Consider the following 55,957-nt stretch of genomic DNA (forward strand, 5'->3'; position numbering starts at 1 on the left):
GCCCGGCACACCGCGGCACCGGACACCACCGACGCCCCCACGGCCTCCGTGGCGCCGCTGCCGGACGCCGTCACGGCCGACGGCGCCCCCGCCACCGCCCCCTCCGGACTCCCCTGGGGCATCACCGTCCTGGCCGCGGGGCTCGCCGTGGAGACCTACGCGAGCCGTACCGCCCCCAAGGCGCCCGACCTCACCTTCTCCGGCGCCTCCCCCGGCGTCATGGCGGGCTGGATCCTGGCCACCGTCGGCCTGGCCCTGGTCGGCCCCGGTCTGACCCACCTGTGCGGCCGGCTGCTCCAGTCGGCCCGCCCCGGAGCCCTGCGGCTGCTGGCCGGCCGCATCCTGATGACGGAGGCCACCCGCATCGGCCGCCCCCTGGGCGTGGTCTGCGCGGTGCTGTCGGCCACCTACGCGATGGCGCTGCTGCACGCCCCGGACGGACTGTCGCTCGGCCCCCTCACCATCCTCGGCGTGCTGCTCGTGACCGGCTGCACCGTGGCGACGCTCCTGACGGCCGCAGTCGAGGCCCGGCAGGCCCGCGCCGACACGACCTCCGCGCTGCTGCGGCTGGGCGCCCCCGCGACCATGCTGCGCAGTGCCGCGGCCCTGCGCGCGGGCGCGCTGCTCGCCCTGTTCGCCCCGCTCACCCTGACGGTCGCGGAGCTGGCGGCGCTGCCGCTGGCGCGCTGAGGGCCCGCCTGGAAGCTCGTACGAAAAAAATCTCCGAACCGCGATGAGTTCCGCGCGGGCCCCCGGTCTATCCCCGCGTAACGACACAGAGCCCGTTGGGAGAGACTTCGCATGTACCAGCAGATGATCTTCGTGAACCTGTGCACCGGCGACCTCGGAGCGTCGAAGAAGTTCTTCACGGAGCTGGGCTTCACGATCAACGAGCAGTTCAGCGACGACACCACGGCCTCCGTCGTGATCAGCGAGACCATCGTCGTGATGGTGCACACCAAGGAGAAGTACTCCCAGTTCACCAAGAAGGAGATCGCGGACTCCAGGAAGAACAGCGAGGTGCTGATCGCGCTGAGCTCGGAGAGCCGCGAGAAGGTCGACGAGCTCGTGGAGAAGGCGGTCGCGGCCGGCGGCTCCGTCTCCGGCGAGACCCAGGACCACGGTTTCATGTACGGCCGGGCCTTCGACGACGTGGACGGCCACACCTTCGAGGTCGTGTGGATGGACCCGGCGGCCGTCCAGGGCTGAGACACGCTGTGCCAGCATGGGCGGGTGCAGACGATGCCCGCCCATGCGGCCCACCATGACGACCGTGAGATCGAGACGCTCGAGGAGTTCGACGCGACCGTCGCGGCGCGCGGCACACTCGCCGGTCACCGCGTCCAGGCCGTCGACCTGACGGACCGTACGCGCGAACTGCTCACCACGGACACGGCGGGCGCGGTCTTCCTCGGCTGCGCGATGCGCGAGGACGCGGCCGCGAAGATACGCGGGGACGGCGCCCTGGTCTTCCCGCCCGTCCCGGATCTGCCCTTCGATCCGTACCGAGGCCTGGTCTACTCGCCGGACGAGCTCTTCGCCTCCCTGCCGGACGGCTACGAGGCCACGCCCGACTCCCGCGCCTACGCCTGGTTCCAGCGCACGAAGGCCGACGGCGACATCTACGCGTCCATGCTGCGCGCGGTCCACGACGACTCCGTCTCGGACGCGCTCGACGAACTCCTGTCCGGCGCCCGGGTCGTGGGCGTGATGGGCGGCCACGCGATGGCCCGGGGCACCGAGGAGTACGCGGGGGCGGCGCGGCTCGGCCGCGAACTGGCCCGCGCCGGTTTCACGGTCGCCACCGGCGGCGGCCCCGGCGCCATGGAGGCGGCCAACCTCGGCGCGTACGCCGCCCCGTTCGACGACGAGATGCTCACCGAGTCGCTCGAACTGCTCGGCAAGGCACCGCGCTTCACCCCGTCGATCACCCAGTGGGCGGCAGCCGCCTTCGAGATACGCACCCGCTGGCCGCGGGGCGGCCGCTCCGTGGGTATCCCGACCTGGTTCTACGGCCACGAGCCGCCGAACGCCTTCGCCTCCCACATCGCCAAGTACTTCGCCAACGCCACCCGCGAGGACGGCCTGCTGGCCCGGTCCACGGCGGGTGTGGTGTTCCTGCCGGGCGCCGCCGGCACCGTACAGGAGATCTTCGACAACGCGACGCCGAACTACTATGAGTCGCGCGGCGAGCCGACGCCGATGGTGCTCGTGAACCGCGCGCACTGGACGGAGAAGCTGCCGACGTGGCCGCTGCTCCAGTCGCTGGCCAGGGGGCGTTCGATGGAGGCGCGGATCGCGCTGGTCGAGCGGATCGAGGAGGCGCCGGAGGCGTTGAAACGCCTCGGCGGTTAATAAGCAGGCAAAGCAAGTGCTTGCAAGCTGCATATGCGTTGACACTACTTATGCGGCGCTTATAAACCTGTGAGTCTCCCGGTAGTGCTGATGTTCCGTCACCACTGCCTCATCCCCCCGCTTTAACGCATCCTGTAAAGGACAAACGTGGCAGTTCTGTCCGTATCCCGCCGCGCACGTGCCGTGCGCATCCTCGGTGTCGTCTCGGCCTCGGCCGCGCTCGCGCTCGGTGCCTCCGGCACCGCGCTCGCCTGCAACATCAACGAGTTCTCCGCCGAGGCGAAGTGTGACGGCAAGAAGGGCGTCATCACCGTCACCGACGTGGACCCCGCCGGCATCAAGGCGACGGTCACCGTGTACCTGCAGAACAACGGCGCCGACGCCAAGAAGGTCGGCGAGCAGGAGGTCAAGGGCTCGCGCGAAGGCACCACCATCACCTTCACCGAGAACTGGAAGCCGAACGCGGAGTACCGCATCCATGTGAAGGCCACTCCGTACGTCGACGAGGACATCAAGCCGAACCTCGTCACCCCGGCCACGGCCTGCAAGAAGGAGGAGGAGCCCCCGGCTTCGACTCCCCCGGCCACGCCGACCCCCTCGACCCCGTCCCCGTCGGCCTCCCCCTCGAAGCCGGCCGAGGAGACCGACACCCCGGCTCCGACGCCGTCGGAGAGCGAGAGCACCACGCCGGCGGGCAACGCGCCCGGCCCGGCCGGTGACTCCAACCTCGCCGAGACCGGCGCCAACTCCAACACCGGCATCATCGCCGGGATCGCGGCGGCCCTGGTCGTCGTCGGTGGTGGCGCGGTGTTCTTCGGCATGCGCCGTCGTGGGGCGAACAGCGACAGCTGACGCCCGCGCATCCGTGCACGGTGGTGGCCCGTCCCCTTCGCGGGGGCGGGCCACTGTCCTATCCGAAGGTCGCCCGCTCCAGCCAGAACTCCAGCAACTCCCGCTCCCCCAGTACCTCCAGCTCCGGAGCGTCCAGCGGCAGCCGCCGGTAGAACGCGAGCAGGACGGAGGTCAGCGGCCCGCGCAGGGCGACCGTGGCCTTCTCATGGCCCCGGCGCCAGGTGACACCGTCCTCGGTGAGCGCGATCAGCCACTCGGCGTTCACCTCCGGCCCGGTGTCGGTGGCGTGCAGGTGGATGCCGCGGCCCGGGCCGCGCAGTTCCCTCGCCGCCTCGTCGTGCGGGTCCGTCTGCGCGTACTCCACGATCTGAAGCCACTCGTCGATCGCGTCGGCGGCGATGTCGGGCGCCACCTCGTAGGGCAGTCCGGCGGCGAGCGTGGCGTCCGCGCGGTGCACGGTGACCTCGTGCGCCATCCGGCGGGCCCAGAACCCGGCGTTGTGGATCCCCGCCCAGCCCCACACCTTCGCGTCCGGCCCGGCCTCCCGCAGCGCGGCGACGACCTGCTCACCCGCCTCCCCCAGCCACGCGTCCAGCGCGGCGGCGTCACCCCGGGACTCAGGCCCCTCGCCACCCGGCACCTGCTCCTCGGGCACCTCCTCCCGGGCCCGGGTCCGCACCATGAGCTCCACCCAGCGCAGGGCGCCGCCCGTATGCCGGACCAGCTCCTCCAGCGACCAGTCCGGGCAGGTCGGCACAGTGGCGGACAAGTCGGTACCGGACGTCACCACCGACCTCAACAGGCTGACCTGGTGGGCGATTTCGCCGCAGTAGCGCTCGTGCGCGAGGAGTGTCATGCCCGCACCATAGGCGGGCGACGATCAGTCGAGCACGGCGATTTCCGCCGCGTCGAACTCCACTCCGGCCTCGTCCCCGACCTCCGGCGCCGCCCGCAGCGCGCACGCCGCCTCCAGACGCGGGGCGTCCTGAGGCTGGAGGTGGACGGAGACATGGGTGCCCTTGAAGGTGCGGGCGGTCACCGTGCAGCGCAGGCCCTCGCCGACGGGCACCAGGCGTACGCCGGCGGGTCGCACCAGGAGGGTCCGAGTGCCCTGCGGGGCGCCCTCCGGCACCGGCACCTTGCCCCACGGCGTGTCCGCGGCCTCCGCACCCACCGTCGCCTCGACGACGTTCTCGAAGCCGAGGAAGCGGGCCACGAACGCGTCGGCCGGCCGCTGCCACACCTCGAGCGGCGTACCGGACTGGGCGATCCGCCCGTCCCGCATCACCACGACCCGGTCGGCCAGCGCGAAGGCCTCCCCCTGGTCGTGCGTCACGGCCAGCACGGTCGTACCCAACCGGCCGAACAGCTCACGCAGTTCCACGACCAGCCGTTCCCTCAGCGACCGGTCGAGCTGGCCCAGCGGCTCGTCCAGCATCAGCAGCCTGGGGCTCGGCGCCAGGGCCCGGGCCAGCGCCACCCGCTGCTGCTCCCCACCGGACAGCGCGGCGACGGCCCGGCGGCCCGCGCCCGGCAGCCCAACGAGATCCAGCAACTCCTTTACTCGCTCGGCCTGTTGCCGTTTCGACGCCCCGTGCATCCGCAGCCCGAAGGCGACGTTGCCGCCCACGTCCCGCTGCGGGAACAGCTGATGGTCCTGGAACATCAGCCCGACCCCGCGCCGGTGCGCGGGCACGCCCGCCTGGTCGCGCCCGTCCAGCGCCACCCGCCCCGAGTCGAGCGGCTGCAGCCCGGCCACGGCACGCAGCAGGGTCGACTTGCCGCTGCCGCTGGGCCCGAGCACACACACGATCTCGTGCTCGGCGACCTCCAGATCGACGGCGTCCAGCACGGCCCGTCCACCCAAGCGGACCGTCGCGCCCTCCAGCGCCAGCAGCATCAGAACTCTCCTGTCCGGTCGGCGGTCCTGAGCCTCTCCAGCACCAGCAGGGCCACAGCGCACACCACCATCAGAATCGTCGAAAGGGCCATCGCCTGGCCGTAGTTGAGGTCCCCGGGCCGACCCAGCAGCCGCGCCACGGCCACCGGCAGCGTCGGATTGTCGGGCCGCGCGATGAACACCGTCGCCCCGAACTCCCCGAGCGACACCGCGAAGGCGAACCCGGCCGCGATCAGCAGCGCCCGCCGCACCATCGGCAGATCCACCTCCCGCCACACCCGCCAGGGCGAGGCCCCGAGCACCGAGGCCGCCTCCCGCAGCCGCGCGTCCACCGCCCGCAGCACGGGAAGCATGGTCCGCACGACGAACGGCACCCCGACCAGCGCCTGCGCGAGCGGCACCAGGATCCACGAGGACCTCAGATCCAGTGGCGGCTCGTCGAGGGCGATCAGGAACCCGAAGCCGACGGTCACCGCGGACACCCCGAGCGGCAGCATCAGCAACGCGTCGAAGCCCCGCACGAACCGCCCGGCGTCCCTGCGGGTGAGCGCGACGGCGGCGAGACCGCCGATCACCACGGCGATCACGGTGGCGGCGAGGGCGTACTCCAGCGAGTTGCCGATCGCCTCGATGGGCGGCACCAGGAACACCCCGCCGTCGGCCCTGGTCAGCGCCCGGTAGTAGCCGAACCCGGGCGCGTCCAGCGACCGCTGCACCAGCACGGCGAGCGGCAGCAGAAGCAGCACGACGACGGTCACGAGCACCCCGCCGAGCAGCGCCCACTGCCCGGCGCCGCGCGGCCGGCGCGCGGTCACCGACGCGTCCACCAGCCGCAGCGCGGTCTCCCGCCGCCGTACGGTCCAGGCGTGCAGGGCGAGGATCGCGCCCACGGCGACGAACTGGATCAGCGTCAGCACGGCCGCCGTGGACAGGTCGAAGATCTCCGACGTCTGCCGGTAGATCTCCACCTCCAGGGTCGAGAAGGTGGGCCCGCCGAGGATCTGGACGACACCGAAGGAGGTGAAGGTGAACAGGAAGACCATGAGCGCGGCGGCGGCCACCGCGGGCCCGAGCGCCGGCAACGTGACCTGCCGCCAGGCCTTCCAGGGCGACGCCCCGAGCATCCGCGCGGCCTCCTCCTGCCGCGGATCCAGCTGTGCCCAGAGCCCGCCCACGGTCCGTACGACGACCGCGTAGTTGAAGAAGACGTGCGCGAGCAGGATCGCCCACACGGTGGTGTCCAGCCGTACGCCCCACAGCTCGTCGAGCAGCCCGCCCCGCCCGACCAGCGCCAGGAACGCCGTACCCACGACGACCGTGGGCAGCACGAACGGGACGGTCACGGCCGCCCGCAGCACCTGCTTGCCCCGGAAGTCGAAGCGCGCGAAGACGTACGCGCCGGGGAGTGCGATCAGCAGGGTGAGCGCGGTGGAGACGAGCGCCTGCCAGGTGGTGAACCACAGGACGTGCCGGACGTCGGACTGCGCCAGCACCTCACCGATGCGCCCGAACCGCCAGGCCCCGTCGACCTTCAGCCCACGCGCGACGATCGCGGCGACGGGGTAGGCGAAGAACGCGGCGAAGAACGCGACGGGCAGGGCGATGAGCCCGAACCGCGCCACCGCGCCCCGCCTCCGGCCGGCTACTTGAGTACGAGTGAGGTCCACGACTTGACCCACTGATCACGGTTCTCGGCGATCTTCGCCGGGCCCAGGGTCTCGGGATCCTTCGCCTGCGGCCCGAACTTCACGAACTCCGGCGGCACCTGGGCGCCCTCGCGCACCGGGTACACGAACATGTTGAGCGGCATGTCCTCCTGGAACCGCTCGGAGACCAGGAAGTCGAGGAGCGCCTTGCCGCCCTTGGTGTTCTTGGCGTTGCTCAGCAGCCCGGCGTACTCGACCTGCCGGAAGCAGGTGCCCTCGGCGACCCCGGTCGGTGCCGTGTCGGGCTTGGGGTCGGCGTAGAGAACCTCGGCGGGCGGCGAGGACGCGTACGACACGACGAGCGGCCGGTCGCCCTTGGCCTTCTTCCCGCCGGACGATCCGGAGAACTCCTGGTTGTAGGCCTGCTCCCAGCCGTCGACGACCTTCACGCCGTTGGCCTTGAGCTTCTTCCAGTAGCCCTCCCAGCCGTCGTCCCCGTACTTCGCGGCGGTGCCGAGCAGGAACCCGAGTCCGGGCGAGGAGGCGGAGGCGTTCTCGGTCACGAGCAGGTTCTTGTACTGCGGCTTGACGAGATCGTCGAAGCTCCGCGGCGGTTCCAGCTTGTGATCGGCGAAGTACTTCTTGTCGTAGTTGACGCAGATGTCGCCGGTGTCGACGGGCGTGACCCGGTGCTCGCCCTGGTCGGCCCGGTACTCGGCCTTGATCCGCTCCGAGCCCTTCGCCTCGTACGACTGGAACAGCCCGTTGTCGAGCGCCCGCGAGAGCAGCGTGTTGTCGACGCCGAAGAAGACGTCGCCCTGCGGGTTGTCCTTGGTGAGGATCGCCTTGTTCACGGCCTGCCCGGCGTCGCCGTCCTCCAGGACATTGACCTTGTAGCCGGACTGCTTCTCGAAGGCGGCGATGACGCCCTTGGACGCGGCCCACGAGTCATGGCTGACGAGCGTCACGGTCTTATTGGAGTCACCGGACCCCTGACCGCCGCCGGACGACCCGCACGCGGCAAGCGCGCCGGCCATACCGAGCCCGACGACCACAGCCGTCAACCGCTTCTTCTTGCTACTCACTGGATTCCTCCTGGATGACCAGGAGAAGACGCGGCCCTGCCCGGGACTTCCGTGGTCCCGGGCAGGGCGCAACAGCTCGAGTGATGACCGATCTCCCTACCCAGAATGACCTGGGCCAGGTTCGGAGGGTCTGCGGCCGTGTGCCGCACTCTCAGCGCTGTGGCGCTCCCCTGTCGGAATATGAAGGTGTATGTACGACGGTCAGACTACCGTTCGGTGGCCGCGAGCTGACCACACGCCCCGTCGATCTCCTGCCCACGGGTGTCCCGGACCGTCACCGGCACACCATGGGCGGCGATGGCCTCCACGAACGCCTTCTCGTCCTCGGGCCGCGAGGCGGTCCACTTCGACCCCGGCGTCGGGTTCAGCGGGATGAGATTGACATGCACGGGCTTGCCCTTGAGCAGCCGCCCGAGCCGGTCGCCCCGCCAGGCCTGGTCGTTGATGTCCCGGATCAGCGCGTACTCGATGGACAGCCGCCGCCCGGACTTGGCGCTGTACTCGAACCCGGCGTCCAGCACCTCCCGGACCTTCCACCGCGTGTTCACCGGGACGAGGGTGTCGCGCAGCTCGTCGTCGGGCGCGTGCAGCGAGATGGCCAGCCGGCACTTGAAGCCCTCGTCGGCGAAGCGGTGGATCGCCGGCACGAGACCGACCGTCGAGACGGTGATCCCGCGCTGCGAGAGCCCCACCCCGTCGGGCTCGGGGTCGGTCAGCCGCCGGATGGACCCGATGACCCGGTTGTAGTTGGCGAGCGGCTCGCCCATGCCCATGAACACGATGTTGCTGAGCCGGGCGGGCCCACCGGGGACCTCCCCGTCCCTGAGCGCCCGCATACCGTCGACGATCTGGTGCACGATCTCGGCGGTGGACAGATTCCGGTCAAGACCCGCCTGCCCGGTCGCGCAGAACGGGCAGTTCATCCCGCACCCCGCCTGCGAGCTGATGCACATGGTCACCCGGTCCGGGTACCGCATCAGCACGGACTCGACGAGCGTCCCGTCGAACAGCCGCCAGAGCGTCTTGCGCGTGGTGCCCTGGTCGGTCGACAGATGCCGCACGACGCTCATCAGCTCGGGCAGCAACGCCTCCCGCAGCTTCCCCCGGGCACCGGCCGGAATGTCGGTCCACTGCTCCGGCTCGTGCGCGTACCGCGCGAAGTAGTGCTGCGAGAGCTGCTTGGCACGAAACGGCTTCTCCCCGACAGCAGCGACAGCCTCCTTGCGCTCGGCAGGAGTGAGATCAGCGAGATGCCGCGGCGGCTTCTTGGCTCCGCGGGGGGCGACGAAAGTGAGTTCTCCGGGTGCAGGCATAACCCTCCCAGTGTCGCAGATCAACTCGGGGAGATCAGGCGAGAGCCGGGTGGGGACGGTCACCTGTGATCGCCGGCTGGGGACGGACGGCGACAAGCGATACGATACGTCTCGTATCACTGGAGTTCTGAGGTCAGGGGAGCACCATGGAACGCTTTGTCGACGCAGCGCCCGGCATACGCCTATGGGCGGAAGATCGTGGCACCGCCGATGCGCCTTCACTCTTGTTGATCATGGGTGCGCAAGCGTCCGGCCTGGGCTGGCCGGACGAACTGGTGGACATGCTCGCCTCTCGTCATCATGTGATCCGCTACGACCATCGCGACACCGGCCGCTCCACCTGGCCGTTCGACCAGCAGCCCTACCCCCTCACCCAACTCGCGGAAGACGCCGTCACCGTACTGGACGCTCTCGGCGTCGAACGCTCCCATGTAGTGGGCATGTCACTGGGCGGGATGCTCGCCCAGCTCCTTGTCGCCGACCACCCCGATCGCCTTCTCAGTGCCACCCTGATCGGCACCAGCGCACTCAGCACTGCCCCGTACGTGGGCCCGGACGGAACACGGATCCCGCCCGAGGAACTTCCCGGCATCGCACCCCGATTGCTGGAGATGTGGGCCCGCCCCGTGCAGGACCGGGGCCTGGAAGCCGAACTGGAGCGGCGGGTTGAGCACTGGCGGGTCTTGGGCGGCGATCAGATTCCCTTCGACGCCGAGTACGCCCGCACCCTGGAACGCAAGGTCATCGAACACACTGGGCACTACAGCACGAGCACCGCGCACGCCCGTGCCGACGCCTCCGGAATGGACCGCACTGAGCAGCTGGCACAGACCAGCGTGCCCACCCTCGTGATCTCCGCCCCGGCCGAACCGGTCGCCCCGCCACCGCACGCCCACCACCTCGCCCAGGCGATCCACGGCGCACGCATCGTGGAAATACCTGGCATGGGTCACGCCCTCCCTCACGAGGTGCATGCCCCACTCGCCACCGCAATCCTGGAGCACACCGACCACTGCTGATGCTCAGCGATGTCGATGTCCCAACGGTTCCGCCGGCCCGACTGAGAATCGTTCCGAGACGGCGATTGCGGTCAGCGATGACGTGAGGTCGGCGGAACGGCTTTGGGCGGGAGCTGCTTTGGGGCGAATGATCATGGCCCCGTACTTCATGCCCGCAGCCGCCGAGCGCGCCGCCTGAGCACGAGTTGGCGCGCGAGGGCCCGTGCCCCGCCCGCGACACCCGGAGAGAGGCGTTCTACGCGCCCGCGTGCTCCAGCCGGTCCTTGAGGAGTTGCTCGTTGCGCGGGAGTTCCTTGCGGACCTGGGGGCGCATGACGAGCGGAACCAGGATCTTGCCGACGCCGTGGCTCTCGAAGTCGATCTCGATCGTCACGTGCGAGCGCTGCCCCTCGTCGAACGGCTCGACCTCGCCGTGCACCCGTGCCCGTACGGGGCCGTCGACACCGCGCATGCCCCAGGTGTGGGGCGGGTCGTACTCGACGACCTCCATGGTCATCGGCATCACGCGGCGACCGACGTGCCGGGTGACCCGGAACCGGGAGCCGATACCGAAGGGCCCCTCGTCGAGGCGCTCCGCGGACACGGCGCTCAGCTGCCACTCCGGCATCCGCGGGGTGTCCATGACGTAGTCGTAGACGTCCTCGGGACGCCGGTCGACATCGATGCTCTGTCGAATGATGGACATAATGTCCCCCTTTGCGACCTACACCTGAATCGTCCCACTCGGCGCGTTCCGCTGCCTCCCCGGAACGACAGTGAGCTCCCGCCCACAAGGACGGGAGCTCACTGGACGCGGTCCGCTCAGCCGGACCCCACGAAGAGCACGAGCAGCAGCCACACCACCGGAGCCGTCGGCAGCAAGGAGTCGAGCCGGTCCATGATGCCGCCGTGACCGGGCAGCAGCGTGCCCATGTCCTTGATGCCGAGGTCCCGCTTGATCATGGACTCGCCGAGGTCGCCGAGCGTGGCGGTGACCGCGACCGCGAGGCCGAGCACCAGGCCCTGCCACCAGGCGCCGTCGTCGATGAGGAACTCCATGCACAGCGCCCCCGCGACCATGGCGAAGGCGACCGCGCCGAGCAGGCCCTCGCGGGTCTTGCCGGGGCTGATGCGCGGTGCGAGCTTGGTCCGGCCGAAGCGCCAGCCGACGGCGTAGGCACCGGTGTCGCTGACGACCGTCAGCAGCAGGAAGGTGAGCACCCGCTGCGGCCCGTCGTCCGCGGTGAGCATCATCGCGACGAAGGTCGCAAGGAACGGCACGTAGAACGCCGCGAAGACGCCCGCCGTGACGTCCCGGAGGTAGCCCTCGGGCGGCTCCGTCATGCGCCAGACGAGCACGGCCAGCGTGGTGAGCGCCATGGCGACCCAGGCGCCCTCGGCGCCCCGGACGTACCCGGAGACGACCATCGCGGCACCGCCGAGCGCGAGCGGAACGAGCGGCGCCCGGATGCCCTTGCGTTCGTCCAGCCGCTTGGTCAGCTCCCACAGGCCGACCACGACGGCGACCGCGACGACGCCGACGAACACGGCCTTGACGACGAACAGCGACGCGACGATCACCGCGCCGAGCCCGACCCCGACCCCTATCGCGGCACTCAGGTCGCGGCCCGCGCTCTTCTTCGGCGGCTTGGGTGCCGGCTGCGAGGCGTCGGGCATGGGTTCCGGATTCGTCTCGTTTCGGACCGGCGGGCCGCTCAGCCGAGCAGCCCTCCGGCCGTCATCCTGGTTTTCGCCGTGGTCGGCTACGTCAGGCACGATGGGCATGGGGCGAGTCTGAGGCGCTTCATACGCATCGTATGCGGGACCCGCCGGAGCGGCCCCCTGGACGTGCCCATGGCCAGGACTCTGGACGTGGCCCGGACTCTGGACGTGCCCGTGGCCATGCCCTTGGTCGGTGGGCCCCCAGTACCCGGCCTGTGGCGGCGCCCCCCAGGAAGAGTCGTTCATCAGACCTCGAGCAGCTCCGCTTCCTTGTGCTTCAGGAGCTCGTCCACCTGCGCGACGTACTTCGCGGTGGTGTCGTCGAGCTCCTTCTCCGCACGGCGGCCCTCGTCCTCGCCGACCTCGCCGTCCTTGATCAGCTTGTCGATGGCCTCCTTGGCCTTGCGGCGCACGGAGCGGATCGAGATCTTCGCGTCCTCGCCCTTGCCCTTGGCGACCTTGATGTACTCGCGGCGGCGCTCCTCGGTCAGCTCGGGGAACACCACTCGGATGATGTTGCCGTCGTTGCTCGGGTTGACGCCCAGGTCGGAGTCGCGGATCGCCTGCTCGATGTTGCGCAGGGCCGTCTTGTCGAACGGGGTCACTACCGCCATGCGCGGCTCCGGCACGGAGAACGAAGCCAGCTGGTTGATCGGCGTCGGCGCGCCGTAGTAGTCGGCCACGATCTTGTTGAACATCGCCGGGTGCGCACGGCCGGTGCGGATCGCGGCGAAGTCCTCCTTGGCGACCACGACGGCCTTCTCCATCTTCTCCTCGGCCTCGAGGAGGGTCTCTTCGATCACCACTTGCTCCTGCGTGTCTTGAGTAGGCCCGGCTGCGGTTCCATGTGGGGCGGCGGCCGGCTGCGTCGCGTCTTCTTCCTGCACGGTTCCCGACCGGCAGGACATTGTCCATCCCCCGGCCCGGCTCCGTCCCGTCCGTCCCCCGGACGGGGTGGTGCGGGTCGGTCCTCAGTCCCGGCCGGCCGCGTCCCCGACGAGCGTGCCGATCTTCTCACCCTTGACGGCGCGCCCGATGTTGCCCTCCGCCAGCAGCTCGAAGACCACGATCGGGAGCTTGTTGTCGCGGCACAGCGTGACGGCCGTGGCGTCGGCGACCTTCAGGTCGCGCGTGATGACCTCGCCGTAGCCGAGGTGGTCGAACTTGACCGCGTCCGGGTTGGTCTTCGGGTCGGAGTCGTAGACCCCGTCCACGCCGTTCTTGCCCATCAGCAGCGCCTCGGCGTCGATCTCCAGGGCGCGCTGCGCGGCGGTGGTGTCGGTGGAGAAGTACGGCATGCCCATACCGGCGCCGAAGATCACCACACGGCCCTTCTCCAGGTGCCGTACGGCGCGCAGCGGGATGTAAGGCTCGGCGACCTGCCCCATGGTGATGGCGGACTGTACCCGGCATTCCACGCCCACCTTCTCCAGGAAGTCCTGGAGGGCGAGGCAGTTCATGACGGTGCCGAGCATGCCCATGTAGTCGGAGCGGGCCCGGTCCATGCCGCGCTGCTGGAGTTCGGCACCGCGGAAGAAGTTGCCGCCGCCGATGACGACCGCGACCTGCGCGCCGTCGCGTACGACGGCCGCGATCTCGCGGGCGATCTTGTGCACCACGTCGGGGTCGACGCCCAGGCCCCCGCCACCGGAGAAGGCCTCTCCGGACAGCTTCAGCAGAAACCGGCCGCGCACTTTGCCGTCGTCGCTCTTCTGGGGCTTGGTGGTCATGGGGGATTCCGCCTCTTTCACGTGTTGCACATACCAAGAAGGCCATTGCCGGTGGGGCGTGTTTCGCATCCCATACGGCAATGGCCTCCTTGTCAGATCTGCTGTCGTCCGCCACCCATGTGACGGCGTACACGGACGACTGCTGCCGACCTTATCGGGGTCGGGCGTCGATCGCGGTACGGACTCAGATGCCGACCTTGATGCGCGAGAAGCGCTTCAGGGTGACACCGGCCTCGTCCAGGACCTTCTGGACGGACTTCTTGTTGTCCAGCGCGTAGGGCTGGCCGAGCAGCGTGGCGTCCTTGAAGAAGCCGTTGAGGCGACCCTCGACGATCTTCGGCAGGGCGGCCTCGGGCTTGCCCTCGGCGCGGGTGGTCTCCTCGGCGACACGGCGCTCGGACTCGACGACCGCGGCCGGCACGTCCTCCTTGGAGAGGTACTTCGGCGCGAAGGCGGCGATGTGCTGGGCGACGCCCTTGGCGATCTCGGCGTTCGGCTTGTCCAGCTCGACGAGAACACCGATCTGCGGGGGCAGGTCGGGCATCGTGCGGTGCATGTACGCCGCCACGTAGCCGTCGGCGAACTGCGCGAAGCGGTCCAGGACGATCTTCTCGCCCAGGTTGGCGTTGGCCTCGTCCACGAACGCCTGGACGGTCTTGCCGGCCTCGATCTCGGAGGCGAGCAGGGCCTCGAGGTCGGCCGGGGAGGTCTTGGCGACGTGCTCGGCGATGGTGGTGGCCACGGCCTGGAACTTGTCACCCTTGGCGACGAAGTCCGTCTCGCACTTCAGCTCGACGATGACACCGGAGGAGTTGTCGTCGGCGATGATCGAGACCACGGCACCGTTCTCGGCGGAACGGCCCTCGCGCTTGGCGACGCCCTTCTGGCCCTTGATGCGAAGCGCCTCGACGGCCTTCTCGACGTTGCCCTCGGCCTCGTCCAGCGCCTTCTTGCAGTCCATCATGCCGGCGCCCGTGAGCTCACGGAGCTTCTTGACGTCGGCGGCGGTGTAGTTCGCCATGAGTCTGTGAATCTTTCTCGAAGTCTGGAAGATCGAAGATCTGCGGATGCGCCCCCCATGGAGCCGGAGGGCGCTGTCTTTCCGCTGACCTACGGGTGAACGGCGGGAGCGGACTTCACCGCGCCGCAGGAGCGGGGGGGATGGAGTGCCGCTCCCGCCGTCACCTCGGACTGACGGGTCAGGCCTGCTCGGCCTCGGCGGCCTTCTCGCCCTCGGCCGGCTTCTCGGCCTCGGCCGGCTTCTCGGCCTCGGCAGCCGGAGCAGCCTCAGCAGCCGGAGCAGCGTCGGCGGCCGGAGCAGCCTCAGCCTCGGCGGCCGGAGCGGCCTCAGCGGCGGGGGCGGCCTCGTCGGCCTTCTTCTCGCCCTCGAGCAGGTCGCGCTCCCACTCGGCCAGCGGCTCGCCCGCGGCCTTCTCGCCCTTGTCGCCGGTGGCGACGCCGGAACGGGCGATGAGGCCCTCGGCGACGGCGTCGGCGATGACGCGGGTGAGCAGGGTGACGGAGCGGATCGCGTCGTCGTTGCCCGGGATCTTGTAGTCGACCTCGTCGGGGTCGCAGTTGGTGTCGAGGATCGCGACGACCGGGATGTTCAGCTTCCGGGCCTCACCAACGGCGATGTGCTCCTTCTTGGTGTCCACGATCCAGACGGCGCTGGGCACCTTCTGCATCTCGCGGATACCACCGAGGGTCTTCTCCAGCTTGGCCTTCTCGCGCGAGAGCACGAGAAGCTCCTTCTTGGTCAGACCGGACGCGGCGACGTCCTCGAAGTCGATCTGCTCGAGCTCCTTGAGGCGCTGCAGACGCTTGTAGACGGTCGAGAAGTTGGTGAGCATGCCGCCCAGCCAGCGCTGGTTGACGAAGGGCATGCCGACGCGGGTGGCCTGCTCGGCGATGGCCTCCTGCGCCTGCTTCTTCGTGCCGACGAACATGACCGTGCCGCCGTGGGCGACGGTCTCCTTGACGAACTCGAAGGCGCGGTCGATGTACGACAGCGACTGGAGCAGGTCGATGATGTAGATGCCGTTGCGCTCCGTGAAGATGAAGCGCTTCATCTTCGGGTTCCAACGACGGGTCTGGTGACCGAAGTGGACGCCGCTCTCCAGCAGCTCCCGCATCGTGACGACGGCCATGGCCGTATCTCCTTGAATTTCTCGGTTGTGCCGCGGATGCCGGACGGCTTCCGCGCCTGACGCCCACTGCGCGCCGTTCCACGAGGGACCGAGGGGCGCTGATACAGCCCGTTGCCGGGGTGCGTATCGGGGCGTGCGAAGTCGACCCGGTGACCCGGGTCGCCACCAGAAGTGTACGGGACCCGCGGGGTACCGGGTGACGCCGTTGTCCACAACCGAACAACGGTCCACAGCCACGCACGGTGACCGGCGGTGGTACGGGACGCTCTGCGCATGCGAGCGAAGCGATGTGTGCGTGTGTGTACGCGGCTGATCCTGCTGCTGGTTCTGACGTCGGCCGTCCTGCTGTCCCCGCCGCCGCGGCTGTTCGCGGCGGCGCCCGCCCCGGACCCGACCGTTCCGGCGGTGGGACGCGCGTGGCCCGTCGGATCACGCCCGCAGGTCCTCCACGGCTGGGAGCCCCCGGCGACGGCGTACGGCCCGGGCCACCGTGGCGTGGACCTGGCGGCAGCAGCGGGAACGCCGGTACGGGCGGTGGCCGGGGGCCGGGTGTCCTTCGCGGGTCGGGTGGCCGGCAAGGGGGTCGTCTCGGTGGAACTCAGGGGGACCGGCGATCCACTCTTGCGCACGACACACGAACCGGTGACGGCGACGGTGGAGGAGGGCGAGGAGGTGGAACCGGGGGAGGTGATCGGCACGGTGGACGCCGCCGGCTCGCACTGCGCGGCGACGTGCGTGCACTGGGGCCTGCGCAGGGGCGAGACCTACCTGAACCCGCTGCTCCTGCTCCCACCCTGGCTCCTGCACAGGGGCCCGTCGCGGCTGTTGCCGGTGTACTGAGCCGCTGAGCCTGCGGGCAGCTGAACCTGCGGGCAGTCGTACCGCTGAACCTGCGGGCAGCCGTGCCGCCGAGCCTGCGGGCAGCCGTGCCGCTGAACCTGCGGGCAGTCCGTGCCTCCCCAGTGTCTCAAGGGCCTGGGAGGTGCCCCCATGGGCGGCACAGGTGGGCGCAGGCGGCACCCCGCTACGCCGGGCTGCGGACCCGCCCGGCCCCGGCACCGACGCCCCTCAGCCCAGCACACCCCGCAGCGCCATACCCACCGCCGCATCCGCGATGACGCCGGGCTCCTCCGCAGCTCCCAGCTCGATCCGCCGCACGGCCGCGTCGACAACCCCCTGTAGCAGCATCGCCGCCAGCCGCGGCTCCTCATGCCCCATCTCGGCCAGCGCCTCGACGATCATCGCGACCAGCCCCCCGTGCGCCGCACGGATCTTCTCCCGGGCCCCCGCGTCGAGCTCACTCGCGGAGATCGCGACCACGGCACGGTGCCGCCTGTCCCCGACCAGCTCCAGCTGCCGGCGCACATACGCCTCGACCTTGGCCTCGGCCGTATCCGCCCGCTCCATCGCCGCCGACACGTCCGCCGCCCAGACGGGGAAGTCGACCTCGCACAGCTCCTGGACCACGGCCGCACGTGACCGGAAGTACTCGTAGACGGACGATCGCGCGAGGCCCGTCCGCTCGGCGAGGGCCGGGAAGGTCAGCGCCTCCGTACCGCCCTCGGACAACAAGGAACGAGCCGCGTCCAGCAGGGCGGCTCGCTGCATCGACCGGTGCTCGGCCACGGAGGCCGCTCGAATCCTTGGCACGTCAACACTCTACGGACGCGTCACGCCCGACGGGAGTGGCTCACGCCGATCCTTCGATATCCGCCCAGGTCAGCGGCCGAAGCTCGCCAGTTTCGCCCTGAGCTGCAGCACCGACTTGGTGTGGATCTGGCTGACCCGGCTCTCGGTCACGCCCAGCACGTTCCCGATCTCGGCCAGGGTGAGCCCCTCGTAGTAGTAAAGCGTGACCACCGTCTTCTCCCGCTCGGGCAGCGTGTTGATCGCCCGCGCCAGGAACCTCCGCAGCTCCCGGTCCTCGGCGACCTCCACGGGGTTGTCGGCGGCGGTGTCCTCCAGCGTGTCCATCACGCTCAGCCCGTCACCGCCCTCTCCCCCGCCGTGCAGCAGCTCCTCCAGGGCCACCACGTTGGCCAGCGACAACTGGCTGAACACCGCGTGGAGTTCCTCCACCGCGATGCCCAGCTCGCCGGCCACCTCGCCCTCCGTCGGCGTCCGCCGCAGCCGTGCCTCCAGCGTGGCGTAGGCCCGCTCCACATTGCGTGCCTTCTGCCGCACCGAGCGGGGGATCCAGTCGAGTGCCCGCAGCTCGTCGATCATCGCGCCCCGGATCCGGGTGATCGCGTACGTCTCGAACTTGATCTCCCGGTCGATGTCGAACTTCTCGATCGCGTCGATCAGCCCGAACACCCCGGACGAGACGAAGTCCGCCTGCTCCACGTTGGACGGCAGGCCCACGCTGACCCGTCCCGCGACGTACTTCACGAGCGGCGAGTAGTGCAGGATCAGCTGCTCCCGCAGCCGCTCGTCCCCCGTCGCCTTGTACGACCGCCACAGCTCGTCGAGCGTCGAGGGAGCGGGCGGCCGTACGCTGCCACCGTCACGGGCGGCTGGGGGGATCGCCGCCCGGTCGGACCCGGAGGTGTGCTGGGGCATTCGTCGCCTTGTGCCGTTCTGCTGCGGAGTAGTGCTGCCGGGGTGAGCTGTCTGTCTGATGTCGAGTTGCCTGTCCGTGTCGGGATCCTCGTGAGCGTAGCGTGACTGCGGTGTCGCGGTGTGCGAAGAGCGGAGGCCAAGGCGGACGCGGATACGTCCCGAAGGGGTCCCGGCGGATCGCCGCGATCGCTCAGCGTGATCACCGGAGGAGCCCAACTGGGCGCATTTCCAAGGGGTGTCGAGGTTCCCCCGGACGGCCGAACACGTGCGGTCAGCATGGCCCGGGACCGCCGCGGACCGACATCACCGCCTGGCGTGTCAACTTCCAGCCATCGCCGTGTCGTTCGACGTATCCGAGTGCACGGAGTTCGTACAGTCTCGCGATCGCGTCCTCCTGTGCGGTCTGTGCGCGGCGCGCGATCTCGTCCGGCCGGGCCGCCTGGCCACCCGGCAGGGCGGCGAGCACCTGCCGGGCCGCGGGTTCGAGCAGATCCCGGGGCAGGACGGGTCCGCGCCGGTCGGGTGCCAGCTGTCCGATGTCGCCGACCAGCTCGACGACGTCCGCGGCGTCGGTGACCAGAGCCGCCTCGCCGCGCAGCAGTTCGTGCACTCCGGCGGAGAGCCCGCTGGTGGCCGGGCCCGGTACTCCCATCGTGTGACGGCCGAGGCGCTGTGCCGCCCGCGCCGTGACCAAGGAGCCGCTGCGGTGGGCGGCTTCGACGACCACGGTGCCGCGGGTGAGCGCCGCGATCACCCGGTTGCGCAGGATGAACCGGCTCGGTGTCGGGTGATCACCGGGTGGCAACTCGCCGATGACCAGGCCCTGTTCGGCGATTCTGCTGATCAGCTGGGTGTGTCCGCGGGGGTAGGGGCGGTCGACGCCGCAGGCGAGGACGGCGACGGTGGCGCCGCCCGCACCGAGGGCGCCGCGGTGGGCGGCGCCGTCGACTCCGTAGGCGCCGCCGGACACCACGACCCAGCCCTGCTCGGCGAGGCCGGCGGCGAGGGTGGCCGCCATGTGTGCCCCGTACTCGGTGCAGGCCCGGGCGCCGACGACGGCCACGGACTTCAGCGCCCACATCCGCAGGCCGGCCCGCCCCCGCACCCACAGCCCGAGGGGCCGGGCATCCCCGAGATCGTCGAGCTGTCCCGGCCACTCCTGATGCCCGGGACACACGAACCGCACCCCGGCCTCCCGGGCGACGGCGAGGTCCTCACCGGGCCGTGCCGTCTCAGCTCTGGCCAGCAGCCCCTGCCACCGCTTGCCGCCGACCCCGGGCAGTCTCCGCCCGCCCTCCACCAGCCTCCGGACCACCTCCCCGACCCCGAACTCCCGCACCCACCGCCCACCGACCTCGTCCCCGGGCTCGAGAACCCGGGTGAGGAACACCCGGGCGAGCAGTTCGTCGTCCGGCTTGATGACGCCGCTCACGTCAGTGCTCCGATGGCCATCGGGACGCCCCGCGGCACACCGGTGCGCAACTGGAGCGCGAGGGCGACATCCGTCGCGTCGGGACGGTCGTGGCCGACGAGATCGGCGACGGTCCAGGCCACCCGCAGGACGCGGTCCAGTCCGCGGGCGGTCAGGACGCCCCGCTCCAGGTTCCGCTCGGCCTCGTCCATCGCGCCCGACACGGCGTACCAGCGGCTGCGCAGCTCGCGGCCGGGCACCTCGCTGTTGGTGCGCCAGGGAGTGCCGGCGAGGCGCTCCGAGGCCCGTTCCCGGGCGGCCCGCACCCGGTCGGCGACCGTCACCGTGGACTCGCCCCGGGCACCGCAGGCGGTCAGTTCCGTGCGGGTGACACGGTCCACCTCGACGCGCAGGTCGACCCGGTCGAGGAGCGGGCCGGAGAGCCTGGCCTGGTAGCGGCGGATCGCCGAGGGCGGGCACTCGCACAGGTCGTCCCGCTGCGAGAACCGGCCGCACGGGCAGGGGTTGGCCGCGAGCACCATCAGGAACTTCGCCGGGAAGCGCACCACTCCCGCGCTGCGCGCGATCACGACATGGCCCGCCTCCAGCGGCTGACGCAGGGCGTCCAGGGCCCGAGTACTGAATTCGGGTGTTTCATCCAGAAACAGCACCCCGCGGTGGGACAGCGACACCGCGCCGGGCCGCGCGATGCCCGGGCCGCCGCCGACGAGCGCCTGCATCGTGGCCGAGTGGTGCGGGGCGCAGTATGGAGCGACGTCGATCAGCGGCTTTCCCGGGGGCAGCAGGCCGGCCACCGAGTGGACCGCGGTGACCTCAAGCGACTCCTGCCGGCCGAGCAGGGGCAGGATGGCCGGCAGCCGCTCCGCGAGCATCGTCTTGCCCGCGCCGGGCGGCCCTTCGAGGAAGAGGTGGTGCCCGCCCGCCGCGGCCACCTCCACCGCCGTGCGCGCCGAGGTCTGCCCGACGACGTCCGCGAGGTCGTGACCGTGGTCTTGCTGGGCCGCTCCGACGCTGTGCATGCCCGTGGCCGCGCCCGTACCGGGCACGCGCAGGCCGGCGAGGAGCGGGTCCGGGCGCCCCTGTTCGTCCGGCTCCTCGTCAGGCACGGGTTCGTCGGCCAGGATGGCGATCAGTTGCCGCAGGCTCCGGACGCCCAGCACCGACACCCCGGGCACCAGGGAGGCCTCGGCGGCGGCGCACTCCGGCACCACCACCTGCTCATACCCCGCGTCCGCCGCCGCCAGCACCGCCGGCAGCACCCCGCGGACCGGCCGTACCCGCCCGTCGAGACCCAGTTCCCCGATCATCACGATGTCGGCGAGGACCCGGGGGTCGATGCGCTCCGCCGCGCCGAGGACGGCTGCCGCGACGGCCAGGTCGAAGCCGCTGCCGGACTTCGGGACGGAGGCCGGGCTCAGGCCCACCGTGAGTTTCTTCTGCGGCCAGGCCGCGCCCGAGTTGACGACCGCGGCGCGCACCCGGTCCCGGCTCTCCGTCAGGCTCTTGTCGGGCAGCCCCACCAGCGTGAACGCCGCGACACCCGGTTCGAGGTCGGCCTGGACCTCGACGACCACGCCCTCGACGCCCACCAGCGCCACCGAACACGTACGGGCGAATCCCATCAGGCCACCCCCCGCACATGCTCGACCACGGCCGCGCCGCGGTACGGCAGCAGCACGCCGACCACATCGATGCGGACCCCGCCGGGCGGGGCGCCCCCGTGGCTCTGGATCCACCGCTCCGCGAGATCCCGGAGCCGTTCCGCCTTCTGCGGGGTCACGGCCGCCATCGGATGCTCGAAGGGACCCTCCCTGCGGGTCTTCACCTCGCAGACGACCAGGACGTCACCGTCCCTGGCCACGATGTCGATCTCACCCGTCCGGCCGGAGCGCCAGTTGCGCTCCACGACCGTCAGACCGGCCTCGGTCAGCTGCCGCGCGGCCAGGCTCTCGCCGTACTTCCCCATGGCGCTGCGCGCCCGATGTGCGTTCATGTCGGCACCTCCGGCGCCAACGATCACGCACCCGCCTCCACGAAGTGGATCTTGGTGGACGGCTCAGCGGGTGTGGACAACTCCGTCACCCACTCGAGGGACCTCAGCCGCTCGGCAGCTCGAGGTCGCTCTTGTTCAGCTCCTCGATGTTCACGTCCTTGAACGTGAGAACCCGAACCTGCTTCACGAAGCGCGCCGGCCGGTACATGTCCCACACCCAGGCATCCGCCATGGACACCTCGAAGAACACCTCACCCTGGACCGAGTGCACCTGCATCTCGTAGTCGTTGGTCAGGTAGAAACGCCGCTCGGTCTCGATCACGTATTTGAACAGACCGACGACATCGCGGTACTCCCGGTAGAGCTTCAGCTCCATCTCGGTCTCGTACTTCTCGAGGTCCTCGGCGCTCATGGCATGTTCCCCTTCAGCCGTGCGATCCCACCATTGTGCGCCAGTCCTGTGAGCCCCTAGACGATTTCCGGGTCAAGGATCACGGGCCTGGCCGGGGGACCTTCGTCGAGCAGCGTACGCAGCAGCCCGGCGAGTCTGGTCGGATACACCGTCTCATGTGCCCGGGTCAGTTCCGGACACGTCCACCAGCGCGCTCCGGCGACACTGCGCCGCTCCAGCTCGGTCAGTCCGGCGGCGGCGATCTCCGTACGGTCCGTACGAGCCAGGTAGTACCACTCGTCCTGGTCCCAGCGGCGGCCCGCGAACGGGAACGAGCACTTCCGCCGCCACAGCACCGGGCCGAGCTCGACCTCGGTGATGCCCGTCTCCTCGGCGAGTTCCCGCAGGGCGGCCTGTTCACGGGTCTCGTCGCCCTCCACTCCGCCGCCGGGGGTGAACCACCAGTCGTCGGCCGGATCGTCCGGCTCGTGCCCGTGCAGCAGCAGGATGCGGTCCTGCGGGTCGAGCAGCACCACCCGGGCGACCTTGCGCAGCCCGCCCTCGTAGGAGTCCTGGCCCGCCCCCACGGCCTCAGCGGACACCCGCGGGCTCCGCACTGCCCCGCCGGGCACGGGCCGCGCCGGCGCGCTTGGCGATCGGGCCGTAGGCGCCCCCGCCCAGGACGAGCACGGCACCGACGATCACCGCGGTGATGATCGTCGGCAACGGTCCGGGCGAGGAAAGGCCGCCGAGCGCCTCGAAGCCGGTCGCGCGCTCCAGCATGCCCTTCATCGGGTACACGACGGAGTCGACGCGGGCGTCGACGGCGGAGCGCGACACCGTGCCACTGGCCGCGTCGGTCAGATGGGCGGTGGAGTCCACGGAGCTGCCGCGCTCGTCGCCGAGCAGGAACAGCCGTCCCTTGGGCACGGTCACGGTCGGGAAGTTGGTGATCTCGGCCGGCGCGCCCTTGGGCAGGTAGGGCTCGTCGATCTCCTTGCCGTTGACCTTGAGTTTGCCGTCCTGGCAGCAGGAGACGGTGTCGCCGCCGATGGCGACCACGCGCTTGACCATCGGCGCGTTGGCCCAGGTCGCGTCCTTGAAGACGACGACATCGCCGCGACGCACCTGATCACCGTCGACGCGCTGCGCGAGGATCCGGTCGCCCGCGTCGATCGTCGGCGTCATCGAACTGGTCGGCACGGTGTATGGCCGGTAGACCACCGCTCCCCAGGCGAACCCCCCGAGGAAAAGCACGAGGCCCAGCGCGACGGCCAGCCCGGACAACCGCTGTCCGGTCCGGCTGCCCACCGGGCCCGTACCTGTGCCACCGCTGCGCGGGGCCGTGTGCGTCATGCTCTCGCCACCCATGGGTCCGCACCCTACCCGGGGGTACCAGCCGGGGTCAGCCCGCCGTCGGAATCACCGCTTCCGGCGCCACCACAGCACCACGGGCACCGCACCGGCGAGCGCCAGCCCCTGCGGCGCCACCGCCCAGCCCGCCGCGGCCGGCTGGGCGTTCAGGCCGGACTGGTCGAAGGTGTCCGGCACCGGCAGGTTGTCCCAGCGGTTGATCGGCCAGGCGATGACGACGGCCCGTCCGACGACCTCCTTCACCGGGACCATGCCCTTGTGCCGGTCCGCCTGGTTGTAGCGGGAGTCCCGGGAGTTCTGCCGGTGGTCGCCCATGACCCAGATGGAGCCCTCGGGGACCTTCACCTTGAACTGGCCGCCCTGGTCGTCGACGCTGCACGGCGTGTTGCCCGGGTAGACGTACGACCGCTCGTCCAGCGCCTTGCCGTTGACCGTCAGCGGGCCGGTGCCCTTGCACTCGATCGTGTCGCCACCGACGCCGACGACCCGCTTGATGAGGTCCTTCTCCTCCGCGGACGGCATCAGGCCGATCCAGCTGAGGAACGTCTGCAGGGCGTTCGGATCCGTGGTCGGCTCGCCCGCCAGCCAGTTGTCGGGGTCGTGGAAGACGACGACCTCGCCGCGCTCGGGCTCGGAGCCGAACCAGGGGGTGAGCTTGTCGACCAGGACGCGGTCGCCCTGCTGGAGCGTGTTCTGCATCGAGTCGGAGGGGATGGAGAACGCCTGCACCAGGAAGGTCTTGATCAGCAGCGCCAGCACCAGCGCGATGCCGATCAGGATGGGCAGCTCCTTCCAGAAGGAGCGCGCCTTCTTCGGCGTCCGGTTCGTACCGCCCGGCCCCTGGCCATCGGCTGTGCTGTGCGTTCCTGTCACCCTGTCGTCCTCGGCTGCCCCGGAGTCATTCCCGGAGGTCACGGCGCTGTCCGCGGCCGGGACGGTGGATTCCGCGGGTCGCCCGCGCTGCTCCTCGCCGTCGTGTCCGGACCGTGCGCCGACCGCCACATCCCCCACGCCAACTCCTCACTCTGTGCCGCCGCCTGCCCCATACACGGCGCAGGCCCACCACTCCCATAACGAGCGGGAGTTCCGCAGGGGTCGGGAGCTGGATCGTTCCGTTCGAATCGTCGGAGGCAACCCTATGCGACAGCGGGGCGGCAGCGGTCGACCCGGTGGCCGAGTCGGACACGGAGGCGTAGGTGGTCGGTTCCTCCAGCATGTTCCAGTGACCGAAGGGCCAGGCGATGACCATGGCGCGGCCCACGACCTCGTCCTCGGAGACCGTGCCTCCGTAGTCGGTGTCCTGGTGGGCGCGGGAGTCCGCGGAGTTGTTCCGGTGGTCGCCCATCACCCAGTACCGTCCCTGGGGGACCGTGATCTCGAACGGCGTGTCGGACGGGGCGTTGCCGGGGTACAGGTAGTCCTCGTTCAGCGGGATGCCGTTGACGGTCACGCGCCCTTGGGTGTCGCAGCACTTGACCTTGTCGCCGCCGACGCCGACGACGCGCTTGATGAGGTCCTTCTCGTCCTCGGACGGCAGCAGGCCGATGAAGGTGAGCCCTTCCTTGACCTGCTTGATGACGACGGGGTCTTCCTTCGGAGTGGCGGTCTGATCGTCCTGGAGCCAGCCGCCGGGGTCCTTGAAGACGACGACGTCCCCGCGCTGCGGCTCGGAGCCGAACCACGGGGTGAGCTTGTCGACCAGGACGCGGTCGCCGATCTGGATCGTCTGCTCCATGGAGCCCGACGGGATGACGAAGGCCTGGACGAGGAACGTCTTCAGCACGAGGGCTATGAGGACGGCGACGCCGACGAGGAGCGGTATCTCCTTGACGGCACCGCGCCTGCGGCGCCGCTTGACCTTGCGCTGGAGCTTGCGCCGCTCGGCGCGGGTACGTCCGCCGGACGGGCTGGCGGCGCGCCGGGCGCCGGTGGGCAGCAGGTTTTCCGCGGCACTCGTGGCGACGCCGCGCGGCTTGGCGCGGTTACCCATGGGCACCCGCCCTACCGGCGGCGGATGCGGGCACGCGCGCGTAGGCGTCCGGGCGTTGCAGCCGGGTGGCGTGGCCGAAGGGCCAGACGATCCAGTCGGCGCGGCCGATCACCTCACCGACCGGGACCATGCCGCCGCCCGGGGAGCCCAGGTGGTCGCGGGAGTCGCTGGAGTCGCCGCGGTGGTCGCCGAGCACGAACAGGGTGCCGTCGGGCACCACGACGTCGAAGGGAACCTCGGAGGGGCTGTCCCCGGGGTACAGGAAGCCCGACTCGTCGACCGGCCGGCCGTTCACCTGGATCCTCCCCTTCTGGTCGCAGCAGACCACACGGTCCGCTCCCACACCGACAACGCGCTTGATGTAGTCCGCGTGCCCGAAGTACCCCGTCCCGTCGAACACGACGATGTCTCCCCGCTGCGGCTGGGCACCGAAACGGTACGCCAACTTATTTACGAGAACCCGGTCCCCGATCCTCAATCCCCGCTCCATGGATCCGCTGGGGATCTGGAACGGCCGCAGCACGAACGTACTGAGCAGCAGCAGGAAAAGCAGGCAGGTCAACAAGGTCAGAGTGATCCGCCCGCCCGGAACCCATGCGCTGACACGCGACACCAACGCGAAACGCGACCGTTCCTCCGGCCCTCCTGGGTCCGAGGTCTCCTCGGAGTCGGAAGGGCGGGAGGAGCGGTCGCGCTCCGTCTGCTGTGCTTCGGTGTCCATCGGAGCCAGATGTTATCCGGCCCCGGCGCGAACCCCGGAGAGCGCTCAGTTCTCGCGCTTCTCCTTGATCTTCGCGGCCTTGCCGCGCAGCTCGCGCAGGTAGTACAGCTTGGCGCGGCGGACGTCACCCTTGGTGACGAGCTCGATCTTCTCCACGATCGGGGTGTGCACCGGGAAGGTGCGCTCGACGCCGACGGAGAAGGAGACCTTGCGGACCGTGAAGGTCTCGCGCACGCCGGAGCCCTGGCGGCGGATCACAACGCCCTTGAACTGCTGCACACGGGAGCGGTTGCCCTCGATGACGCGGACGTGGACGTTGACGGTGTCGCCGGGGCGGAAGCCGGGAACATCGCTGCGCAGCGACGCGGAGTCGACGGTGTCGAGCAGGTGAGACATTTCGTCTGCTTTCCTCGCTGATGCCACAGGTCATCAACGGAATCTAGGTGTTTCGGATCAGGGCTGTACGCGTCGGAACGGGCGTCATCTCCCCCTGTGGCAGGGGCGCACGCCGGACGGACGCACAACAGCGACCTATTGTTCCATGCCCTCGGTCCTGCGCCAAAATCGGCCGTAAGGCTCCCCCGCGGGGTCCGGTGCCCAGCCCAGGATGGACAGCATCTCGCGGTCCTTCTTGTCGAAGGCCTTGGGATCGCACCGCTCGATGAGGTCGGGCCGGTGGGCGGTCGTACGCTTCAGCGCCTCGTCCCGGCGCCAGCGCGCGATCTTGCCGTGGTGACCGCTGAGCAGCACGTCGGGGATGTCCCGGCCGCGCCACTCGGGCGGCTTGGTGTAGACGGGCCCCTCCAGCAGATTCGCCATGACACCGGGCGCGAAGGAGTCGTCCCGGTGGGACTCGGCGTTGCCCAGGACGCCCGGCAGCAGCCGCGCCACGGCCTCCGTGACGACGAGGACGGCCGCCTCGCCGCCGGCCAGGACGTAGTCGCCGATGGACACCTCGTACACCGGCATCCGGGTCGCGTACTCGTCGACGACCCGCCGGTCGATGCCCTCGTAGCGGGCCGGCGTGAAGATCAGCCAGGGGCGCTCGGAGAGCTGGACGGCGAGTTCCTGGGTGAAGGGGCGCCCGCTGGGCGTGGGCACGATGAGGGCGGGCGCCCGGGAGCCGGTCTCGTAGCCGTCGGCCAGCACGGTGTCGAGCGCGTCCCCCCAGGGGTCGGTCTTCATGACCATGCCGGGGCCGCCGCCGTAGGGCGTGTCGTCGACGGTGTTGTGACGGTCGTAGGTCCAGGAACGCAGGTCGTGCACCTGGACGTCGAGCTGTCCACGCGCGCGTGCCTTGCCGACGAGGGAGACGTTCAGCGGTTCCAGGTACTCGGGGAAGATCGTGACGACGTCGAGGCGCATTACGACTCGTCCCGGCTGGAGGCGATCTCGGCGCGGTCGTCGATCAGGCCCGGCGGCGGGGTGATGACGGCCTTCTGCTCCTCGAGGTCGATCTCGGCGACGATCTCCTCGACGAAGGGGATCAGCACCTCGCTGCCGTCGGGGCGCTCCACGATGAAGAGGTCCTGGGAGGGCAGATGCGAGATCTCCGTGATCCGGCCGACCTCCGTGCCGTCCGCGGTGACCACGTCGAGGTCCATGAGCTGGTGGTCGTAGTACTCGTCCTCACCCTCGGGCATTTCCTCCGGGTCGATCTCGGCGATCAGGAGGGTGTTGCGCAGGGCTTCGGCGCCGGTGCGGTCGCGGACGCCCTCGAAGCGCAGCAGGAGACGGCCGCTGTGGACACGGCCCGTCTCGATGGTGAGCGGTCCCGTGGTGGCGGGATCGGTGGCGAGTACGGCGCCGGGCGCGAGCCTGAGCTCCGGCTCGTCGGTACGGACCTCGACGGTGACCTCGCCCTTGATGCCATGGGCACGGCCGATCCGTGCGACTACCAGCTGCACGTGTCCAACTCTCCTGTCATACGACTGCGGGCCGGGGACGGCCCTGAAGGCCCTCCCCGGCCCGAGCCGGTTGCGATAAGCGTCAGCGGACGTGGTCCACGTCGACGAGGTCGACGCGGACACCGCGACCGCCGATGGCGCCCACGACGGTACGCAGGGCGCGTGCGGTGCGGCCGTTGCGGCCGATCACCTTTCCGAGGTCGTCCGGGTGCACCCGGACCTCGAGCACTTGCCCGCGGCGCAGGTTGCGCGAGGCGACCTGCACATCGTCAGGGTTGTCGACGATGCCCTTCACGAGGTGCTCGAGAGCCTCCTCGAGCATGCTCAGGCCTCGGTCGACGCGGACTCGGCGGCCGCCTCGTCCTTCTTCTCAGCCTTCTTCTTCTGGGTGATGGCCTCACCCTTGCCCTCGTCGTCGCCACCGAGGGCCTCGAACGACGGGCGGGCCGACTTCTCGGCGGCCTGCAGCAGCGGAGCCGGGGCGGGCTCGCCCTTGTACTTCTGCCAGTCGCCGGTCTTCTTGAGGATGGCGAGCACGGGCTCGGTCGGCTGCGCGCCGACACCCAGCCAGTACGCCACACGCTCGGCGTCGACCTCGATCACCGACGGGTTGTACGTCGGGTGGTACTTGCCGATCTCCTCGATCGCACGGCCGTCACGGCGGGTGCGGGAGTCGGCGACGACGATGCGGTAGTGAGGCGAACGGATCTTGCCCAGACGCTTCAGCTTGATCTTGACTGCCACGGGAGTGGATTCTCCTGGATTTGACGTGGTTGGGCACGGCGAGACTGCCGCGTGGGGTTGCGGTACCCGAGTGCCCGATGGACGCGTCAGCCGGAGGAGAGAGGGGTCCTGTGCGACTGTCGAGTACAGCTAGCCATTGTGCCACACCCCGCCGGGCGGCTTTGCCCGGGGTGCGCCGCTCCCCGGGCATGCCGGGCCGGCACCCGGCGCGGGGGTGAGGTACGTCGGGTGCACACCCCGGCAGCGTGTCTCGACCGGCAGCCACGAGATGCCGGTGCCGACGTCAGCCCGCCACCGCTCCCGCTCCCACCACGTCCGGGATGCGGAACGGCTTGCCGCAGCCGCCGCAGACGATCGGCGCCTGGGCGAGCACGGACGGCACCACGCGGACGTTGCGACCGCAGTCGCAGACCGCCTTGACGCGTACGCCGCCACCGGAGGAGCCGTGGCGTGCGGCCGGGCCCCGGAAGGTGCGGGAGGTGTCGGAGGAGGTCGCGGCCGTGTGGGCCTTCAGGGCTCGCTGGAGGCGTTCCATCGTCGGGCGGTAGCGGCGCTTCGCCTCGGGGGTGAGCGTGACCAGGGAGAAGCCGCTGCTGGGATGCGGTTCCTCGGGGTGGTCCAGGCCCAGCTCCTCGGCGATCGCGAGGAATCTGCGGTTGTGGTAGCGGCCGGCACGGGAGGTGTCGCGGACGCCGCGCGAGGCGGCGATGCCATGGACTGCCTCATGGAGCAGTCGCTCGAAGGAGAGCTCGTGACCGCACGCGGACGACGACTCCCCGATCAGGGACTCTGGCGCGGCAAGGTCGGGCAGCTCGGGGTGGTACCGCTGAATATCGGCCCACGCCTGTGCCAGCTCTGCGGCGAGAACAGGTGGTGTCTGTGTCGTGCTCACGTAATGACAACGAGCCGGGGTGCCACAGTGTTCCGATTCCGGGCCATCCCAAATAATTTGCACGTACCCGTCAGTTGCCTCTGATGCGTCCCGACGAGGGCGCGTGCGCTGATCTGTGGAGAAGCCTCGCAGCTCACCACAAGGTGGTGCGTAGTTCCGCGTACGCCCCGGCGCGTAGATCGTGTCCGCGCGCCGGGGAAGCAGGGGTCCGCGCGTACGCAAGAGGCGTTTCGGCCGCCTTGCGTCGCGCTCAGTAAGCGCGTGCCACGACGGCGACGTTACCGGGTGCGTCGTCGGCGTCCGGCACCGCCCCGTCCTCGGCGACCAGACACCGTACGGTCGCCGCGTGATCGGCGAGCTTGGACTCGCCCTCCTCACCGAGCACGGCCCAGGGGATGCGCGCCCAGCCGCCGGCGGTGACCGCCTCCACTGCCTCCTCGAACGTCGAGACCTCGGCCGTTCGGGACTCGCGGCGCTCGCGGGACTGCTTCAGCAGCAGCGCCTGGTCCTCCTCCAGGATCCCGGGCAGCAGCGGCACCAGGGAGTCCAGGGAGACCGGCTCCTTGCCTCCCGGGATGCGGCGCGCCAGCATCGCCGTGCCGTTCTCCAGGTCGCGCGGGCCGACCTCGATGCGCACCGGGACGCCCTTGAGCTCCCAGTCGACGGCACGGCGGCCGAAGGGGATGTCGGTGCGGTCGTCGACCTGGACGCGGACACCCGCCGCCTTCAGCCGGTCGCCCAGCTCGTGGACCTTGGCCAGAACCGCGTCGTCGCCCTTGATCGCGAGCACCACCGCCTGGATCTGCGCGAGCCGCGGCGGGACGCGCAGGCCGTCGTCGTCGCCGTGCATCATCACCAGGGCGCCGATCATGCGGGTGGTGGAACCCCAGGAGGTCTGCCAGACCAGCTCCTGCCGGCCGTCCTTCGACAGGTACCGGGTGTTGAAGGCCTTCGCGAAGTTCTGGCCCAGTTCATGGCTCGTGGCCATCTGGAGGGCCTTGCCGTCGCCCATCATGCCTTCGAGCGTGAGGGTGTTGACGGCGCCGGCGAACCGCTCCCTGACGGTCTTGCGGCCCGGGACGACGTCCATCGCGAGCACGTTCACCATGAAGTCCTCGTAGACCCGCCGGTGAATGCGGGCGGCGAAATCGCGCGCCTCCTCGTACGTGGCGTGCGCCGTGTGTCCCTCCTGCCAGAGGAACTCGGACGTACGCAGGAACAGCCGGGGCCTGAGCTCCCAGCGCACGACGTTGGCCCACTGGTTGATGAGCAGCGGCAGGTCGCGGTAGCTCTGCACCCACTTCGAGAAGGAGGCGTTGATGATCATCTCGGAGGTGGGCCGGACCACGGCGGGCTCTTCGAGTTCCTTGCCGCCGCCGTGGGTGACCACCGCCAGTTCGGGTGCGAAGCCCTCGACGTGGTCCGCCTCCCTGGTCAGGTACGACTCGGGGATCAGCAGCGGGAAGTACGCGTTCTGGGTGCCCGTCTCCTTGATGCGGGCGTCCATCTCGGACTGCATCCGTTCCCACAACCCGTACCCGTACGGTCGGATGACCATGGTGCCGCGCACCGGACCGTTGTCGGCGAGTTCCGCCTTGGTGATCAAGTCCTGGTACCAGCGCGGGAAGTCGTCCGCCTGGGAGGTGAGAACGGGTGCCTTGGCCATGGCGGGATGGTACGGGCCCAAGTTGCCGGAATGTGAAATCTCGCCATAGGCACATGACAACTCATATGCCCGGGCGCATTCCACTGGACGACAGGTCGAGGGGGGAGTTTCCTGGCATACGGGGGTAGTGCGAGCGCACTGTCACGGGGGCCATGGAATCGGGCAAGAGGCAACTCTCGGCGGATTGGGGCGCTTACTTATGACACCTACGCTCGTGCGGCAGCACCTGCCTCACGCGGGGGCCGCACCCCGCGTGGACCTGCGTGCACGCGCGCGTGACTGGTCCGAGATCCAGGAGCGGATGCTCGTGCCGCTCTACGAGGCCGTCCACGAGCGACTGGACGTGGGTCCCGCCACGCGGCTGCTCGGCCTCGGCTGCGGTTCCGGGCTCGCCCTGCTGATGGCCGCCGCCCGGGGAGCGGCGGTCACCGGTGTCGACTCCTCCCCCGAAAGAATGACCTTCGCGCGGGAGCGGCTGCAGCCCGAGTCGTGGGGCACGCGCGCGCGTACGGAGGCCCGGCTGGTCGAGGGTCCGCCCCGGGACGCGGCGATGCCGGGTGCTCCCGCATTCACCCTGGTGACCGCCTTCGAGCCCATCGGGTGCCTCGCGGGCGACTCGGAGGGGATGAGCGGGCTGCTCACCGAGGCGACGCCGCTCGCCGAGCGTGGTGCGGCCGTCGTGCTGGCCGGCTGGGGCCCTCCGGAGCGGTGCGCCACGACGTCCGTGCTGCGGGTGGCCACGAAGCTCGCGGAGCCGCTGCGCAACACGGGCAGCTGGCGTCCCGCCCTGCGCGACGATCTGGAGGACGTCGCCCAGCGGGCAGGGCTCAAGCCGGACGGCTCCGGGCGGGTGGCGTGCCCCTTCGGCTACGCCGACGTGGACAGCGCGGTACGCGGGCTCAAGTCGACGGGGCTGTTCGACGCGGCGATGGCCGCGACCGACCAGGTGCAGGTCGACAAGGAGCTGAGCGAGGCACTGCATCCGCATCAGCGGCAGGACGGGACCGTGTGGATGCCCAATGTGTTCCGCTATCTGATCGCCCGGGTCCCATAAGGATCAGGCTTTGTCCGGTGCAGGTGTGAATGGCGTGAAGAAAGCACGGTGCGGTGCTTCTGGTGCCATGAAGTGGATCATGACCGCTTAATCTGATCCACCGTTCGGGGGATCTACACATCTGCATACAGGAGCTGCTTTGCCGCACCACACGACCGCGCTGCGTCTCGTCGCGCCCGTCGCCGTCCTCGCCCTCTCGCTCACCGCCTGCGGAGGCGGCGGCGACAACGCCGAAGCGAAGAGCCCGGCCACCGAGAAGGCCAAGGTCTTTCCTTCGCCGGAGCCGGCGTCCGGCGGCGAGATGGGGAGCGGCGAGAGCGCCACGGGCAAGGTCGAGGAGGACCCGGGCAAGGTCACCTACGAGATCCTGGCGCAGAAGGTCGACGTCGGCACCGAGGCCGAGGCCGCCAAGGCCGTCTCGGAGCCGGACAAGGTCAAGGGCAAGGTGCTGGCCACCGCGTACCTGAAGTACACACACAAGAGCGGCCCCGCCCTCACCGACGGTTCCGACGTGCACGACAGCACCACGGTCTTCGCCGACGGGCAGCGCGGCACCGTCCTCATTGGCGCCTCCGAGGACGCCGCGGGCTGCGAGGACCCCTACGACGTCGACAGCTGGAAGCAGGGCGACAGCCACGTCTTCTGCGAGACCTACGTGATCCCGGCGAACGCCAAGAACGTCGAGGTCCACTGGTCCGAGGAGGACGGCGAGCCCTACATCTGGAAGTTCCCGAACGCCTGACCTGCCGGCAGACCAAAGAGGGCGCCCCCTTCCGGAAGGAAAGGGGGCGCCCTCGGTGTCGTGCGGTTCGGACCGTCAGCCCATGAACTTCTTGAACTCGTCGGGGAGTTCGAAGTCCTTGCCGCCCTGCTGCGGCAGTCCGAAGGCGCCGCCGCCCTCGGCCGCGGCGGCCCGGCGGGCGGCCTCCTCCTGCTCCTGCTGCTTGCGCTTCATCGGGTTGCCGGAGCGCTGCTTGCCCTTGGCCTGCTTCTGCTTCTTCTTCGTCCGGCCGGGGCCGCCGCCCATGCCCGGCATGCCGGGCATCCCGGGCATGCCGCCGCCCTGGGCCATGCGGGACATCATCTTGCGGGCCTCGAAGAACCGCTCGACCAGGTTCTTCACGGCGCTGACGTCGACACCGGAACCACGCGCGATACGGGCGCGGCGCGAGCCGTTGATGATCGTCGGCTCCTGGCGCTCGGCCGGGGTCATCGACTTGATGATGGCGGCCGTGCGGTCGACGTCCCGCTCGTCCAGGTTCTGGATCTGGTCCTTCATCTGGCCCATGCCCGGGAGCATGCCGAGCAGCTTGGAGATGGAGCCCATCTTCCTGACCTGCTCCATCTGGGCCAGGAAGTCGTCCAGGGTGAAGTCCTGGCCCTTCTTGGACGCCAGCTTGGAGGCCATCTTCTCGGCCTCTTCCTGGCTGAACGTCTTCTCCGCCTGCTCGATCAGGGTGAGCAGGTCACCCATGTCGAGGATGCGGGAGGCCATCCGGTCAGGGTGGAAGGCGTCGAAGTCGTCGAGCTTCTCGCCATTCGACGCGAACATGATCGGCTTGCCGGTGATCTGCCGGATCGACAGGGCCGCACCACCGCGGGCGTCACCGTCGAGCTTGGAGAGCACCACGCCGTCGAAGCCGACGCCGTCGCGGAAGGCCTCGGCGGTGTTGACCGCGTCCTGGCCGATCATCGCGTCGACGACGAACAGGATCTCGTCGGGGCTGACCGCGTCACGGATGTCCGCAGCCTGCTGCATCATCTCCTGGTCGATACCGAGGCGGCCCGCGGTGTCGACGATGACGATGTCGTGGACCTTGGACTTCGCGTGCTCGATGGAGTCCTTGGCGACCTTGACCGGGTCGCCGACGCCGTTGCCCGGCTCCGGCGCGTAGATGCCGACGCCCGCGCGCTCGGCGACGACGCTGAGCTGGTTCACGGCGTTCGGCCGCTGGAGGTCACAGGCGACCAGCAGCGGCGAGTGGCCCTGCTCCTTCAGCCAGCGGCCGAGCTTGCCCGCGAGGGTGGTCTTACCGGCACCCTGCAGACCCGCCAGCATGATCACGGTGGGCGGCTGCTTGGCGAAGCGCAGGCGCCGGGTCTCGCCGCCGAGGATGGTGACGAGTTCCTCGTTGACGATCTTGAGGACCTGCTGGGCGGGGTTCAGCGCCTTGCTGACCTCGGCACCGAGGGCGCGCTCCTTGACGTTCTTGATGAACGTCCGGACGACCGGCAGCGCCACGTCCGCCTCGAGGAGCGCGATCCGGATGTCCCGGGCCGTGGCGTCGATGTCCGCTTCGCTGAGACGCCCCTTGCCGCGCAGGTTCTTGAAGGTCGCTGAGAGGCGATCGGAAAGAGTATCGAACACGGCGCTCGCGGTCCTCAGGGTTGGTGGCTACAGGGAATCGCCCTCCAGGGTATCCCGGCGTGACAAGTCGCCGGGTCGGCCTCACCCGCGCAGTGTCTCCTCCAGCTTCCGCGCCACCGAGACGGCCTCGTCCCCGGGCAGGGGCGCGCCCTCCGGGCCGGTCACGTAGAAGGCGTCCACGGCGTTGGCGCCGAGCGTCGAGACATGCGCGCTGCGCACCCGTACGCTCGCGTCCTCCAGGGCACTGCCGATGCGGAACAGCAGGCCGGGGGCGTCCTGGGAGCGTACCTCGATCACCGTGGCCAGCCGGGAGGCGGCCGGGTGGACCGACACCCGGGGCGGCGGGGCGACCACGCCCCGGCGGCGCGGATAGGCCGCGTCCCGTTCGGCGAGGCGGCCGGAGATGTCCAGGGAGCCGTCCAGGGCCCGGACGAGGTCCGCGCGCAGCCGGGCGGCCTGCGGCAGGGAGCCGTACTCGGCGGCGACCCGCCAGTCCAGCAGCAGTACGGAGCCGTCGACGCCGTCCGGGAGGGTCAGGGAGCGCAGTTCCGCCGTGCGTACGGTCAGCCGGTGCATGGCGAGGACACCGGCCACCGCGGGCAGGACGCCCGGCTGGTCGGGGACGGCGATGAGAAGTTCCACACCCAGCGGCTCGGGGTCGCCGGACGGCTCCTGCCCGGCGGGCGGCTCGGTCTGTGCCCGCAGGGCGAGGACCGGGCTGCCGGTGGCGGCCGCCTCGAGGGCGAGCCGCTCCTGCTCGGCGGTCGGCGCGCCCTCCTCGGGGTCGTCCGGGGCGTCCCCGGCGAGCACCGCCAAGACCCGCTTGACGAGGTCGGCGACGAGCGAACCGCGCCAGGACGACCAGGCTGCCGGTCCGGTGGCCAGGGCGTCGGCCTCGGTGAGCGCGTGCAGCAGTTCCAGGGTGCCCTGGGAGCCGACGGCCTCGGCGACGGAGCGCACGGTGGCCGGGTCCTCCAGGTCACGCCGGGTGGCCGTCTCGACCAGGAGCAGATGGTGCCGTACGAGGGTGGCGACGACCGTCACGTCGTGGCGGTCGAAGCCGATGCGGGCGGCCACGTCCTTGGCGATGATCTCGCCGGCCACGGAGTGGTCGCCGGGCCAGCCCTTGCCGATGTCGTGCAGCAGCGCGGCGACCAGCAGCAGGTCGGGGCGGCTGACCCGGCGGGTGAACTCGGAGGCCTGTACGGCGGTCTCGATGAGGTGCCGGTCGACGGTCCACAGGTGCACGGCGTTGCGCTGCGGGCGGCAGCGGACCCGCTCCCAGTCGGGCAGCAGCCGGGTGATCAGGCCCTCGGCCTCCAGCGCCTCCCAGACCTCGACGGTCGGGCGGCCGGAGCCGAGCAGGGTCACGAGCTGTTCGCGTGCCTCGGCGGGCCAGGGCGTGGGCACCGGGCGCGCGGCGGCGGCCATGCGCCGTACGGCGTGCAGGGAGAGCGGGAGTCCGGCCTGCGCGGCGGCAGCCGCGGCGCGCAGCGGCAGCACCGGGTCGCGCTCGGGGCGCGCGGCACGGGCCAGCACCACCTCGCCGTCCTGCTCCACCACCCCCTCGGCCAGCGGAGACCGCTCCGCGACGGGCTTCCCGCCGCCCAGCATGGCGCGCAGCCGGGGCCGTACGGCGCGCGACCGCAGCACGCGCCCCACCTCGCGCCAGGTGACATCACTGGCGTACGAGACGAGCCGTGCCGCCTCGTACACCTGCCGGAGCAGTGTGTCGGCGTCGAGCAGACCGAGCTCGGCGGCCACCTGGTCCTGCTCCTGGAGGGCGAGCCGGTCGGTGGCGCGGCCGGTGGCCAGGTGCAGGGCGTCCCGTACGTCGAGGAGCCGGCGCCGGGCGTCGGCGAGGCCCTCGCGCGGGGCGTCGGCGAGCCAGGAGGCCGCGACGGCGCGCAGGGCGGTGGCGTCGCGCAGCCCGCCCCGGGCCTCCTTCAGATCGGGTTCCAGCAGGTACTGCAACTCGCCCTGGCGCTCGGCGCGCTCGGCGCACAGTTCCTGGAGTTCGGGGAGGCGCTTCGGCGCCTGGTTGCGCCAGTCGGCCAGCACGGCCGTGCGCAGTCCGGCGGTGAGGCCGAGGTCGCCGGCGATGTGCCGGGCGTCCAGCAGGCCGAGCTGCACCTTGAGGTCCTCGCCCGCCGTCTTGCGGGCCTCGGCGGGCGTGCGGACGGAGTGGTCGAGGTCCAGGCCCAGGTCCCAGACGGGGTACCAGAGCCGGTCGGCGAGGGCGGCGACCGCCTTGGTGTCGCTGCCGTCGTGCAGCAGGAGCAGGTCGAGGTCGCTGCGTGGGGACAGCTCGCCGCGTCCGTAGCCGCCGACGGCGACCAGGGAGGCCCCGCGCAGTCCCTCCGCGCCGGCGGCGAACAGGCCCGTGAGCCAGTCGTCCGTCAGTTCGGCCAGGGCCGCACGGCGCGGCGGCCCGGACCGCGTCTCCTCGGTGAGGAGACGCAGCCGGGCCGCCGCGTAGCCGCTGGGTCCCGAGTCCTCTGCTTCCTTCTGCACGTCCGTACCCGTCACCCGGCGACTCCTGTTCCGTTTGCCTGCCTAAGGGGTCCTCAGAGCGCGTCGGGGCCGCGCTCGCCGGTCCGGACCCGTACGGCCGTCTCGACCGGGATGGACCAGACCTTGCCGTCACCGATCTTGCCGGTGCGGGCGGCCTTGACCACGACATCGATCAGCTGCTCGGCGTCGTCGTCCTCGACCAGGACCTCGATGCGGATCTTGGGGACCAGGTCGACGGTGTACTCGGCACCGCGGTAGACCTCGGTGTGGCCCCGCTGACGACCGTAGCCGCTGGCCTCGGTGACCGTCAGGCCGTGTACTCCGAAGGCCTGCAGGGCCTCCTTGATCTCGTCGAGCCGGTGCGGCTTCACGACGGCGGTGATGAGCTTCATGCGTCCACCTTCTTGCTCGCGGCAGCGGCGACCGGGGCCGTGACGGCCGTCTTGGCGGCACCGCCACCGGCACCGCTGAAGTCGTATGCGGTCTCGGCGTGCTCGGCCTGGTCGATGCCGGCGACCTCCTCGTCCTCGGAGACGCGCATACCCATGGTCTTGTCGAGGATGAAGGCGAGGACGGCGGAGACGATCAGGGAGTAGGCGAGCACCGCGAAGACACCGGCGCACTGCTTCCAGAACTGGGTCAGGCCGCCGCCGTAGAAGAGGCCCTCGACGGTGGACTGGCCCTTGCCGCTGGCGAAGAGGCCGATCAGCAGGGAGCCGACGACACCGCCGACCAGGTGGACGCCGACGACGTCGAGGGAGTCGTCGTAGCCGAACTTGTACTTCAGGCCGACGGCCATGGCGCACAGCACACCGGCGATGGCACCGACGGCGATCGCGCCGAGCGGGGTGACCGCGCCACCCGCCGGGGTGATGGCGACCAGACCCGCGACCGCGCCGGAGGCGGCACCCAGCGTGGTGAACGCGCCGTGGCGGATCTTCTCGTAGGCGAGCCAGGCCAGCATGGCGGCGGCCGTGGCGACCTGGGTGTTGACGAACATCAGCGCGCCGACGCCGTCGTCGTTGCCGAGCCAGGAGCCGGCGTTGAACCCGAACCAGCCGAACCACAGCAGACCGGCGCCGAGCATGACCAGCGGCAGGCTGTGCGGACGCATCGGGTCCTTCTTGAAGCCGACGCGCTTGCCGATGACGAGGATCACGCCGAGGGCGGCGGCACCGGCGTTGATGTGCACCGCCGTACCACCGGCGAAGTCGATCACGCCCAGCTCGAAGGCCCAGCCGCCGGCGCCCCAGACCCAGTGCGCGACCGGGAAGTAGACGACGGTGGCCCACAGGGCGATGAACAGCGCCCAGGCGCTGAACTTCACGCGGTCCGCGAGGGCACCGCTGATCAGGGCGGGCGTGATGATCGCGAACATCAGCTGGAAGACCAGGAACACGAAGACCGGGATCGTGTAGCCCGGCCACAGCTCCGTCAGGCCGATGTTGCCGAGACCGACCCAGTCGGAGTTCCAGCCGATGAGGCTGCCGGAGTCGGTGCCGAACGCCATGGAGAAGCCGTACAGCACCCACAGGATGGTGACGATCCCGAGGCTGATGAAGCTCATCATCAGCATGTTCAGGGTGCTCTTGACGCGGACCATGCCTCCGTAGAAGAAGGCCAGGCCCGGGGTCATGAGCATCACCAGGGCGGAACAGATGAGCATGAACCCTGTGTTCGCGGCAGACAGCTTGGGCGCCTCTGCGGCAAGGGTGATGGCTGGTGCCATCGGCGTCTCCTCGTCATTGGTACGGCCCCGTGCGGGCGAAGCCTCGAGCGGAATGAGGGGTGGGCCGGTTATGCGCCACGACATTGGCGCAGCGCGGTTTCGGTCGAAGCCCCTCGTTGTTTCGCCGCCGTGACGAAGGCGCGTGCTGTGTTACGCGTCGATGAACTGCCGGATCGCGGGCGCGCCGATCGTTATCGTGGCGCAACCTTCGGTCTCCACTGCCTTCCGGACACGGGCCGGCCGCGGTCGGCCTTCCGATGACCTGGCATGGGGGAGCCGAGTCGGGCAGTTCGGGAGGGCCGGCCGCGGCCGGGGTTCAGGGGTCTCGGAGGGTGGCGGTCAGACCGCCTCCGCGGTCTCGGGCAGCTCGGCGGCGAGCCGCTCGGTGAGGTCGACGACCTCGCCGAGGTCGCCGAAGTCCCGCGCGGCCGTGTCGACCGTCTTTCGGATACGAGTGTTGACCCGCTCGGAGCGGACCTTCTTGGCGACCTGCATGGCCTGGGTGGCGAAGACCGTGCTCTGTTCGGCCTCGCGCTGGAGGAGGTGCACGGTGGCCATGCCGATCAGGTTGAGCGCGTACGACCGCTGGTGCTCGCCGTCCTCGGCGAACAGCTGCACGGCCCGCTCCATCAGCGGCTCGGCCAGCGAGGCGTAGGTCGGGCTGCGGCCGGCGACATAGGCCAGATCGCGGTACGAGTGCGAGTTCTCGCCGTACAGCTCGGCTTCGGAGAAGAAGCGGATCCAGTCGGGGTCCGGCTCGTCCCACTCGCCGGCGTCGGCGAAGGTGTCCTCGGCCATCCGGACCGCCCGCTTGCACTTGCCGGGCTGTCCCATGTTGGCGTAGGCGCGGGCCTCCATCGCATACAGCATCGACTGGGTGCGCGGGCTCGCGCAGTCGCGGCTGCCGTACTGCGCGAGGTGGATCAGCTCCAGTGCGTCGTCGGGCCGCCCGAGGTGGATCATCTGCCGGCTCATGCTGGACAGCACATAGGAGCCGAGGGGCCGGTCACCGGCCTCCTTCGCGGCGTGCAGCGCGAGGACGAAGTACTTCTGCGCGGTCGGCTGCAGCCCGATGTCGTACGACATCCAGCCGGCCAGCTCGGCGAGTTCGGCGGCGACCTTGAACAGCCGCCGGGTGGTGGCCTCGGGCTGGGGCTCCTGGAGCAGGTCCGTCACCTCGTGCAGCTGGCCGACGACCGCCTTGCGGCGCAGGCCGCCGCCGCACTGGGCGTCCCACTGCCGGAACATCACGGTCGTGGACTCCAGGAGGTCCAGCTCGGGCTTGGAGAGCCGCCCCCGGGCGCGCCCCGCCGAGCCGGGCTCGGCCTCCGACCGCTGGGCCGGGGGCGAGGGGACGAGCCAGCGCTGCATGGGTTCGATGAGGGCCGGGCCCGCAGACAGGACCAGCGAGCTCCCGAGGAAGCCGCGCCGCGCCAGCATCAGGTCGCTGCGCGAGAACTCGCTGAGCAGGGCCACGGTCTGCGGGCCCGTCCAGGGCAGGTCGACGCCGGTCGCGGAGGGTGACTGGCGCGCGGTGCGCAGCCCCAGGTCCTCCACGGAGACGACGACCCCGAAGCGTTCCGAGAACAGCTCGGACAGGATCCTGGGGATCGGTTCGCGGGGGTTCTCGCCGTCGAGCCAGCGGCGGACGCGCGAGGTGTCCGTGGAGATGTGGTTGGCGCCCAGCTGGCGTGCCCGGCGGTTGACCTGGCGGGCGAGCTCGCCCTTGGACCAGCCGCTGCGCACGAACCAGGAGGTGAGCAGCTCGTTCGGGCGCTTGTCAGCGTGCGTCACGCTCGCAGCGTTCGTTCCGCTTCCGCCGTTGCCGCTCACTGGAACGCCCCCATCCCTGAGACCACTTGTCGCCGAGTGCGCCAAGCCCTATCAGCATGCCGGTTCGTACTGCCGTCCGTCCGGCCCTTGTCACCCATCGAACGGAATAGCGACTTACCTCCGGCATACCCACGAGTGCATATGCCCCCAGGACTCGTGCACACAAAGTAATCCTACGATCACCCGTCCAGCCACGGCTCACACGGAAACGCCACCATTCGCCACCCCTTCGAATGAACTCACGTACGGCTCCTCGCGATTCACTTGACACGGCACAACCAGGAGCGGGTGCAGAGACGCACTGAGGGGCGCGTGTCGTCGAGCACACCACCCCGGACACCCCTGGGCGCTGAGTGAACGGACCGCCGCCCGGGAAGGCGGAAACAGAGAGTCACGCAGAGCGACCGCTGCGTAACCACCGGTGCGTCGGACCCGTTGGAGGGGGCATGGGCTTCACGATCGGCATCAGCCGGGGCATGCGCGACATCCGGTCCGGCTCGCGCCGCCGCGGCCGGACGTCGGACGGCACCGCGGTGGCCGAGTACACCGGGCTGTGGGGCTGGGACGTGGTGCCGGGCGCCCGGGCCTCGGCGGGCGCCTGCTCCTGCGGCCGCCGCGACTGCCCGGCGCCGGGTGCGCATCCGCTGGACTTCGCGCCGGTGATCCCCGCCGGGGCGACGCTGGACGACGTGACCGAGTCCTGGGGCGAGTTCCCCGGCGCCTCGGTGATGCTGCCGGTCGGCCGGGCGTTCGACGTCATCGAGGTGGCCGAACCCGCCGGCTGCCGCGCGCTGGCCCGGCTGGAGCGCATGGGTCTGCCCGTCGGCCCGGTCGCGGCGACCCCGGACGGCCGCGCCCACTTCTTCGTCGCCCCCGGCGCCGCCGCCGATCTGTCCGGCCTGCTCTACCGCATGGGCTGGGACGACCCGGCCTCCCTCGACCTGCGCGGCCTGGGACCCGGTGCCCACATCACGGCACCGCCGTCCGACCGCGGCGGCCTCGGCCCGGTGCGCTGGCTGCGCTCCCCCGCCCTGGACTCGGCGTCCAGGGCGCCGGAGGCCCGCCTGGTGCTGGGCACGCTGGCGTATGTGGCGCACCGGTCACGGGCCTAGCCACCGCACAGCCGTACACAGCGAAGCGCCCGACCCGACGGTGTCTCGGGGCGGGCGCTTCGCTGTGTCCATCCGGCCTTCCGGAGGTGCTCCACTCGGCTGGTCCGGAGCTCACTCCCCGATAAGGGCGTCAACGAACGCCTCCGGCTCGAACGGCGCCAGATCGTCCGCGCCCTCGCCGAGCCCGACGAGCTTGACCGGAACGCCCAGCTCGCGCTGGACCGCGACCACGATGCCGCCCTTGGCCGTGCCGTCCAGCTTGGTGAGCACGATGCCGGTGATGTCGACGACCTCGGCGAAGACCCGGGCCTGGACCAGGCCGTTCTGGCCGGTGGTGGCGTCGAGGACGAGCAGTACCTCGTCCACCGGGGCGTGCTTCTCCACGACCCGCTTGACCTTGCCGAGCTCGTCCATGAGGCCGGTCTTGGTGTGCAGGCGGCCGGCGGTGTCGATGAGCACGACGTTCGCGCCCATCTCCTTGCCCTCCTTGACCGCGTCGAAGGCGACGGAGGCGGGGTCGCCGGCCTCCGGTCCGCGCACGGTGTGGGCGCCGACGCGCTCGCCCCAGGTCTGGAGCTGGTCGGCGGCAGCGGCCCGGAAGGTGTCGGCGGCGCCCAGGACCACGCTCTGGCCGTCCGCGACCAGGACGCGAGCGAGCTTGCCGGTGGTGGTGGTCTTGCCGGTGCCGTTGACCCCGACGACCATCACGATGCCCGGCTTGCGGTCCTCCGGCTCGGTCTTGACCGCGCGGTCCATGTCGCGGCCGACCAGCGTGACCAGTTCCTCGCGCAGCAGGGTGCGCAGTTCGTCGGGGGTGCGGGTGCCGAGCACCTTGACGCGCTCGCGCAGCCGCTCGACCAGTTCCTGGGTGGGCTGCACGCCGACGTCGGCGGTGAGCAGCGTGTCCTCGATCTCCTCCCAGGTGTCCTCGTCGAGGTGCTCGCGCGACAGCAGCGTGAGCAGCCCCTGACCGAGGGCGTTCTGCGAGCGGGAGAGACGGGCCCGCAGCCGGACCAGGCGACCCGCGGTGGGCTCCGGGATCTCGATCTCCGGAGCTTCGACGGGCGGCTCCTCGACGGTGACGGGAGCCGAACCGTCCGGAAGATCCACCTCCTCTATCGTGCGCCGCGGTTCCTCCCGCGGCGTCTCGGCCTCGTCGCCGACGTGCGGCTCGGCCGGTGGGGCGGTGATGTCGGGCGCTGCGGGCGGGGGCGGCGGCGGCTGCTTCTTGCGCCGGCTGCCGACGATGAGCCCGCCGAGCGCGACGAGCACGACCACGGCGATGACTACAGCAAGGATGACGATGTCCATAACGCGTCCAGTATCAGCCATGGGCCCCCGGGTCACCCCGCTTGTGCCGTCCCGCGGGGCCGAGGGCCGCCGGATCTCCACACCCCTGGATGTCTGACGCATCGTCAGCTAACGTCCCCCGGACACCCGCCCGGTGGAGGGAGACGTCCCCATGCCCGTCACGGTCGCACGCTTCAACCTCGTCGCTCCGGGGGCCTCCCCCGCCGAGCTCGGCGCCCGGTACCGGGCGGCCCTGGAGATGGCCTCGTACGCCGACGACCGGGGTGTCACCACGGTGCAGACGGAGGAGCACCACGGGGCCGACAACAACTGGCTGCCGTCGCCGTTCGCCTTCGCGGGGGCCGTCTTCGGCGCGACCCGGCGTGTCGCGGTCACCGTCTCGGCGATCATCGGCCCGCTGCACGACCCGCTGCGGCTGGCCGAGGAGATCGCCGTACTGGACCTGCTGAGCGGCGGCCGGCTGGTGACGGTCGCCGGGATCGGGTACCGGCCCGAGGAGTACGACCTGTTCGGCGTGGACTTCGCCCGGCGCGGCCGGCTCCAGGACGAGCTGCTGGAGACGCTGCTGAAGGCGTGGACGGGCGAGCCCTTCGCCTATCGGGGCCGCACGGTCCGCATCACCCCGCGCCCGTACACCGACCCGCATCCGCTGCTCCTGGTCGGCGGCTCCTCCCAGGCCGCAGCGCGCCGGGCCGCCCGGCTCGGCCTGCCCTTCTTCCCCAGCGCGCATCTGCCGGAGCTGGAGGCGTACTACAAGGACCGGCTCGCCGAGTACGGCACCGAGGGCTGGGTCATGATGCCCGCCGCCGAGACGCCGCTGCTGCACCTGGCCGAGGATCCGGACCGGGCCTGGGCGGAGTACGGCGAGCACTTCCTGCACGAGGCGCGGACATACGCCTCCTGGCAGTCGAGCGGGGTGCGCTCGGCGGTGAAGTCGACCGCGACGACCGTCGGGGAACTGCGTGCCGAGGGCGTGTACCGCATCCTCACGCCCGAGGCGTGCGCGGAGCTGGGCCTGGACTCCTATGTGCTGCATCCGCTGGCGGGCGGGATGCCGCTGGAGGAGGGGTGGCGGAGTCTGCAGCTCTTCTGCGAGCGGGTCCTGCCGCGGCTGACCGCGTGAGACGACAGACCGCCGCCCCGGCTCGGGCAGTGGCCGAACCGGGGCGGCGGCGGGTTACGGGGAGAGGGGCAGCGGGGACTTGGCCCTTCTCCCCGAGTGCGGGGGGGGCGGGCTCAGCCCATCTCCTCCAGGGCCTTGCCCTTCGTCTCGCTGACGAACTTCAGGATGAAGGGGATCGAGAGCGCGGCGAAGGCCGTGTAGATCACGTACGTCAGGGAGAGGTTCCACTCGGCCAGCGAGGGGAAGCTCGCGGTGATGGCCCAGTTGGCGATCCACTGCGCGGCGGCGGCCACACCCAGGGCGGCGGCGCGGATCCGGTTGGGGAACATCTCGCCGAGCATGACCCAGACGACCACACCCCAGGACAGGGCGAAGAAGAGGACGAAGACGTGCGCGGCGATCAGGGCGATCCAGCCCTGCGCGGCCGGCAGCGTGCCGTCGACCAGGGGGTGGGAGAACGCCCAGGCCTCCAGCGCCAGGCCGACGACCATGCCGACCGAGCCGATGATCGCGAGGGGCTTGCGGCCGATGCGGTCGACGAAGATCATCGCGATCACGGTGCCGACGATGTTGATGATCGACGTGGTGAAGGAGTAGAAGAACGAGTCCGCCGGGTCGACGCCGACCGACTGCCACAGCGTCGAGGAGTAGTAGAACGCGACGTTGATGCCGACGAACTGCTGGAAGACCGACAGGCCGATACCGATCCAGACGATCGGCTTGAAGAAGAAGCTCCCGCCGAGCAGGTCCTTGAAGCTGGACTTGTGCTCACTGGTCATGGCGTGCTCGATCTCGGCGACGCGGGCGTCCAGGTCGACGTTCTTGCCCTCGACCTGGGTGAGGATCTCCCGGGCGCGCTCGTGCTTGCCGACGGAGATCAGGAAGCGCGGGGACTCGGGGATCCGGAAGGAGAGCAGGCCGTACAGGACGGCCGGGACGACCATCACGCCGAGCATGACCTGCCAGGCCTCCAGGCCCATCAGCTCACCGCGTTGGTCGCCGTCGGCGGCGTTCAGCAGACCCCAGTTGACCAGCTGCGACACGGCGATGCCGATGACGATCGCGGCCTGCTGGAAGGAACCGAGCCGGCCGCGGTAGGCGGGCGGGGCGACCTCGGCGATGTACGCCGGGCCGATCACGGAGGCCATGCCGATGGCGAAGCCGCCGACGACGCGCCAGAAGGCGAGGTCCCACAGGGCGAAGGGGAGCGCGGAGCCGACGGCGCTGACGGTGAAGAGGACCGCGGCGATCTGCATGCACCGGATGCGGCCGATGCGGTCGGCTATCCGGCCGGCGGTCGCGGCGCCGATGGCGCAGCCGATGAGGGCGACGGCGATGACCTGGGCGAGGGCTGCGGAGCCGATGTCGTAGCGGCCTCGGATGGCCTCGACGGCACCGTTGATCACGGAACTGTCGTAGCCGAAGAGGAAACCGCCCATCGCGGCCGCCGCCGCGATGAAGATGACGTGCCCGAGATGTTCGGGGTGAGCCGTCCTGGCTCCGGACTTGGGTGCCTGCGCTGTGCTGGTCACGTGTACTCCTCAGGCCACCGGCAACGCTGCCGGAGGGGATCAGCCCTTCGAGGTGCCACCTGAAGGTACCTGAAGGTAAAAGGAACGTTGCCGAGACTATGCCTTCAAGTTTCGAAGTCAAGAGGTCGAGAGACGTGAATCTGCGGCAGGAGTGTGGTGACGATGTGTTCAAGAATTGAAGTCACCGAGCGTCGCAGGTGAGACCGATACAGATCGGTGTAGAACGCATTCATCTAGCGCAGGCGCTGGCTGATGACCTTCGACACACCGTCGCCCTGCATGGAGACGCCGTACAGCGCGTCGGCGACCTCCATCGTGCGCTTCTGATGGGTGATCACGATCAGCTGCGAGGCCTCCTGCAGCTCCTGCATGATCCGGATCAGCCGCTGGAGGTTGGTGTCGTCGAGGGCGGCCTCGACCTCGTCCATGACATAGAACGGGCTGGGCCGCGCCTTGAAGATCGACACGAGCAGCGCCACGGCGGTCAGCGACCGCTCGCCGCCCGAGAGCAGTGACAGCCGCTTGACCTTCTTGCCCGGCGGCCGGGCCTCGACGTCCACGCCCGTGGTGAGCATGTTGTCGGGGTCGGTCAGGATCAGCCGCCCGTCGCCGCCCGGGAACAGGCGCGAGAACACGCCCTCGAACTCCCGGGCCGTGTCCCGGTAGGCCTCGGTGAAGACCTGCTCGACACGCTCGTCGACCTCCTTGACCACCTGCAGGAGGTCCGCCCGCGTCTTCTTCAGGTCCTCGAGCTGCTCGCTGAGGAACTGGTGGCGTTCCTCCAGTGCCGCGAACTCCTCCAGGGCGAGCGGGTTCACCTTGCCGAGCTGCTGGTAGGCGCGCTCGGCCGACTTCAGCCGCTTCTCCTGCTCGGACCGGACGAACGGCCTCGGCCGGTTGCGCGGGTGCTCCGGGTCCTCCGGCAGCTCCTCGCCCTCGGCGGGGGGCGAGGGCGGCACGAGCTGGTGCGGTCCGTACTCCGCCACCAGTCCGGCCGGTTCGACACCCAGCTCCTCCAGCGCCTTCGTCTCCAGCTGCTCGATCCGCAGCCGCTTCTCGGCGCCGAGTACCTCGCCTCGGTGGACCGAATCCGTCAACTTGTCGAGTTCGGCCTTGAGATCGCGCCCCTCGGTGCGGGCCCGGGCGAGTTCCTGCTCGCGGCGGGCCTTGGCGGCGTCGGCGGCGGTGCGCTCCTCGTCGGCGCGGCCGACGGACACCTCGACGTGTGCGAGCAGCTGCCGGGCACCCGAGCCGACGGCCTCGGCGACGGCCGCCTCGTGCCGCAGCCGGGCCCGCCGCTGCTCGGCACGCGCGCGTGCCTCGCGTTCCGCGCGGGCGGCCCGGTCCAGCGAGTCGGCCCGTCCGGCCAGGCCCTTGACCCGTTCCTCGTGTGTACGGGCCTGGAGGCGGGCCTCCATCTCGGTCTGGCGGGCGTTGGCACCGTCGGCGGCGAGCCGGTCCCGTACGGAGGTGTCGGGCTCCTCCTCGATCGGCATCTCCTCGGCGACGGCGAGCCGCTCGGCGAGTTCCTCGACCTCGGTGAGGGCCTTGTCGAGGGCTTCCTGTGCCCTGGCGGCGGCGGCCGTGGACCGCTCGGCCTCCCCCGCAGCGCCGCGTGCCTGCCCGGCGAGCCGGCCGAGCTGCTGGGCGACGGACGACTTCTCCCGGTCGGCGGCGCGGCGGCGCTCCCCCACGTCCTCGACGAGTGCCGCGGTCTCCTTGCGGCGCTCGGCGGCAGCGTGCTGGGTCTCGGTCAGTTCCTCGCAGAGGACGGCGAGCTCTTCCAGCTCGGCGGCTGCCTCGTCGACGGAGGCCTGGACCTCCAGGAGGCTGGGGGCGCCGGCGGATCCGCCGTGGGCGATGTGGGCGCCGAGGAGGTCGCCTTCGGCGGTGACGGCGGTGAGGCCGGGGTGGGTGTAGACGAGGTCTTCGGCGTCTTCGAGGGTGCTGACGACGACGATGCCGTGCAGCAGCCGTCGGACGGCCGGCATGAGGTCGGAGGGGCCGCGGACCAAGTCTGCGGCGAAGGGCTGTGGGGCGTCTGCGGGTTCGTTGTGGCTGGTCGCGCAGTTCCCCGCGCCCCTGAGGGCGTCATCTCCTGCCAGGAGCAGAGTCGCCCGGCCTCCGTCCTGCTTGCGCAGCAGGCGGATGGCGTCGGCGGCCGCGGAGGGAGTGGCGACCGCCAGAGCGTCGGCAGCGACACCGAAGGCCGCGGCGAGGGCGACTTCGTGCCCCGGGGTCACCGTCAGGAGTTCCGCGGCCGGGCCGAGCAGGCCGGAGAGGCGGTCCTTCGCCGCGAGCAGTATTCCGGTGCCGTCCTTGCGACGCAGGCCCAGCGCCAGGGCCTCGTGGCGGGCCTGGGTCGCGGCGCGCTTGCGTTCCACCGCCGTGGCCGCCTCGCGAGCCGCCGTGAGGGCGGCCTCGGCGTCGGCGAGCCGCTGCTTCGCGGCCTCGTGCTGCTCGGCGAGTTCGGCGTCGCCCGCGTCGAGGCCGTCGACCTCGGCCTTGAGGGCCTCGTACTCCTCCTGGGCGGCGACGGCCCGCTCCTGGGCCTCGTCGCGGGCGGCGGCCAGGCGTTCGATCTCCGCCTGGGCGGAGGCCGCGCGCGAGCGGGCCGCGTTGACCTGGCCGCTGAGCCGGGCCAGTCCCTCGCGCCGGTCGGCGATGGCGCGGGCGGCGTCCTTCAGGCGCCGTTCCTCCTGGGTGAGCGCGCGCTCCAGCTCGGCACGGTGGGAGACCGTGTCCTCCAGGGCGCGTTCGGCCGCCTCCAGGGCGGCCTCCAGCTCGGCCTCCTGCTCGCGGATGCGGGCGGCCTCGCGCTCCATGTCCTCGGGGTCGCGGCCGCGCCGTTCCTCGGGGGGCGCGGAGGTGGCGCTCTTCACGCGGGCGTCGGCCAGCGAGATCGTGCCGCGCACCCGCTCGGCGAGCTGGGAGAGCTCGTACCAGGTCTGCTGGGCGCGCTGGAGGCGCGGCGTGAGCTGCCGTACCTCGTCCTCCAGGAGTGCCTCGCGCTGGAGCGCCTTGCGCAGCTCCTGCTCGGCGGCCTCCTTGCGCCCCTTCAGCGCGGCCTCGTCGGCGACCTCGGCGTTGAGGGCTTCCTTCAGCCGTACGAGGTCGTCGGCCAGCAACCGCAGGCGGGCGTCGCGGAGGTCGGCCTGGATGACGGCGGCCCTGCGGGCGACGGCGGCCTGGCGGCCGAGGGGCTTGAGCTGGCGGCGCAGTTCGTCGGTGAGGTCCTGGACGCGGGCCAGGTTGGCCTGCATCGCGTCCAGCTTGCGCAGCGCCTTCTCCTTGCGCTTGCGGTGCTTGAGGACGCCGGCGGCCTCCTCGATGAAGGCGCGGCGGCCCATGGGGTCGGCGTGCAGTACGCCGTCGAGCTGGCCCTGCCCGACGATGACGTGCATCTCGCGGCCGATGCCGGAGTCGGAGAGGAGTTCCTGGATGTCGAGGAGACGGCAGGTGTCGCCGTTGATCTGGTACTCGCTGCCGCCGTTGCGGAACATGATCCGCGTGATGGTGACCTCGGCGTACTCGATGGGCAGGGCCCCGTCGGCGTTGTCGATGGTCAGGGACACCTCGGCGCGGCCCAGCGGGGGGCGGCCGGTGGTGCCGGCGAAGATGACGTCCTCCATCTTGCCGCCGCGCAGCGATTTGGCGCCCTGCTCGCCCATGACCCAGCTCAACGCGTCCACGACGTTGGACTTGCCCGAGCCGTTCGGTCCTACGACGCACGTGATCCCCGGTTCGAACCGGAGTGTGGTCGCCGAGGCGAACGACTTGAACCCGCGGAGGGTCAGGGCCTTGAGGTGCACGCCGCCGGACTCTACCGCCCGGGTTCGTCTCACTCCATGAACCCACGGTTTCGCCGCTGAACGCGCAGGGCACACCACACGTTAAAGACGGTGAAAGGACGCGGGGGAAAGAAAGAAGGGACGCCGACGGCGTCCCTTGCACTTCTGACAACTCAGCGGTTATGACGTGCGGCCCAACCACTGCTGTGCTGTTGTGGAGCGGTGCAGTGATCAGGTGAGCGCAGGCTCCGCCTGGTGTGCGTCAACGCTCTCCATGATCCTGTCGTGAGAAGCGGCAGCCGTCAGCGCCTCGTTCTCGGCCTGGATCCGTCCGAGCTCGGATTCCAGGTCCTGGACGCGCTGCTGGAGCCGTCGCATCTCGGCGAGGAGTCGAGGGTCGGAGCCGCCGACGTAACCGAGAAGCGCCTTTGCCATGATGGATGGTCCTCCACAATGCGTGACCGACCGATGCGGTGTGGGTCGTGAGGGATTAGCACCCGCGATGCTTGGCAGGGCCTGGAGTTGTACCGCCGTTCAGCCATGCCAAACAGCTAAGGTGCGCGGGGCTTTCAGCGTCTCACCAAAAAGTTTGACGGTCAACACGATCACGCCCCGTATTGGGGGCCGACCGGGCGCGCGTGGCCTGATACGGCGGCACTGCGGCTTCTGCGGGGCCCTCGGGGCGTGGCGATCATCCTTGCGTGCCGAGCGTGCCAAGGCAAGCGATTCTTGGCAATCACCAGCCAGTTTCCGTCCCGGGCGGCCGTCGGCGGCCTGTCGCCGGGCGCCCTGAGGACCGCCCGGCGGTGCGGGATCAGCGGATGGCGAAGCCGTCGTAGCCGCCGCGAGGTGTGTCCCAGATCTCGGTGACGCCGTCCACACGGCCGGGCGTGTCGTCACTCTCGAGCCACTCCAGCAAGCCTTCACAGCCTTCGCGCGCGCCCTCCGCGACCACTTGGACGCGACCGTCGCCCAAATTGAGAGCAAAACCACTCAGGCCGCCGATCTCCAGCGCCTTGGCCCGCGTGAACCAGCGGAAACCCACACCTTGGACGCGTCCCCGCACCCAGGCGACCAGTCGCACATCCTCGCTCATGACTGCAACCTAACCGCCCAAACTCCCTCGGGCGCACTTCCTTCACTTGCGCCATGCGGTACCGTCCCCACCCAACGAATCTCATATGAAACTCACACCATCGAGTGAGTTTGGTGTTGATCTCGAGGACGAGTCGACCGCCAGGACGAGGAAGGCCAGAACATGGGACGCCACCGTCGCTCCGACGCCGGCCGCGCCGCCAATGGCAGCGCCACGGGGATCATGCAGGCCGACGGCACCGCGGAGGGCCACGATCCGCTGCACGGCACGGATGACGGCCCGACCATGGGCATCGCGCCCTATCTGAACCCGGAGGCCTACGCCGACACCTACGCCCGGAGCGAGGCCTACCTGTTCGAGACGGAGGCCCCCGCGGCGGGTGACGGGTACGCCGCCCTTCCCCGCCAGCGGACCGCCGAGACGGCTGTCTTCGCGAGCGACGGCTTCACCCCCGAGGGCGGCACCCGGCGGGCGGGCTCGCACCGCCGCCGGAAGAAGGCCGCACGGCCGATGCGCACCGGCCTGCTCGGCGTGTCCGCCGCGGTCGCCATCGGCACCGTCGCGGTGGCCACGGGCGCGGTCCCCGGCCTCGAGAACTACAAGCTCGGCGGCGACGGCGGCGCCGACAAGGTGCAGGCCGCGGACACACCGACCAACACCCCGAGCGAGCAGGGCGGAACCTCCGGCAGCGCCGACGGCCGGGGCGGCACGCCCACGAGCCGGGACGCCGAGCGCTCCCTGTCCCCGTCACCGTCGGCCTCGAAGTCGTCGGCCGCGCCGACGAAGACGCCCGAGAAGCCGGAGAAGACGCAGGAGAAGACGCCGGAGAAGAAGAAGCCGGCCGCGACCCCCAGCAAGAAGCCGGAGAACACGCCCTCCCGCACGGCCACGCAGGCGCCCGAGAAGCCCAGCGCCCCCGCCGCCCTCTCCGAGGAGTCCGCCGCCGCGGCCCAGGTGCTCAAGCTGGTGAACGAGGAGCGGGCCAAGGTGGGCTGCAGCGCGGTCGCCGCGAACAGCGCGCTGACCGAGCTGGCGCAGAACTACAGCGAGGACATGCGCGCCCGGGGCTTCTTCGACCACACGGACCCCGACGGCAAGACGCCGTGGGACCGGGCCGAGGCTGCCGGGATATCCAACCTCGGCGGGGAGAACATAGCCCGCGGCCAGGCGGACGCCGCGGCCGTGATGGACGCCTGGATGAACAGCCCCGGCCACCGCGCCAACATCCTGAACTGCGACTTCAAGACGCTGGGCGTCGGTGTCGAGCTCGGGTCGGGCGGCCCGTGGTGGACCCAGAACTTCGGCTACTAGACCCCTTCACGCACTAACCAGAAGTTAGCGCAACCTGTCGGCGAGCGCTGTGCTGGCGTATTCTTGGGGGATGACCACCACCCAGGAGTTCACGGAGGGGCTGGACGACCTTCCGTACAGCGTGTTCGCCAGGGCCTGCCCTTCGCGTGGCACGCTCGAGCACGTCACGGGCCGCTGGGGCGGGCTCGCGCTGACCGCTCTGTACGAGGGGTCGCTGCGCTTCAACGAGCTGCGCCGCCGGGTCGACGGTGTGAGCGAGAAGATGCTGTCCCAGACGCTGCACGCGCTGGAGCGCGACGGCCTGGTCCACCGGGAGGCCCAGCCGACCAACCCGCCCCGTGTGGACTACGAACTGACGCCGCTGGGACGCGGCGTGGCCGAGCGGCTGCTCGCCCTGATCCACTTCGTGGAGGGCAGCATGGACGACGTCCTGGCCGCGCGCGAGCGGTACGACTCCGCTAGGGCGTGATCCGCGGCGGCCGCTGGCACTTCGGGCAGTAGTAGCTCGACCGGTTCATCCAGGGCCGCCGGCGCATCGGCGTGCCGCAGCGCCGGCAGGGCAGGCCCTCGCGGCCGTACGCGTCGAGGGACCGGTCGAAGTAGCCCGACTCGCCGTTGACGTTGACGTAGAGGCTGTCGAAGCTGGTGCCGCCCACCGCGAGGGCGGAGTTCATCACGTCCCGCACATGGCCCAGGAGCAGCAGTGTGCGCGGACGCGTGAAGGTCGCGGTCGGGCGCTCGTAGTGGATACGGGCGCGCCACAGCGCCTCGTCCGCGTAGATGTTGCCGACGCCGCTGATCAGCGACTGGTCGAGCAGGGCCCGTTTGATCGTGGACCGCTTGCGGCGCAGCGCCTGATGGAACGCCTCCTCGTCGAAATGCTCGTCGAGCGGATCGCGGGCGATGTGCGCGATGACGTCGGGCAGGCCGTCGGGGGTGTTGTCGTGCAGCGAAAGACCGCCGAAGGTGCGCTGGTCGACGAAGCGGAGCTCGGTGTCCAGGGTGTCCGTGAAGCGGGCGCGGATGCGCAGATGCTTCTCGTCGGGAGCCGCGTGCGGCTGTACCAGCAGCTGGCCGCTCATGCCGAGGTGGGCCAGGATCGACTGGTCCGTGTCCTCCAGGGGCAGCCACAGGTACTTGCCCCGGCGGCTGGGCGTGCCGATGCGATGGCCCTTCAGCCGGTCGGCGAAGTCGGCGGCGCCGGCGAGGTGGCGGCGCACCGCACGCGGGTGCAGCACCTCGACCTCGGCGAGGGTCCGGTGGGCGACCCACCGCTCCAGGCCGCGCCGTACGACCTCGACCTCGGGCAACTCGGGCATGGGCTCCCCCGGTGTACGAGCCGAGCGCCCGCCCCGGGCAGGGGCGGGCGCTCGGGTGCGCTGTTTCTGTTCGGTCAGGCGGATGCCGGCTCGGGGCCGGCGCTCTCGTCGGCGGCCTGTTTCGCGGCCGCCTCCTTGGCGCGCTCGTCCGCCGCGGCCCGGATGGACCTCCAGGCGGACTCGGCGGCCTGCTGCTCCGCCTCCTTCTTGCTGCGGCCGGTGCCGGTGCCGTACGAGACGCCTCCGACGCGGGCGGCAGCAGTGAAGGTCTTCTCGTGGTCGGGGCCGGTCTCCGTGACCAGGTACTCGGGCACGCCGAGCCCCTCGGTCGCGGTGAGCTCCTGGAGACTGGTCTTCCAGTCCAGGCCGGCTCCGAGGTTCGAGGACTTCTCGATCAGGGGGTCGAACAGGCGGTGCACGAGCTCCGCCGCGGACTCCAGTCCCTGGTCGAGGTAGACCGCACCGATCACCGCTTCGAGGGTGTCGGCGAGGATGGACGCCTTGTCCCGGCCGCCCGTGCCCTCTTCACCGCGGCCGAGCCGGATGAAGGAGCCCAGTTCGAGCCCACGGCCCACCTCCGCCAGCGCACGCGAGTTGACCACCGCGGCCCGCAGCTTGGCCAGCTGGCCTTCGGGCAGGTCGGGGTGGGTTCGGTACAGCGTGTCCGTGACCACGAGGCCGAGGACGGAGTCCCCGAGGAACTCCAGGCGCTCGTTGGTCGGCAGACCGCCGTTCTCGTACGCGTAGGAACGGTGGGTCAGCGCACGCACCAGAAGGGCGGACTCGAGCTTGTACCCGAGCCGCCCTTCCAACAGCGTGTGGGACGAGGCCTGGTTGTCCGCAGAGTTTTTCTTCGGCGTGGACACAGTGCCTCTCACCAGCCGCTCAGACCTCGAGGACCTGGCGCTTGTTGTAGGTGCCGCAAGACGGGCACGCGATGTGCTGCTGCTTGGGCTCGTGGCAGCGCTCGCACGCAACCAGGGTGGGGACCGCAGCCTTCCACTGCGACCGGCGGTGGCGCGTGTTGCTGCGCGACATCTTCCGCTTCGGAACAGCCACGGCTACTTCTCCTGCTTCTCGTCGACGCCCGGTTCGGCGCCGCTCATCTCGTCCTTCTCGCCGTCCTTCATGGTGCCGGCGAGTCCCTGCAAAGCCGCCCAACGGATGTCGACGGCGTCGTGGTGGTGGTCCGGGTCGTCCGCCAGTCGCGCACCGCACTCGGCGCACAGACCAGGGCAGTCTTCCTGGCACACCGGCTGCATCGGCAGTGCGAGCACCACCGCATCACGCAGCACGGACTCGAGGTCGAACAAGCCGTCCTCGAGGAAGAGCCTGTCCTCGTCGTCCTCGGCGTCGTCGCCCGGTTCCGCGATCACGCGGCCCCGGTCGTCGGCGTCAGGGTACGAGAACATCTCCTGGAATTCCGCTTCGACGTCGAGCTGAAGCGGCTCCAGACACCTTACGCACTCCCCCTCGGCCCCGGCACGGGCGGTGCCTGTGACAAGCACCCCTTCCAAGACCGACTCCAGGCGGAGTTCGAGCTCCACCGGGGCGCCTTCCGGCACTCCGATGACTCCCTTGATACCGAAGTCCTTGGGAGCGTCGACCGTGCGGGTCAGGCGCTGCAGCGCACCGGGCCGCCGGCCCAGCTCGTGCGTGTCGAACACGAGGGGGTTGCGGTGGTCGAGGCGGGCGTTCAGAGCCATTCCTGCTTTCGATCTTGCGAGCTGAGAGGGTTGCCGCCCTTTGGCGTTCCGGGCAGCGTGGATCGCGGACGTACGCGCGACCGAAGAGCCAGGATACTGGACCTTTCGCTGTCGGCCCAATCCGGTGCTCAGCCGTTGCCGCGACCCTGCTCGTAGGCCCTCAACTGCTCGGCGCTGATCATGCCGGTGTCGAAGAGGCTGGTCTCGTCGAGGGCGTATCCCTGCTGGCCCTGGTGACCCTGCTGGGCTTGCTGCGCCTGCTGGACCTGGTTCGGGTCGTACGGGGCCTGCTGGGGGTCGTAGCCCTGGAAGGGGGCACCTCCCGCCGGAGCGTAGCCGGAGGTGGGGGAGTAGGGGTCGGCGTGCTGGTAGCCGTACGGGTCCTGCTGGGCGGCGTAGGCCTGCTGCTGGTAGCCGCCGTACGGGTCGGGCTGCTGCTGGACGGGGGCAGCGCCCGCCGGGGCGTAGCCGGAGGCGGGAGCGTAGGCCGGCTGCGGCTGGCCGTAGTCCTGCTGCTGGGCGGGCTGCTGCTCGGCCGGGGGCTTCTGCTCCCCCAGGGCGGCCAGGTCGGCGAGGTAGTCGGCGTCGCTGGAGTGCTGGACCGTGCTGAGGTCGTCGGCGAGGGCGCCGAGGTCGTCGCTGGCGATACGGCCGTGCAGCTTCTGCCGGCCGCGGCCGACGGCCTCCAGGGTCTTGGCGAGGACCGCCTCGAAGGAGCCGAGCTTGGCGTGGACG

General features: G+C 70.5%; 56 protein-coding genes and 1 riboswitch (2 of these 57 only partly in view). Of the genes, 12 read left to right on the forward strand and 44 right to left on the reverse strand.

The features are described from left to right. The 4 genes from ACIBK5_RS26755 to ACIBK5_RS26770 form a co-directional block, all read left to right on the forward strand. Nucleotides 1–690, forward strand: the final stretch of a protein-coding gene (locus ACIBK5_RS26755; RefSeq protein ID WP_399023213.1) for a hypothetical protein. The gene continues 765 nt to the left of window position 1, outside the view; the window shows 690 of its 1,455 coding nt (coding positions 766–1,455); the start codon falls outside the window, past its left edge; it ends in the stop codon at nt 688–690. Nucleotides 691–801: 111 nt separating this feature from the next. Beyond that, nucleotides 802–1,209 carry a VOC family protein gene (locus ACIBK5_RS26760; RefSeq protein WP_399023215.1) on the forward strand — a complete coding sequence of 136 codons (408 nt, stop codon included), beginning with the start codon at nt 802–804 and terminating at the stop codon, nt 1,207–1,209. 24 nt (nt 1,210–1,233) lie between these two features. Further along, the gene (locus ACIBK5_RS26765) at nt 1,234–2,355 is read left to right on the forward strand and encodes an LOG family protein (RefSeq protein ID WP_399023217.1); all 1,122 of its coding nucleotides are present in this window, start codon (nt 1,234–1,236) and stop codon (nt 2,353–2,355) included. A 147-nt stretch (nt 2,356–2,502) separates the two neighbouring features. Then, nucleotides 2,503–3,207 carry an LAETG motif-containing sortase-dependent surface protein gene (locus ACIBK5_RS26770; protein ID WP_399023219.1) on the forward strand — a complete coding sequence of 235 codons (705 nt, stop codon included), beginning with the start codon at nt 2,503–2,505 and terminating at the stop codon, nt 3,205–3,207. A gap of 58 nt (nt 3,208–3,265) precedes the next feature. Here the strand turns inward: ACIBK5_RS26770 and ACIBK5_RS26775 are convergent, their stop codons facing one another. From ACIBK5_RS26775 to rlmN, 5 genes are all read right to left on the reverse strand, one after another. Beyond that, complete coding sequence (locus tag ACIBK5_RS26775) at nt 3,266–4,063, reverse strand: maleylpyruvate isomerase family mycothiol-dependent enzyme (protein WP_399023221.1); 798 nt, start codon at nt 4,061–4,063, stop codon at nt 3,266–3,268. 24 nt (nt 4,064–4,087) lie between these two features. Continuing rightward, nucleotides 4,088–5,107 carry an ABC transporter ATP-binding protein gene (locus tag ACIBK5_RS26780; RefSeq protein ID WP_399023223.1) on the reverse strand — a complete coding sequence of 340 codons (1,020 nt, stop codon included), beginning with the start codon at nt 5,105–5,107 and terminating at the stop codon, nt 4,088–4,090. Then, nucleotides 5,107–6,774, reverse strand: a complete 1,668-nt coding sequence (locus ACIBK5_RS26785) for an ABC transporter permease (protein ID WP_399023225.1) — start codon at nt 6,772–6,774, stop codon at nt 5,107–5,109. The genes ACIBK5_RS26780 and ACIBK5_RS26785 overlap by 1 nt, the downstream gene beginning before the upstream one ends. After that, nucleotides 6,750–7,790 (reverse strand): thiamine ABC transporter substrate binding subunit, encoded by a 1,041-nt coding sequence (locus ACIBK5_RS26790; protein WP_399023547.1) that lies wholly within the window; start codon nt 7,788–7,790, stop codon nt 6,750–6,752. The genes ACIBK5_RS26785 and ACIBK5_RS26790 overlap by 25 nt, the downstream gene beginning before the upstream one ends. Before the next feature lie 123 nt (nt 7,791–7,913). Beyond that, a riboswitch (TPP riboswitch) is annotated at nt 7,914–8,020 on the reverse strand. 24 nt (nt 8,021–8,044) lie between these two features. Further along, entirely contained in the window at nt 8,045–9,151 is a 1,107-nt protein-coding gene (rlmN, locus tag ACIBK5_RS26795; RefSeq protein WP_399023227.1) for a 23S rRNA (adenine(2503)-C(2))-methyltransferase RlmN, read from the reverse strand. Nucleotides 9,152–9,297: 146 nt separating this feature from the next. Between rlmN and ACIBK5_RS26800 the strand changes: the two genes are divergently transcribed. Next, entirely contained in the window at nt 9,298–10,170 is an 873-nt protein-coding gene (locus tag ACIBK5_RS26800; RefSeq protein ID WP_399023229.1) for an alpha/beta fold hydrolase, read from the forward strand. A gap of 235 nt (nt 10,171–10,405) precedes the next feature. Here the strand turns inward: ACIBK5_RS26800 and ACIBK5_RS26805 are convergent, their stop codons facing one another. The 6 genes from ACIBK5_RS26805 to rpsB all read right to left on the reverse strand — a co-directional run bounded on the left by ACIBK5_RS26805 (nt 10,406) and on the right by rpsB (nt 15,751). Then, a complete protein-coding gene (locus ACIBK5_RS26805) occupies nt 10,406–10,855 on the reverse strand; it encodes an SRPBCC family protein (protein WP_399023231.1) in 450 nt (149 codons plus the stop codon). A gap of 116 nt (nt 10,856–10,971) precedes the next feature. Next, nucleotides 10,972–12,117, reverse strand: coding sequence for a phosphatidate cytidylyltransferase (locus tag ACIBK5_RS26810; RefSeq protein WP_399023233.1), 1,146 nt, complete (start codon nt 12,115–12,117; stop codon nt 10,972–10,974). Continuing rightward, the gene (frr, locus tag ACIBK5_RS26815) at nt 12,117–12,674 is read right to left on the reverse strand and encodes a ribosome recycling factor (RefSeq protein WP_215118279.1); all 558 of its coding nucleotides are present in this window, start codon (nt 12,672–12,674) and stop codon (nt 12,117–12,119) included. The genes ACIBK5_RS26810 and frr overlap by 1 nt, the downstream gene beginning before the upstream one ends. Before the next feature lie 168 nt (nt 12,675–12,842). Then, nucleotides 12,843–13,601 carry a UMP kinase gene (gene pyrH, locus ACIBK5_RS26820; RefSeq protein ID WP_399023236.1) on the reverse strand — a complete coding sequence of 253 codons (759 nt, stop codon included), beginning with the start codon at nt 13,599–13,601 and terminating at the stop codon, nt 12,843–12,845. Between the two features lie 184 nt (nt 13,602–13,785). Next, a complete protein-coding gene (gene tsf / locus ACIBK5_RS26825) occupies nt 13,786–14,622 on the reverse strand; it encodes a translation elongation factor Ts (protein ID WP_399023238.1) in 837 nt (278 codons plus the stop codon). A 178-nt stretch (nt 14,623–14,800) separates the two neighbouring features. Then, nucleotides 14,801–15,751, reverse strand: a complete 951-nt coding sequence (rpsB, locus tag ACIBK5_RS26830; protein WP_399023240.1) for a 30S ribosomal protein S2 — start codon at nt 15,749–15,751, stop codon at nt 14,801–14,803. 273 nt (nt 15,752–16,024) lie between these two features. Here rpsB and ACIBK5_RS26835 point away from each other — a divergent pair, with 273 nt between their 5' ends. Further along, nucleotides 16,025–16,591: a peptidoglycan DD-metalloendopeptidase family protein gene (locus ACIBK5_RS26835; RefSeq protein ID WP_399023242.1), complete on the forward strand. Its 567-nt coding sequence runs from the start codon at nt 16,025–16,027 to the stop codon at nt 16,589–16,591. Between the two features lie 228 nt (nt 16,592–16,819). Here the strand turns inward: ACIBK5_RS26835 and ACIBK5_RS26840 are convergent, their stop codons facing one another. The 18 genes from ACIBK5_RS26840 to proS all read right to left on the reverse strand — a co-directional run bounded on the left by ACIBK5_RS26840 (nt 16,820) and on the right by proS (nt 31,423). Beyond that, nucleotides 16,820–17,377 (reverse strand): TetR/AcrR family transcriptional regulator, encoded by a 558-nt coding sequence (locus tag ACIBK5_RS26840; RefSeq protein WP_399023549.1) that lies wholly within the window; start codon nt 17,375–17,377, stop codon nt 16,820–16,822. A 93-nt stretch (nt 17,378–17,470) separates the two neighbouring features. Continuing rightward, the gene (gene whiG / locus ACIBK5_RS26845; protein WP_184598498.1) at nt 17,471–18,313 is read right to left on the reverse strand and encodes an RNA polymerase sigma factor WhiG; all 843 of its coding nucleotides are present in this window, start codon (nt 18,311–18,313) and stop codon (nt 17,471–17,473) included. Between the two features lie 271 nt (nt 18,314–18,584). After that, nucleotides 18,585–19,745: a DNA-processing protein DprA gene (gene dprA / locus ACIBK5_RS26850; RefSeq protein ID WP_399023244.1), complete on the reverse strand. Its 1,161-nt coding sequence runs from the start codon at nt 19,743–19,745 to the stop codon at nt 18,585–18,587. Beyond that, entirely contained in the window at nt 19,742–21,367 is a 1,626-nt protein-coding gene (locus ACIBK5_RS26855) for a YifB family Mg chelatase-like AAA ATPase (protein ID WP_399023246.1), read from the reverse strand. The genes dprA and ACIBK5_RS26855 overlap by 4 nt, the downstream gene beginning before the upstream one ends. Continuing rightward, nucleotides 21,367–21,765, reverse strand: coding sequence for a YraN family protein (locus tag ACIBK5_RS26860; RefSeq protein WP_399023248.1), 399 nt, complete (start codon nt 21,763–21,765; stop codon nt 21,367–21,369). The genes ACIBK5_RS26855 and ACIBK5_RS26860 overlap by 1 nt, the downstream gene beginning before the upstream one ends. Before the next feature lie 76 nt (nt 21,766–21,841). After that, nucleotides 21,842–22,150, reverse strand: a complete 309-nt coding sequence (locus ACIBK5_RS26865; RefSeq protein ID WP_003993268.1) for a DUF2469 domain-containing protein — start codon at nt 22,148–22,150, stop codon at nt 21,842–21,844. Between the two features lie 56 nt (nt 22,151–22,206). Further along, nucleotides 22,207–22,731, reverse strand: coding sequence for an NUDIX hydrolase (locus ACIBK5_RS26870; protein WP_382496886.1), 525 nt, complete (start codon nt 22,729–22,731; stop codon nt 22,207–22,209). Next, the gene (gene lepB, locus ACIBK5_RS26875) at nt 22,721–23,500 is read right to left on the reverse strand and encodes a signal peptidase I (protein WP_399023251.1); all 780 of its coding nucleotides are present in this window, start codon (nt 23,498–23,500) and stop codon (nt 22,721–22,723) included. The genes ACIBK5_RS26870 and lepB (ACIBK5_RS26875) overlap by 11 nt, the downstream gene beginning before the upstream one ends. A gap of 51 nt (nt 23,501–23,551) precedes the next feature. Further along, nucleotides 23,552–24,514, reverse strand: coding sequence for a signal peptidase I (gene lepB, locus ACIBK5_RS26880; RefSeq protein WP_399023253.1), 963 nt, complete (start codon nt 24,512–24,514; stop codon nt 23,552–23,554). Further along, entirely contained in the window at nt 24,402–25,493 is a 1,092-nt protein-coding gene (lepB, locus tag ACIBK5_RS26885; protein ID WP_399023255.1) for a signal peptidase I, read from the reverse strand. Before lepB (ACIBK5_RS26885) ends, lepB (ACIBK5_RS26880) begins: the two co-directional genes overlap by 113 nt. Further along, entirely contained in the window at nt 25,486–26,214 is a 729-nt protein-coding gene (gene lepB / locus ACIBK5_RS26890; RefSeq protein ID WP_399023256.1) for a signal peptidase I, read from the reverse strand. The genes lepB (ACIBK5_RS26885) and lepB (ACIBK5_RS26890) overlap by 8 nt, the downstream gene beginning before the upstream one ends. Before the next feature lie 45 nt (nt 26,215–26,259). Further along, nucleotides 26,260–26,610: a 50S ribosomal protein L19 gene (rplS, locus tag ACIBK5_RS26895; RefSeq protein ID WP_399023258.1), complete on the reverse strand. Its 351-nt coding sequence runs from the start codon at nt 26,608–26,610 to the stop codon at nt 26,260–26,262. A 135-nt stretch (nt 26,611–26,745) separates the two neighbouring features. Then, on the reverse strand, nt 26,746–27,579 hold the full coding sequence (gene trmD, locus ACIBK5_RS26900) for a tRNA (guanosine(37)-N1)-methyltransferase TrmD (RefSeq protein ID WP_399023260.1): 834 nt from the start codon (nt 27,577–27,579) through the stop codon (nt 26,746–26,748). Beyond that, nucleotides 27,579–28,121, reverse strand: coding sequence for a ribosome maturation factor RimM (gene rimM / locus ACIBK5_RS26905; RefSeq protein WP_399023262.1), 543 nt, complete (start codon nt 28,119–28,121; stop codon nt 27,579–27,581). Before rimM ends, trmD begins: the two co-directional genes overlap by 1 nt. 82 nt (nt 28,122–28,203) lie before the next feature. Then, entirely contained in the window at nt 28,204–28,443 is a 240-nt protein-coding gene (locus ACIBK5_RS26910; protein WP_115744409.1) for an RNA-binding protein, read from the reverse strand. A gap of 2 nt (nt 28,444–28,445) precedes the next feature. Next, nucleotides 28,446–28,865 carry a 30S ribosomal protein S16 gene (rpsP, locus tag ACIBK5_RS26915; protein WP_382496902.1) on the reverse strand — a complete coding sequence of 140 codons (420 nt, stop codon included), beginning with the start codon at nt 28,863–28,865 and terminating at the stop codon, nt 28,446–28,448. A 283-nt stretch (nt 28,866–29,148) separates the two neighbouring features. Then, on the reverse strand, nt 29,149–29,757 hold the full coding sequence (locus tag ACIBK5_RS26920) for a hypothetical protein (RefSeq protein ID WP_184598513.1): 609 nt from the start codon (nt 29,755–29,757) through the stop codon (nt 29,149–29,151). A 250-nt stretch (nt 29,758–30,007) separates the two neighbouring features. After that, nucleotides 30,008–31,423: a proline--tRNA ligase gene (proS, locus tag ACIBK5_RS26925; protein ID WP_399023265.1), complete on the reverse strand. Its 1,416-nt coding sequence runs from the start codon at nt 31,421–31,423 to the stop codon at nt 30,008–30,010. 199 nt (nt 31,424–31,622) lie between these two features. Here proS and ACIBK5_RS26930 point away from each other — a divergent pair, with 199 nt between their 5' ends. Together ACIBK5_RS26930 and ACIBK5_RS26935 are read left to right on the forward strand one after the other, a co-directional pair. Next, on the forward strand, nt 31,623–32,477 hold the full coding sequence (locus ACIBK5_RS26930; RefSeq protein ID WP_399023267.1) for a methyltransferase domain-containing protein: 855 nt from the start codon (nt 31,623–31,625) through the stop codon (nt 32,475–32,477). Between the two features lie 139 nt (nt 32,478–32,616). Further along, complete coding sequence (locus tag ACIBK5_RS26935; protein ID WP_399023269.1) at nt 32,617–33,219, forward strand: hypothetical protein; 603 nt, start codon at nt 32,617–32,619, stop codon at nt 33,217–33,219. 75 nt (nt 33,220–33,294) lie between these two features. Here the strand turns inward: ACIBK5_RS26935 and ffh are convergent, their stop codons facing one another. From ffh to ACIBK5_RS26960, 5 genes are all read right to left on the reverse strand, one after another. Further along, a complete protein-coding gene (ffh, locus tag ACIBK5_RS26940; protein WP_399023271.1) occupies nt 33,295–34,845 on the reverse strand; it encodes a signal recognition particle protein in 1,551 nt (516 codons plus the stop codon). Between the two features lie 81 nt (nt 34,846–34,926). Then, nucleotides 34,927–37,374, reverse strand: a complete 2,448-nt coding sequence (locus ACIBK5_RS26945) for a [protein-PII] uridylyltransferase (protein ID WP_399023273.1) — start codon at nt 37,372–37,374, stop codon at nt 34,927–34,929. Nucleotides 37,375–37,412: 38 nt separating this feature from the next. Beyond that, complete coding sequence (locus ACIBK5_RS26950; protein WP_030231663.1) at nt 37,413–37,751, reverse strand: P-II family nitrogen regulator; 339 nt, start codon at nt 37,749–37,751, stop codon at nt 37,413–37,415. Then, nucleotides 37,748–39,088 (reverse strand): ammonium transporter, encoded by a 1,341-nt coding sequence (locus ACIBK5_RS26955; RefSeq protein ID WP_399023276.1) that lies wholly within the window; start codon nt 39,086–39,088, stop codon nt 37,748–37,750. The genes ACIBK5_RS26950 and ACIBK5_RS26955 overlap by 4 nt, the downstream gene beginning before the upstream one ends. Nucleotides 39,089–39,427: 339 nt before the next feature. Continuing rightward, entirely contained in the window at nt 39,428–40,921 is a 1,494-nt protein-coding gene (locus ACIBK5_RS26960) for a hypothetical protein (RefSeq protein WP_399023277.1), read from the reverse strand. A 446-nt stretch (nt 40,922–41,367) separates the two neighbouring features. On the opposite strand from ACIBK5_RS26960, the gene ACIBK5_RS26965 reads away from it, so the two are divergent. Next, nucleotides 41,368–42,033, forward strand: coding sequence for a bifunctional DNA primase/polymerase (locus ACIBK5_RS26965; RefSeq protein ID WP_399023279.1), 666 nt, complete (start codon nt 41,368–41,370; stop codon nt 42,031–42,033). Between the two features lie 111 nt (nt 42,034–42,144). Here the strand turns inward: ACIBK5_RS26965 and ftsY are convergent, their stop codons facing one another. After that, nucleotides 42,145–43,344, reverse strand: a complete 1,200-nt coding sequence (gene ftsY / locus ACIBK5_RS26970) for a signal recognition particle-docking protein FtsY (RefSeq protein WP_399023281.1) — start codon at nt 43,342–43,344, stop codon at nt 42,145–42,147. A 151-nt stretch (nt 43,345–43,495) separates the two neighbouring features. On the opposite strand from ftsY, the gene ACIBK5_RS26975 reads away from it, so the two are divergent. Next, nucleotides 43,496–44,467 (forward strand): LLM class flavin-dependent oxidoreductase, encoded by a 972-nt coding sequence (locus ACIBK5_RS26975; RefSeq protein ID WP_399023283.1) that lies wholly within the window; start codon nt 43,496–43,498, stop codon nt 44,465–44,467. Nucleotides 44,468–44,580: 113 nt separating this feature from the next. Here the strand turns inward: ACIBK5_RS26975 and ACIBK5_RS26980 are convergent, their stop codons facing one another. From ACIBK5_RS26980 to ACIBK5_RS26995, 4 genes are all read right to left on the reverse strand, one after another. Next, nucleotides 44,581–45,999, reverse strand: a complete 1,419-nt coding sequence (locus ACIBK5_RS26980; RefSeq protein ID WP_399023286.1) for a sugar porter family MFS transporter — start codon at nt 45,997–45,999, stop codon at nt 44,581–44,583. Nucleotides 46,000–46,232: 233 nt separating this feature from the next. Then, nucleotides 46,233–49,811 carry a chromosome segregation protein SMC gene (smc, locus tag ACIBK5_RS26985; RefSeq protein ID WP_399023288.1) on the reverse strand — a complete coding sequence of 1,193 codons (3,579 nt, stop codon included), beginning with the start codon at nt 49,809–49,811 and terminating at the stop codon, nt 46,233–46,235. A gap of 210 nt (nt 49,812–50,021) precedes the next feature. After that, the gene (locus ACIBK5_RS26990; protein WP_030852030.1) at nt 50,022–50,225 is read right to left on the reverse strand and encodes a hypothetical protein; all 204 of its coding nucleotides are present in this window, start codon (nt 50,223–50,225) and stop codon (nt 50,022–50,024) included. A 379-nt stretch (nt 50,226–50,604) separates the two neighbouring features. Continuing rightward, entirely contained in the window at nt 50,605–50,886 is a 282-nt protein-coding gene (locus ACIBK5_RS26995) for an acylphosphatase (RefSeq protein ID WP_328343793.1), read from the reverse strand. Nucleotides 50,887–51,048: 162 nt separating this feature from the next. Between ACIBK5_RS26995 and ACIBK5_RS27000 the strand changes: the two genes are divergently transcribed. Next, complete coding sequence (locus ACIBK5_RS27000) at nt 51,049–52,197, forward strand: CAP domain-containing protein (RefSeq protein ID WP_399023290.1); 1,149 nt, start codon at nt 51,049–51,051, stop codon at nt 52,195–52,197. A gap of 70 nt (nt 52,198–52,267) precedes the next feature. After that, nucleotides 52,268–52,666: a winged helix-turn-helix transcriptional regulator gene (locus ACIBK5_RS27005; RefSeq protein ID WP_399023292.1), complete on the forward strand. Its 399-nt coding sequence runs from the start codon at nt 52,268–52,270 to the stop codon at nt 52,664–52,666. Here ACIBK5_RS27005 and mutM read toward each other — a convergent pair. From mutM to ACIBK5_RS27030, 5 genes are all read right to left on the reverse strand, one after another. After that, nucleotides 52,656–53,516 (reverse strand): bifunctional DNA-formamidopyrimidine glycosylase/DNA-(apurinic or apyrimidinic site) lyase, encoded by an 861-nt coding sequence (gene mutM, locus ACIBK5_RS27010; protein WP_399023294.1) that lies wholly within the window; start codon nt 53,514–53,516, stop codon nt 52,656–52,658. The two genes, ACIBK5_RS27005 and mutM, sit on opposite strands and share 11 nt — an antisense overlap. 74 nt (nt 53,517–53,590) lie before the next feature. Beyond that, entirely contained in the window at nt 53,591–54,382 is a 792-nt protein-coding gene (gene rnc / locus ACIBK5_RS27015; RefSeq protein WP_399023296.1) for a ribonuclease III, read from the reverse strand. A gap of 19 nt (nt 54,383–54,401) precedes the next feature. After that, the gene (gene rpmF / locus ACIBK5_RS27020; RefSeq protein WP_003951102.1) at nt 54,402–54,575 is read right to left on the reverse strand and encodes a 50S ribosomal protein L32; all 174 of its coding nucleotides are present in this window, start codon (nt 54,573–54,575) and stop codon (nt 54,402–54,404) included. 2 nt (nt 54,576–54,577) lie between these two features. Continuing rightward, nucleotides 54,578–55,222, reverse strand: a complete 645-nt coding sequence (locus ACIBK5_RS27025; protein ID WP_382496940.1) for a YceD family protein — start codon at nt 55,220–55,222, stop codon at nt 54,578–54,580. Between the two features lie 128 nt (nt 55,223–55,350). Further along, nucleotides 55,351–55,957 carry the 3' portion of a DivIVA domain-containing protein gene (locus tag ACIBK5_RS27030; protein WP_399023299.1) on the reverse strand. The gene runs 533 nt beyond the window's last position, so the window shows 607 of its 1,140 coding nt (coding positions 534–1,140); the start codon falls outside the window, past its right edge; it ends in the stop codon at nt 55,351–55,353.

The organism is Streptomyces sp. NPDC050546 (assembly GCF_044457425.1).
Lineage (GTDB): Bacteria > Actinomycetota > Actinomycetes > Streptomycetales > Streptomycetaceae > Streptomyces.

Bases quoted from the DNA above. Each gene is read 5' to 3' on its own strand.
- ACIBK5_RS26780 (WP_399023223.1), bottom strand. From the start codon at position 5,107: ATGCTGCTGGCGCTGGAGGGCGCGACGGTCCGCTTGGGTGGACGGGCC.
- proS (WP_399023265.1), bottom strand. From the start codon at position 31,423: ATGGCCAAGGCACCCGTTCTCACCTCCCAGGCGGACGACTTCCCGCGC.
- lepB (WP_399023255.1), bottom strand. From the start codon at position 25,493: ATGGGTAACCGCGCCAAGCCGCGCGGCGTCGCCACGAGTGCCGCGGAA.
- rpsB (WP_399023240.1), bottom strand. From the start codon at position 15,751: ATGGCCGTCGTCACGATGCGGGAGCTGCTGGAGAGCGGCGTCCACTTC.
- rplS (WP_399023258.1), bottom strand. From the start codon at position 26,610: ATGTCTCACCTGCTCGACACCGTCGACTCCGCGTCGCTGCGCAGCGAT.
- ACIBK5_RS26950 (WP_030231663.1), bottom strand. From the start codon at position 37,751: ATGAAGCTCATCACCGCCGTCGTGAAGCCGCACCGGCTCGACGAGATC.
- ACIBK5_RS26990 (WP_030852030.1), bottom strand. From the start codon at position 50,225: ATGGCAAAGGCGCTTCTCGGTTACGTCGGCGGCTCCGACCCTCGACTC.
- ACIBK5_RS26790 (WP_399023547.1), bottom strand. From the start codon at position 7,790: ATGGCCGGCGCGCTTGCCGCGTGCGGGTCGTCCGGCGGCGGTCAGGGG.
- ACIBK5_RS26955 (WP_399023276.1), bottom strand. From the start codon at position 39,088: ATGGCACCAGCCATCACCCTTGCCGCAGAGGCGCCCAAGCTGTCTGCC.
- ACIBK5_RS26930 (WP_399023267.1), top strand. From the start codon at position 31,623: ATGACACCTACGCTCGTGCGGCAGCACCTGCCTCACGCGGGGGCCGCA.
- mutM (WP_399023294.1), bottom strand. From the start codon at position 53,516: ATGCCCGAGTTGCCCGAGGTCGAGGTCGTACGGCGCGGCCTGGAGCGG.
- lepB (WP_399023256.1), bottom strand. From the start codon at position 26,214: ATGGACACCGAAGCACAGCAGACGGAGCGCGACCGCTCCTCCCGCCCT.
- lepB (WP_399023251.1), bottom strand. From the start codon at position 23,500: ATGGGTGGCGAGAGCATGACGCACACGGCCCCGCGCAGCGGTGGCACA.
- ftsY (WP_399023281.1), bottom strand. From the start codon at position 43,344: ATGGACATCGTCATCCTTGCTGTAGTCATCGCCGTGGTCGTGCTCGTC.
- ACIBK5_RS26975 (WP_399023283.1), top strand. From the start codon at position 43,496: ATGCCCGTCACGGTCGCACGCTTCAACCTCGTCGCTCCGGGGGCCTCC.
- ACIBK5_RS26995 (WP_328343793.1), bottom strand. From the start codon at position 50,886: ATGAGCGAGGATGTGCGACTGGTCGCCTGGGTGCGGGGACGCGTCCAA.
- ACIBK5_RS27000 (WP_399023290.1), top strand. From the start codon at position 51,049: ATGGGACGCCACCGTCGCTCCGACGCCGGCCGCGCCGCCAATGGCAGC.
- ACIBK5_RS26800 (WP_399023229.1), top strand. From the start codon at position 9,298: ATGGAACGCTTTGTCGACGCAGCGCCCGGCATACGCCTATGGGCGGAA.
- trmD (WP_399023260.1), bottom strand. From the start codon at position 27,579: ATGCGCCTCGACGTCGTCACGATCTTCCCCGAGTACCTGGAACCGCTG.
- ACIBK5_RS27005 (WP_399023292.1), top strand. From the start codon at position 52,268: ATGACCACCACCCAGGAGTTCACGGAGGGGCTGGACGACCTTCCGTAC.
- ACIBK5_RS26760 (WP_399023215.1), top strand. From the start codon at position 802: ATGTACCAGCAGATGATCTTCGTGAACCTGTGCACCGGCGACCTCGGA.
- tsf (WP_399023238.1), bottom strand. From the start codon at position 14,622: ATGGCGAACTACACCGCCGCCGACGTCAAGAAGCTCCGTGAGCTCACG.
- rlmN (WP_399023227.1), bottom strand. From the start codon at position 9,151: ATGCCTGCACCCGGAGAACTCACTTTCGTCGCCCCCCGCGGAGCCAAG.
- pyrH (WP_399023236.1), bottom strand. From the start codon at position 13,601: ATGACCACCAAGCCCCAGAAGAGCGACGACGGCAAAGTGCGCGGCCGG.
- ACIBK5_RS26775 (WP_399023221.1), bottom strand. From the start codon at position 4,063: ATGACACTCCTCGCGCACGAGCGCTACTGCGGCGAAATCGCCCACCAG.
- ACIBK5_RS26855 (WP_399023246.1), bottom strand. From the start codon at position 21,367: ATGGGATTCGCCCGTACGTGTTCGGTGGCGCTGGTGGGCGTCGAGGGC.
- ACIBK5_RS26805 (WP_399023231.1), bottom strand. From the start codon at position 10,855: ATGTCCATCATTCGACAGAGCATCGATGTCGACCGGCGTCCCGAGGAC.
- ACIBK5_RS26835 (WP_399023242.1), top strand. From the start codon at position 16,025: ATGCGAGCGAAGCGATGTGTGCGTGTGTGTACGCGGCTGATCCTGCTG.
- ACIBK5_RS26865 (WP_003993268.1), bottom strand. From the start codon at position 22,150: ATGAGCGCCGAGGACCTCGAGAAGTACGAGACCGAGATGGAGCTGAAG.
- ACIBK5_RS26810 (WP_399023233.1), bottom strand. From the start codon at position 12,117: ATGAACGACTCTTCCTGGGGGGCGCCGCCACAGGCCGGGTACTGGGGG.
- ACIBK5_RS26965 (WP_399023279.1), top strand. From the start codon at position 41,368: ATGGGCTTCACGATCGGCATCAGCCGGGGCATGCGCGACATCCGGTCC.
- ACIBK5_RS26910 (WP_115744409.1), bottom strand. From the start codon at position 28,443: ATGCTCGAGGAGGCTCTCGAGCACCTCGTGAAGGGCATCGTCGACAAC.
- ACIBK5_RS27025 (WP_382496940.1), bottom strand. From the start codon at position 55,222: ATGGCTCTGAACGCCCGCCTCGACCACCGCAACCCCCTCGTGTTCGAC.
- whiG (WP_184598498.1), bottom strand. From the start codon at position 18,313: ATGCCCCAGCACACCTCCGGGTCCGACCGGGCGGCGATCCCCCCAGCC.